At 63.6% G+C, this 57,671-nt stretch carries 45 protein-coding genes, 1 tRNA gene and 1 riboswitch (2 of these 47 running past the window's edge); of the genes, 20 read left to right on the top strand and 26 right to left on the bottom strand.

Going from position 1 to position 57,671, the window contains the following annotated elements; all coding sequences use genetic code 11:
* On the bottom strand, window positions 1–450 hold the 5' end (the start) of the coding sequence (locus tag AYX22_RS04300) for a pseudouridine synthase (protein ID WP_207597468.1). 480 nt of this gene lie to the left of the window's left edge; the window shows 450 of its 930 coding nt (coding positions 1–450); the start codon lies at window positions 448–450; its stop codon lies beyond the left edge, outside the window.
* A gap of 148 nt (window positions 451–598) precedes the next feature.
* Between AYX22_RS04300 and AYX22_RS04305 the strand changes: the two genes are divergently transcribed.
* Both AYX22_RS04305 and AYX22_RS04310 read left to right on the top strand, forming a co-directional pair.
* Window positions 599–1,243, top strand: a complete 645-nt coding sequence (locus AYX22_RS04305; protein WP_207596261.1) for a helix-turn-helix domain-containing protein — start codon at window positions 599–601, stop codon at window positions 1,241–1,243.
* Window positions 1,236–1,928, top strand: coding sequence for an SRPBCC domain-containing protein (locus AYX22_RS04310; RefSeq protein ID WP_207596262.1), 693 nt, complete (start codon window positions 1,236–1,238; stop codon window positions 1,926–1,928). The genes AYX22_RS04305 and AYX22_RS04310 overlap by 8 nt, the downstream gene beginning before the upstream one ends.
* A 10-nt stretch (window positions 1,929–1,938) precedes the next feature.
* Here the strand turns inward: AYX22_RS04310 and AYX22_RS04315 are convergent, their stop codons facing one another.
* Entirely contained in the window at window positions 1,939–2,514 is a 576-nt protein-coding gene (locus tag AYX22_RS04315) for a TetR-like C-terminal domain-containing protein (RefSeq protein ID WP_207596263.1), read from the bottom strand.
* Window positions 2,515–2,593: 79 nt separating this feature from the next.
* Here AYX22_RS04315 and AYX22_RS04320 point away from each other — a divergent pair, with 79 nt between their 5' ends.
* On the top strand, window positions 2,594–3,088 hold the full coding sequence (locus tag AYX22_RS04320) for a DUF4188 domain-containing protein (protein WP_207596264.1): 495 nt from the start codon (window positions 2,594–2,596) through the stop codon (window positions 3,086–3,088).
* On the opposite strand, the gene AYX22_RS04325 is transcribed toward AYX22_RS04320, so the two are convergent.
* Window positions 3,085–4,548: a PLP-dependent aminotransferase family protein gene (locus AYX22_RS04325; protein WP_207596265.1), complete on the bottom strand. Its 1,464-nt coding sequence runs from the start codon at window positions 4,546–4,548 to the stop codon at window positions 3,085–3,087. The two genes, AYX22_RS04320 and AYX22_RS04325, sit on opposite strands and share 4 nt — an antisense overlap.
* 61 nt (window positions 4,549–4,609) lie before the next feature.
* Between AYX22_RS04325 and AYX22_RS04330 the strand changes: the two genes are divergently transcribed.
* Window positions 4,610–5,266 carry a hypothetical protein gene (locus AYX22_RS04330; RefSeq protein WP_207597469.1) on the top strand — a complete coding sequence of 219 codons (657 nt, stop codon included), beginning with the start codon at window positions 4,610–4,612 and terminating at the stop codon, window positions 5,264–5,266.
* A gap of 24 nt (window positions 5,267–5,290) precedes the next feature.
* Here the strand turns inward: AYX22_RS04330 and AYX22_RS04335 are convergent, their stop codons facing one another.
* The 3 genes from AYX22_RS04335 to AYX22_RS04345 are packed head-to-tail and all read right to left on the bottom strand — an operon-like array spanning window position 5,291 to window position 8,890.
* Window positions 5,291–6,523, bottom strand: coding sequence for a glycosyl hydrolase (locus AYX22_RS04335; protein WP_207596266.1), 1,233 nt, complete (start codon window positions 6,521–6,523; stop codon window positions 5,291–5,293).
* A complete protein-coding gene (locus AYX22_RS04340; protein ID WP_207596267.1) occupies window positions 6,514–6,951 on the bottom strand; it encodes an STAS domain-containing protein in 438 nt (145 codons plus the stop codon). Before AYX22_RS04340 ends, AYX22_RS04335 begins: the two co-directional genes overlap by 10 nt.
* 46 nt (window positions 6,952–6,997) lie before the next feature.
* Entirely contained in the window at window positions 6,998–8,890 is a 1,893-nt protein-coding gene (locus tag AYX22_RS04345) for a glycosyltransferase (protein WP_207596268.1), read from the bottom strand.
* Between the two features lie 340 nt (window positions 8,891–9,230).
* Here AYX22_RS04345 and AYX22_RS04350 point away from each other — a divergent pair, with 340 nt between their 5' ends.
* Window positions 9,231–10,493 carry a glycoside hydrolase family 16 protein gene (locus AYX22_RS04350; protein WP_207596269.1) on the top strand — a complete coding sequence of 421 codons (1,263 nt, stop codon included), beginning with the start codon at window positions 9,231–9,233 and terminating at the stop codon, window positions 10,491–10,493.
* A gap of 211 nt (window positions 10,494–10,704) precedes the next feature.
* On the opposite strand, the gene AYX22_RS04355 is transcribed toward AYX22_RS04350, so the two are convergent.
* The 10 genes from AYX22_RS04355 to AYX22_RS04400 form a co-directional block, all read right to left on the bottom strand.
* The gene (locus AYX22_RS04355) at window positions 10,705–11,535 is read right to left on the bottom strand and encodes an Fpg/Nei family DNA glycosylase (RefSeq protein WP_207596270.1); all 831 of its coding nucleotides are present in this window, start codon (window positions 11,533–11,535) and stop codon (window positions 10,705–10,707) included.
* Window positions 11,528–16,534, bottom strand: coding sequence for a DEAD/DEAH box helicase (locus tag AYX22_RS04360; protein WP_207596271.1), 5,007 nt, complete (start codon window positions 16,532–16,534; stop codon window positions 11,528–11,530). The genes AYX22_RS04355 and AYX22_RS04360 overlap by 8 nt, the downstream gene beginning before the upstream one ends.
* Window positions 16,535–16,590: 56 nt before the next feature.
* Window positions 16,591–17,232, bottom strand: coding sequence for a DUF4232 domain-containing protein (locus tag AYX22_RS04365; RefSeq protein ID WP_207597470.1), 642 nt, complete (start codon window positions 17,230–17,232; stop codon window positions 16,591–16,593).
* Between the two features lie 104 nt (window positions 17,233–17,336).
* Entirely contained in the window at window positions 17,337–18,080 is a 744-nt protein-coding gene (locus AYX22_RS04370; RefSeq protein WP_207596272.1) for a YcnI family protein, read from the bottom strand.
* A 119-nt stretch (window positions 18,081–18,199) separates the two neighbouring features.
* A complete protein-coding gene (locus tag AYX22_RS04375) occupies window positions 18,200–18,820 on the bottom strand; it encodes a hypothetical protein (RefSeq protein WP_207596273.1) in 621 nt (206 codons plus the stop codon).
* A gap of 153 nt (window positions 18,821–18,973) precedes the next feature.
* Window positions 18,974–19,531, bottom strand: coding sequence for an SRPBCC family protein (locus AYX22_RS04380; RefSeq protein ID WP_207596274.1), 558 nt, complete (start codon window positions 19,529–19,531; stop codon window positions 18,974–18,976).
* Window positions 19,532–19,712: 181 nt separating this feature from the next.
* Entirely contained in the window at window positions 19,713–21,695 is a 1,983-nt protein-coding gene (locus tag AYX22_RS04385; protein WP_207596275.1) for a serine/threonine-protein kinase, read from the bottom strand.
* A 74-nt stretch (window positions 21,696–21,769) separates the two neighbouring features.
* Complete coding sequence (locus AYX22_RS04390; protein WP_242703610.1) at window positions 21,770–26,053, bottom strand: FtsK/SpoIIIE domain-containing protein; 4,284 nt, start codon at window positions 26,051–26,053, stop codon at window positions 21,770–21,772.
* A 63-nt stretch (window positions 26,054–26,116) separates the two neighbouring features.
* Window positions 26,117–27,460, bottom strand: a complete 1,344-nt coding sequence (locus AYX22_RS04395; RefSeq protein ID WP_207596277.1) for a hypothetical protein — start codon at window positions 27,458–27,460, stop codon at window positions 26,117–26,119.
* A complete protein-coding gene (locus AYX22_RS04400; protein WP_207596278.1) occupies window positions 27,457–30,318 on the bottom strand; it encodes a hypothetical protein in 2,862 nt (953 codons plus the stop codon). The genes AYX22_RS04395 and AYX22_RS04400 overlap by 4 nt, the downstream gene beginning before the upstream one ends.
* Window positions 30,319–30,552: 234 nt before the next feature.
* On the opposite strand from AYX22_RS04400, the gene AYX22_RS04405 reads away from it, so the two are divergent.
* The 7 genes from AYX22_RS04405 to AYX22_RS04435 all read left to right on the top strand — a co-directional run bounded on the left by AYX22_RS04405 (window position 30,553) and on the right by AYX22_RS04435 (window position 41,776).
* On the top strand, window positions 30,553–30,834 hold the full coding sequence (locus AYX22_RS04405; RefSeq protein WP_026547649.1) for a hypothetical protein: 282 nt from the start codon (window positions 30,553–30,555) through the stop codon (window positions 30,832–30,834).
* Between the two features lie 170 nt (window positions 30,835–31,004).
* Complete coding sequence (locus AYX22_RS04410) at window positions 31,005–36,602, top strand: DUF6531 domain-containing protein (protein WP_207596279.1); 5,598 nt, start codon at window positions 31,005–31,007, stop codon at window positions 36,600–36,602.
* Window positions 36,603–36,617: 15 nt separating this feature from the next.
* Window positions 36,618–37,034, top strand: coding sequence for a hypothetical protein (locus AYX22_RS04415; protein WP_207596280.1), 417 nt, complete (start codon window positions 36,618–36,620; stop codon window positions 37,032–37,034).
* 355 nt (window positions 37,035–37,389) lie between these two features.
* Window positions 37,390–39,135 (top strand): RHS repeat-associated core domain-containing protein, encoded by a 1,746-nt coding sequence (locus tag AYX22_RS04420; RefSeq protein ID WP_207596281.1) that lies wholly within the window; start codon window positions 37,390–37,392, stop codon window positions 39,133–39,135.
* A gap of 684 nt (window positions 39,136–39,819) precedes the next feature.
* Window positions 39,820–40,224 (top strand): hypothetical protein, encoded by a 405-nt coding sequence (locus AYX22_RS04425; RefSeq protein ID WP_157731599.1) that lies wholly within the window; start codon window positions 39,820–39,822, stop codon window positions 40,222–40,224.
* Window positions 40,225–40,427: 203 nt separating this feature from the next.
* Window positions 40,428–40,562, top strand: a complete 135-nt coding sequence (locus tag AYX22_RS23975; protein WP_232481627.1) for a TM2 domain-containing protein — start codon at window positions 40,428–40,430, stop codon at window positions 40,560–40,562.
* A gap of 362 nt (window positions 40,563–40,924) precedes the next feature.
* Window positions 40,925–41,776 carry a hypothetical protein gene (locus tag AYX22_RS04435; protein WP_242703525.1) on the top strand — a complete coding sequence of 284 codons (852 nt, stop codon included), beginning with the start codon at window positions 40,925–40,927 and terminating at the stop codon, window positions 41,774–41,776.
* A gap of 775 nt (window positions 41,777–42,551) precedes the next feature.
* On the opposite strand, the gene AYX22_RS04440 is transcribed toward AYX22_RS04435, so the two are convergent.
* The 4 genes from AYX22_RS04440 to AYX22_RS04455 all read right to left on the bottom strand — a co-directional run bounded on the left by AYX22_RS04440 (window position 42,552) and on the right by AYX22_RS04455 (window position 45,933).
* Window positions 42,552–43,151, bottom strand: a complete 600-nt coding sequence (locus AYX22_RS04440; protein WP_207596282.1) for a hypothetical protein — start codon at window positions 43,149–43,151, stop codon at window positions 42,552–42,554.
* 23 nt (window positions 43,152–43,174) lie between these two features.
* Window positions 43,175–45,205: an alpha/beta hydrolase gene (locus AYX22_RS04445; protein WP_207596283.1), complete on the bottom strand. Its 2,031-nt coding sequence runs from the start codon at window positions 45,203–45,205 to the stop codon at window positions 43,175–43,177.
* Between the two features lie 222 nt (window positions 45,206–45,427).
* Window positions 45,428–45,691, bottom strand: a complete 264-nt coding sequence (locus tag AYX22_RS04450; RefSeq protein WP_207596284.1) for a hypothetical protein — start codon at window positions 45,689–45,691, stop codon at window positions 45,428–45,430.
* 152 nt (window positions 45,692–45,843) lie between these two features.
* A tRNA-Ser gene (locus AYX22_RS04455) sits at window positions 45,844–45,933 on the bottom strand.
* Window positions 45,934–46,071: 138 nt separating this feature from the next.
* Between AYX22_RS04455 and AYX22_RS04460 the strand changes: the two genes are divergently transcribed.
* From AYX22_RS04460 to AYX22_RS04470, 3 genes are read left to right on the top strand one after another with little or no spacing between them, the layout of a single operon-like run.
* A complete protein-coding gene (locus AYX22_RS04460; protein WP_207596285.1) occupies window positions 46,072–47,085 on the top strand; it encodes a zinc-binding alcohol dehydrogenase in 1,014 nt (337 codons plus the stop codon).
* Between the two features lie 3 nt (window positions 47,086–47,088).
* Window positions 47,089–47,487 carry a 6-carboxytetrahydropterin synthase gene (locus tag AYX22_RS04465; protein ID WP_026547653.1) on the top strand — a complete coding sequence of 133 codons (399 nt, stop codon included), beginning with the start codon at window positions 47,089–47,091 and terminating at the stop codon, window positions 47,485–47,487.
* The gene (locus AYX22_RS04470) at window positions 47,488–48,498 is read left to right on the top strand and encodes a glycosyltransferase family 4 protein (protein ID WP_242703526.1); all 1,011 of its coding nucleotides are present in this window, start codon (window positions 47,488–47,490) and stop codon (window positions 48,496–48,498) included.
* Here AYX22_RS04470 and AYX22_RS04475 read toward each other — a convergent pair.
* The 3 genes from AYX22_RS04475 to AYX22_RS04485 form a co-directional block, all read right to left on the bottom strand.
* On the bottom strand, window positions 48,476–48,724 hold the full coding sequence (locus AYX22_RS04475; RefSeq protein WP_207596286.1) for a hypothetical protein: 249 nt from the start codon (window positions 48,722–48,724) through the stop codon (window positions 48,476–48,478). The genes AYX22_RS04470 and AYX22_RS04475 overlap by 23 nt on opposite strands.
* A 196-nt stretch (window positions 48,725–48,920) precedes the next feature.
* Entirely contained in the window at window positions 48,921–49,301 is a 381-nt protein-coding gene (locus AYX22_RS04480; protein ID WP_207596287.1) for a VOC family protein, read from the bottom strand.
* A gap of 23 nt (window positions 49,302–49,324) precedes the next feature.
* The gene (locus AYX22_RS04485; protein WP_207596288.1) at window positions 49,325–49,858 is read right to left on the bottom strand and encodes a nucleoside deaminase; all 534 of its coding nucleotides are present in this window, start codon (window positions 49,856–49,858) and stop codon (window positions 49,325–49,327) included.
* A gap of 22 nt (window positions 49,859–49,880) precedes the next feature.
* On the opposite strand from AYX22_RS04485, the gene upp reads away from it, so the two are divergent.
* From upp to AYX22_RS04505, 4 genes are read left to right on the top strand one after another with little or no spacing between them, the layout of a single operon-like run.
* The gene (gene upp / locus AYX22_RS04490) at window positions 49,881–50,516 is read left to right on the top strand and encodes a uracil phosphoribosyltransferase (RefSeq protein ID WP_090825061.1); all 636 of its coding nucleotides are present in this window, start codon (window positions 49,881–49,883) and stop codon (window positions 50,514–50,516) included.
* 47 nt (window positions 50,517–50,563) lie between these two features.
* The gene (locus AYX22_RS04495; protein ID WP_089593728.1) at window positions 50,564–50,941 is read left to right on the top strand and encodes a glyoxalase superfamily protein; all 378 of its coding nucleotides are present in this window, start codon (window positions 50,564–50,566) and stop codon (window positions 50,939–50,941) included.
* 45 nt (window positions 50,942–50,986) lie between these two features.
* Complete coding sequence (locus tag AYX22_RS04500; protein WP_207596289.1) at window positions 50,987–51,655, top strand: HAD-IA family hydrolase; 669 nt, start codon at window positions 50,987–50,989, stop codon at window positions 51,653–51,655.
* 52 nt (window positions 51,656–51,707) lie between these two features.
* Window positions 51,708–53,102: an aminotransferase class V-fold PLP-dependent enzyme gene (locus tag AYX22_RS04505; protein ID WP_207596290.1), complete on the top strand. Its 1,395-nt coding sequence runs from the start codon at window positions 51,708–51,710 to the stop codon at window positions 53,100–53,102.
* Between the two features lie 87 nt (window positions 53,103–53,189).
* Here the strand turns inward: AYX22_RS04505 and AYX22_RS04510 are convergent, their stop codons facing one another.
* The 3 genes from AYX22_RS04510 to AYX22_RS04520 all read right to left on the bottom strand — a co-directional run bounded on the left by AYX22_RS04510 (window position 53,190) and on the right by AYX22_RS04520 (window position 56,557).
* Window positions 53,190–54,017, bottom strand: a complete 828-nt coding sequence (locus AYX22_RS04510; protein WP_207596291.1) for a hypothetical protein — start codon at window positions 54,015–54,017, stop codon at window positions 53,190–53,192.
* A gap of 3 nt (window positions 54,018–54,020) precedes the next feature.
* Window positions 54,021–54,208, bottom strand: a riboswitch (cyclic di-AMP (ydaO/yuaA leader).
* A gap of 75 nt (window positions 54,209–54,283) precedes the next feature.
* The gene (locus tag AYX22_RS04515) at window positions 54,284–55,813 is read right to left on the bottom strand and encodes a HAMP domain-containing sensor histidine kinase (RefSeq protein ID WP_207596292.1); all 1,530 of its coding nucleotides are present in this window, start codon (window positions 55,811–55,813) and stop codon (window positions 54,284–54,286) included.
* Window positions 55,814–55,816: 3 nt separating this feature from the next.
* Window positions 55,817–56,557 (bottom strand): response regulator transcription factor, encoded by a 741-nt coding sequence (locus AYX22_RS04520; RefSeq protein ID WP_207596293.1) that lies wholly within the window; start codon window positions 56,555–56,557, stop codon window positions 55,817–55,819.
* Window positions 56,558–57,291: 734 nt separating this feature from the next.
* Between AYX22_RS04520 and AYX22_RS04525 the strand changes: the two genes are divergently transcribed.
* Window positions 57,292–57,671 carry the start of a winged helix-turn-helix domain-containing protein gene (locus tag AYX22_RS04525; RefSeq protein ID WP_207596294.1) on the top strand. 487 nt of this gene lie beyond the right edge of the window, so only the first 380 of its 867 coding nucleotides appear in the window; its start codon is at window positions 57,292–57,294; the stop codon falls past the right edge of the window.

Here is a 57,671-nt window from a genome sequence, read left to right on the forward strand (position 1 = left end):
GGTGGACAGCAGGAGGAGGCCGGCGGTCATGCGGTCCAGGCGGTGCATGGGGATGAGGTCCGGGAGGTTCAGGAGGTTCCGGAGCCGGACCAGAGCGGATTCCTGGATGTAGGTCCCGCCGGGAGTGGTGGGGAGGAAGTGTGGCTTATCCACCACCAGGATGTGTTCGTCCTGATGCAGGATGTTGATATCCACCGGCAGCCGTGTCTCCGGCGGCAAGGTCCGGTAGTACCAAATGAAGGTGTGGTCCTCCAGTTTGGTGTTCCGGTCCAGCGGCACGCCGCCCTCGCCTACGATTTCGCCGGCATCGAAACGGTCCTCGATGCCTTGGGGGTCGATGTGTCCCCAACGATGCATCATGTAGTCCATGGCGGTGGTCCACGGCCCCTCGTCCGGGAGGCGGAGGCGGGTCGCATTCACGCCGTCGCGCACGGGGAGGGGGGATTGCATCACCGGACAATTCTACCGGCTGCGTTGTGGGGCCCGCTCTGCGTACTTTGGCCGCGCTGAAGCGTGCAGAGCGGACCTCACAACCAGCCCACAACCGACGAGAAAAAAGTTCTTGACAATAAAAGTTGTCGGTAAGCATACTTGAAGCATGTTGGACATCGAAGTGATCGAGGACCCGGCCGCGGCGGAAGCGTCGCTGGACCCGATCCGCACCCGCATCCTCCGCGAGCTCGCCGAGCCCGCGTCCGCCACGCAGCTGGCGCTCAAGGTCGGCCTGCCGCGGCAGAAGGTGAACTACCACCTGAAAGCGCTTGAACGGCACGGATTGGTGGAACTGGTGGAGGAGCGTCGAAAGGGCAATGTCACCGAACGTGTGGTGCGTGCGACGGCGGCCTCCTACCTGATCTCGCCCGTCGCCTTGGCATCTGTGGCGCCGGACCCTCGACGTTTTGCGGACCGCTTCTCCGCGTTTTGGCTTCTCTCCCTTGCCTCGCGCACCGTGCAGGAAATGGGCAAGCTCATCTCCGGTGCCGCCGTGGCGAAGAAGAAGCTGGCCAGTTTCGCGATCGACGGCGAGATCACCTTCCGCTCTGCGGCGGAACGCGCAGCGTTCGCCGAAGAGCTCGGCGTGGCGGTGACCCAACTGGTGGATAAGTACCACGACGGCGGTGCTGCCGCGGAGGCGGGCGGGGCACGCAAGCACCGGCTCGTCGTCGTGCTTCACCCCGCACTGAAGACGCAACACGAGCCCCCAGCAGATCCAATAGCAGAAAAGGACCAAGGCAATGACTGACAACCGGAGATTCGACATCGTGGCGGATACTGAACTGCCCGGCACCCCCGAGCGGGTATGGAATGCTGTCACGGCGGACACGGCCGCTTGGATGTTCCCCACGGATCAGTGGCCCGACGTGAAGACCACCGAGGAGTTTCCCACGCACTTGGTGTCCCGGATGGATGGCCCGGACGGCTGGTTCAACCAGTTGGAGCACGTCCTGGAGCCGCTCGACGGTGGCCGTGCCAAGCTGCATTACGTCCACAGCGGCATCTTCGCCGATAACTGGGACGAGCAGTACGACGGCGCCAGCAAGCATACGGAGTTCTACCTCCACACGTTGGGCCAGTACCTGCAGTACTTCGATGGCAAGCCCGTAGTGTTCACGGACATTCAGGCGCCTGCTGCTTCACAGACCCCCGACGGATTTGTGCAGCTGAAGAAGGCCTTGGGTGTGGCGGATGTTGCCGCCGGCTCGCGATTCGACCTGGACGTCGACGGCGTGGGGCGGCTCAGTGGCGAGGTGGACTTCTCCAACGAGAACTTCCTGGGACTGCGGACCGACGACACCCTCTACCGCTTCTTCGGCCGTAATGCCTTCGGCGCTCCGGTGGGCATGACCGTGCACGAGTTCGGCGGTTCCGGCGACTCGGAGCTCACGGCCAAGGCGTGGGGCGCATTCCTGGAGAAGGTCTACGCGTAGGTGAAACCGGCTAGGCGGCCCAGGCACGTGCCACGGATTCCAGGGCCGCCTCGTAGATTCCAGCCCAGTCCGTTGCGGGGTCATTCATTTGAGCCAGCTCGAGGCTGACCAGCCCGTGGACCTGACCCCAAATGGCCATCGCCACCATGGTGGGATCGTCGCTTCGGAGCCTGCCGGCTGACTGGGCAGCCACCACCGCCTCCACCAAGGGGAGCATTGAATCCGAGGCGACGTCCGGCGTCGGGCTGCAGTCAACGTAGCCGGCCAACGCGCCACCGAACATGAGTCGGTACAACGCCGGATGTTCCAAGGCCCACACTCGGTAGGCGCGCCCAAGCTCCAGCAGTCCGCCCTTGGCGGCCTCCTTTTGGGACTGGCCGAAGGACCGAAAACCGTCGTCGACGGCGGCCGTCAGCAGCTGCGCCTTTCCGCCGAACAGCGAGTAGATGGCCGTGGTGGAGGTCTCTGCCGCCGCTGCGACGTCCCGAAGGGTGACGCGGGCAGGACCTTCGCGGTCCACAAGGTCTGCAGTGACCGCCAGGAGACGCTGCTGGACGTGCTGATCATGAACGACGGGTCTTGCCATGCCCTCAAGTCTTTCATAACATTGTTTCATAACAGCGTTATGAAACTGGCAACCAGGACCGCATCCAGGAAGGCTTCACATGGCACAGGAGATTTTCCCCGGCCGCTTCACGGCGGACATCGAGCGCGACACCGTGACCGTTTTCCTCATCGGGATGCGCGCCAACCGGTGGTGGAAGATGGGCCGTGTGGCGAAGGTTGCCTCGGCCATGCCCGCCATGATGCGGCACCTCGCAGAAAACCCCGAGGCTGGACTGCTCGGCAGTGAGCAGTGGTTCGGGCGGACCACCATGCTGCTCAGCTACTGGGAAAGCCCCGGGCATCTTCGCGCATTTGCTGCCGACAAGGATTCGCCGCATCTGGGTCCGTGGCGGAAATTCATGAAGGAAATTGCGGGCAGCGGCGACGTCGGTGTGTGGCACGAAACGTACCAGGTTCCGGCGTCGGGCATTGAAGTGGTTTACAACGGGATGCCACTGTTCGGATTAGCCAAGGCAACCTCGCATGTCCCAGTGGGACCCGGCAGCAACACGGCGAAGCAGCGCATGGGCGGGACCCGGAGTACTGCGGCTTAGGCAACCGCGACGACGGCGGGTCGCCCGGCCTTGAGGGTACGGCGCAGGTGGGGGGCGGCGTCGAGCTTGTCCTGGGCGGTGCGGAGCGCACCGACGGCAGACTCCAACTGCGCGGGCGGCAAGGTGTAGGGCACACGCAGGTAGTGCTCGAACGCTCCGCCCACTCCAAAGCGCGGACCGGCGGCCAAGCGGAGCCCGAAGTCAGGTGCGAGCACCGTCAGCGCCGTGCTGCACGGCGAGGGAAGCCGGCACCAGACGGTGAGTCCGCCCTGTGGTCGCTCCACCTCCCACGATGGCAAGTGCTCGGCCAGCAAGTCCAACAGCGATTCCCGGTTGCGCCGGAGTTCCTCCAGCCGGGCGTCCAATGGCTCCGAGAAGGACCTGATCAGGCGCGCAGCCGCCAACTGTTCCACCACAGGACCCCCCAAATCCATGACGGTCCTCGTCGCAACAAAACGGGTGATCATCGCTTCATCGGCCCGGATCCATCCGGTCCTGAGGCCTGCCCAATGCGATTTGCTCAGCGACCCAATGGAAACCACCGAGGGGCTGAAGGACGACATCGGAGCCGTACGGACGCCGTCGAGGTTCAAACCCCGCAACGTCTCATCCACCACCAGCACCGTCCCGGACGCAGTTGCAGCGCGCACCAACCGCCGCCGCTGCAGATCCGACATGATGCGTCCTGTTGGATTGTGGAAGTCCGGCACGAGGTAGGCCATGGCGGGCCGCTGCTGGTTCATCGTGGACACCATCGCGTCGATGTCCCAGGCAGGAGATGTACTCGACTCTATGACGGGTAACGCCACCGGCAGCGGTTTGCAGCCGGCGGAGCGGATGGCGTCCAGCGCGTTGGGATAGGTGGGGTGTTCCACCAGGACCCGGTCCTGTTTACCGGCGAGCGTCCGCAGCACGATGTTGAGGGCATGCTGGGCGCCGGAGGTGACCAGGATCTGGCCGGCTGTGGTGGGCACGCCCTCGGCGGTATATTTTTCCGCGATGGCTTCACGCAGGGCGGGTACGCCGACGGAGTCGTACCCAAAGCCCGGCAAGAGTGCCGGCAGCTCGGTCAGTGCCTCCGCGAATGCCCGATGCACCACTTCTCCGGCGGCGGGCAGCGATGCATAGGCGAGGTCCAGCAGCCCCTCCGGAACGGCAAGCCCGGGCGCGCTGACGGGCACCGTGCGGTGCGGGATGCAGGTCCTGCCACGGCTGCCCTGCCCGGCAGTGAGGAAACCCTGCTCGCGCAGGCTCGCATAAGCGGCGGTGACGGTGGTGCGACTGAGGCTAAGCGTCTGGGCGAGTGCCCGTTCGCTGGGCAGCGCGACGTCCAGTGGGATGCGCCCGTCCATCACCAGCAACCGCACGACGTCGGCCAACTCGCGGTAGGCAGGCAGGGCGCCGGAGTTCCAAGAGCCCAGCAGGCGGACGAGTGCAATGGGATTCAGTGAGCCGGACATAAGACCAGTATTCCAAACTGGCTATGGAATACAAGGCCAGTTCTCTTGGATGATTGACATCATGATGACCCGAAGAATCACACAACTCCTGATCGGCCTCGCGATGTATGGCATCTCCTTGGCCATGTTCATCCGGGCCGGCCTTGGCTTGGACCCCTGGGACGTGTTCCACCAAGGCGTGTCCCAGAAGACCGGTTTCAGCATTGGCGTTGTGGTCATCGCGGTCAGCTTCCTTGTCCTGCTCCTCTGGATTCCGCTGCGGCAAATGCCGGGGATCGGAACCATCGCCAACGCGGTGCTCGTGGGACTTTTTGCCGACCTTGGACTGTGGCTGATCCCCGGGTTCTCCCACCTTGGAGGCCAGATCGCCATGCTTGCCGGAGCCGTGATCCTCAACGGTATTGCTTCCGCCTGCTACATCGGTGCCCGGCTCGGTCCCGGTGCCCGCGATGGCCTCATGACAGGCCTGGTTCGCCGCACCGGATGGTCCGTCAGGCTGGTGCGCACCGGCATCGAAGTGGTGGTCCTTGCCGTGGGTTTCCTGCTGGGAGGCTCAGTAGGTGTGGGAACCGTGGTCTATGCCTTGGCGATTGGCCCGATCGTGCAAGTGCTGCTGCCCAAATTTATGGTTCCGGAACGGGCCAAGGCAACGGACGGCACGGCTTCGAGCGCGGCAACGGAACCCGCAGAAGCCGTGCCGACAGCGCCAGCCGCCTAAGCCCCGCCGCTTGACCGGCGGACCTTAGCGGCACACACCCAGATCCTCGCCGTACCGCAACCAGTCCGGCAGGTCCTGCGTCAGGGCATCGCGGATGGCGGGTGTTCCAGCGCTCCGCCAATCGACGTCGTCGTTAATTTCGATTTCGTACTTCTTCCACTCGAACCAGTTGATCATTTTCAATTGCGGAAACTGTTGGTGGGTTTCGGGGGAGAAGACCTGGCGCCACCAGGCCCGTTTGACGTCCAGCTCTGACGCTCCACCGCGCGCCGGCGTGAAGATCGCAGCCGTCTCCGGTATCCCTACCGGCTTCTGATGGTCCACTCCGTAGACCTGGTAGAAGTCCGGGACGGCACTGTCATCGCCTGCGGTTCCGTTGTAGGTGCCGGTAAGCATGGCCAGGAATTTGCCCGGTTCGGAGATGTCGTTGTTGCCCCAGGGCCGTTGGTTGCCCCAGTGATACAGCGACACGCCCACCCAATCCACTGCGTCGTCCCCGGGATAGTAGGGGGCGTACGTGTCATCGTTCATGGTGAGCGTACCGTCGTGGTCCGTGTCCAGGGCGGCGAAGTCCGGGGTGCCCGGTCTGGCGGCGAACTGGCCTCCCGTAAACGGGTAGCCACCGCCGTAGTTCGGTGCCCACATCATGGACGTACCCGGCGCCTGGGTATGCACGGCTGCTGCCACCTTTCGGAAAACCTCCACGTAGCGCAGCGGCTGCTGGCCCCAGGAATACCAGGAACCGTTCATCTCATGCGCAAAGCGCACTACGACGGGCGTTCCCTGATCGTTGATGGCCCGTAAGTCGGTGGCCAACGTGGCGATTACTTCGTCGCTCATGGTCGCCAAGCCACCGTGTGGTTCCAGCGTCAGGAGGAGGACGCCGCCTGTGGGACGGACCTGGGTGACGGCGTTGGTGGTGTGGGACCACGTTTCGTCGTCGTATGGGATGTCCGAAAACTGGACCACCACCGCCGGATCATGCCCGAGATTGGCCTGGTGTTCTGCAAGGGTTTCAGAGTTCCAGTCCAGGTTGACGCCCAGCAACACCCCGTCCTTGGGCACGATGGTGGAAGCATCCACGGCCCTGCAGAGGGAGAGCGCCTGCACCACAGGCACCACCTCCTTGGACGCGAAACCCAGTCCAGTGGCGGCGAGGGCCGTCACCACCAAAGGGATGAGCAGGCTGGCCCGCCGGCGCTTGCGATTCGGGTGGCCGCTAAAGGTGGGAGGTGCCGGGGCCACCGTCATCCCCATCCCAGGGTGCGGCGCGGACGCGCGAAGAGCCCACGCCAGCGTGACTGCGGCGCGAGGTGACGTGCCCCCACCAGGTTCGTACCGCCATCGAGCGCTTCCTGGCGGGTGGCGTAGATACGGGCTACCTGCCCCAGATGGGCTTGGAGCAGTGTTTGGTCGAGGGCGGAGGATGTGCCGAAAAGACGTAGATCGCCGCCGCGGGCGCGGAGCACGTGCAGTACTTCAAGCAGGCCAACGACGCCGGACGCGCCGACAGCTGTCACGTCGGCAACGTTCAGCAGGACCACTATGGGGCCGTCGGCCGCGGCTTCTGCGGAGAGGTGGCGAACATCCAGGACGCTCAAAGCGTCCAAAGGGCCCGCGATGGTCAGATCGATTGATGTCAACAAGGTGGGGATGGAATTCGGGGCATGGGAAAGAACGGACATGGGGCGCTCCTGGCTGGGGTTGGAACGGCTTTATTCAGGTTTGTTGTCAGGGATGTGTTGGGCGTGAACCTTGAGTGGATTCGAGGACGCGGTTGAGCTCATGCGGGGTGGGAACCGGGCCCGCCAGATCCTCGCCGGGACCGCGGTACCGTGCGGCCCCGATCACCACGCTCAAAAGTGCCAGGTCCAAAGCAACCCAGGCCAACGTGATGAGTGTGGGATACAGCGGCGCTTCCCCGGTAGTTACGCGGGCGAGGCCAATGACCGCGGAAATAGCCAGCAACGCCATGGCCGCTACCTGCAGCCTGACGTGCTGGAAACCGCGTCCCGTGGCCTGTTTGCTCTTGGCTGTGACGGAGAAGGTGAGGTGCCTGCCGAGAAAAACGGCAGCTGCTCCTGAGCAAGTGGCAGCGATCCAGGTGGGAAAGAGCGCGAAAGACCATTGCTGGCCACGCCACAGACCCTTCGCGCCATTGCCCGCTACCTGGAACAGCACCTGGCACGAAATGAAGAAGGGAAGGAACAGGCAGAAGAACACCACAGGGCTGGCCGTCAACGGATAGGTGCCGGCCCACAGGAAAACCACCGGTGCTGCGATATAGCTCAGGGCGGCAAACCCGTTGAGGTAGCTTGTCATGGTGCCCAGATACATCAGGCGCTGGGCCACCGTGAGGCCACGAAGCAACAGCGGGTTGTCGTTGAAGAACACCTGCATGGTTCCGGCTGCCCAGCGATGACGCTGGGAGAGCATGGTGGACACATCCTCAGGCGCCAGGCCGTGGACCAGGACCTCGTGGTGGTAAACGCTGCCCCACCCCATCGCGTGAAGGTGCATGGCGGTGGCCATATCCTCGGTAATGGTGGTGGTGTCCATGGGGTGGATGGCCAGTGCTTGGTCTGTGTGTGCCACATCCACCGACTCCAGGATGGCGTCGAGTTCGGGAACCACATCATCCATGGCATCAGGTACTGACAATGCGGCCGTATGGAAAGCTACGCGAAGCTCGAAGGTGATCTCCGCCAAGACATCGCCCCTGCGGAGCTGGCGCTCCGCACGCGCCATCGCTTCCAGGGCCTGTTCGACCACCGGCATTGCCGCGGGATGGCGCCTGCCGAGTTCACCCAGGAGATCCTGCAGCCTTGAGCGTCCCTTACGCAGGGAACTCCACGTCTGTTCCGTTGCTGTGCGTGTGTATCGGGTCAGGCCCAGGGCCATGAGGGCTTCCCGGCGCAGGACAGCATTCGAGCCGCAGAAGAACGCCGCGTCCCAGCCATCCTTGCCTTGCTGGATGGGTCCGTAGAACAGTTCCGCCTGGCTGCCCAGGGGATCCCGGTCTGTGACGTTCCAAAAGTGCTGCGGGGTCTGGACGAAGGCCACCTCTTCAGCATCGAAGTAGCCCAGGACGCGGTCCAGGAAACGGGGTTCCGGGACCTGATCGGCGTCCAGGATGGCCACGAACTCGCCCGTGGTCAAGGACAGGGCGTTGTTGACGTTGCCCGCTTTTGCGAAGCGCTGCCTGCCATCCCATTCGGGTCCGCGGGTGATGTACCCGACGCCTATCTGCCCGGCTGCCTTCGCGAATTCGGTGCGGTTGCCATCGTCCAGGATCCATGTTTGGTGCGGGTACTCCATGTCCCTGGCGGCGATGGCCGTTTTGAGGACCAGGTCGAGTGGTTCGTTGTAGGTGGCGATGAACACGTCTACCGTCCTGCCCGGAAGGGCCGGCGGGGGAGGCGGCCGTCGTCGGGCGTTCCACATGGTGACCGCGTACAGGGCGGATTCGCCCAGACTGTAAGTCTCGGCCACCACTAGTGGCAGCGAAATCCACCATGCGTCCCACGCGACCGTGCCGGACCATCGCCAACTGATGTAGATCAATCCAAAGGAAACCACAAGAACTGCAAGAATCCTTACAAGTATTTGTCTGTAAATGCCCATTTTTAGCCTCCGGTAACTGCTGGGGAAAAGGCCAAGGCGCGCAGCATGCCCGAACACCCTCGAAGTGGAGGTTGGGAGGACACGGCTGACGCGCCTGGAGCATGCATCGTCGATGCTCAGAGGAAGGAATTCGGCTGCGAACGGAATTTCCCTATGCCATCTGGAGTGACATCATTTTCGTCACCCAAATGGTTCCTCATTCCACTTTCCCCCGCTTCTATTTCATCGCTGTTACGAAAAAGAAAAGTAAAGTCGCGGTGATTATTTCCAGGCCGTGACGTTTTGTGTGTCGTCCTGAAAAGGCTTGCGCGCGGGTTGCCGCACCGTCAGAGTGGCAACCATGAAGCGAAGACTCATGCCCCTGACGATGCTCGTCGCCGGCCTGACCCTCGCAGCTGCTGTCATAGCTCCGGAGCCGTCCGCAATGGCCGCCGCGGGCATGCCGGCCCCGGGTGCGCTGGTGTGGAGTGACGAGTTCAACGGTTCTGCCGGAACCGCGCCGGACCCCGGAAAATGGTCCTACGACACTGGAGGATCCGGCTGGGGCAACGGCGAACTTCAGTACTACACATCCAGCCCCAGGAATGCCGCAGCAGACGGCAGGGGAAACATGGCCATCACGGCACGCAAGGAGAATCCTGCCGGCTACCAGTGCCATTACGGCTCATGCCAATACACGTCCGCACGCCTCCTCACCGCCGGAAAATTCAGCCGGACGCAAGGTCGGTTCGAAGCCAGGCTCAAATTACCTCAAGGGCAAGGTATGTGGCCCGCATTCTGGATGCTGGGCAACAACGTCTTCACCGACGGTTGGCCAGCCAGCGGGGAACTGGACGTCATGGAAAACGTCGGCAAGGAACCCGGAACCGTGTGGGGAAGCATCCACGGCCCTGGCTACTCGGGCGCGAACTCGTCCAACGACAGCTACACCGTAACCAACGGCAAAGCACTGGGCGACGCGTTCCATACATTCACTGTGGACTGGGGGCCCGAATCCATCACGTGGTACATCGACGGCACTCCTTACTCACGGAAAACCAAAGCCACGACTCCGGGCCCTTGGGTCTTCGATCACAACTTCTTCCTCCTGCTGAACCTGGCCGTCGGCGGCTACTGGCCCGGAGCTCCGGACGCAGGCACAGCGTTTCCGCAGTCCCTCCTGGTCGATTACGTCCGGGTCTATGAACTCGCTGCCCCTCCGTCACCACCTGCAAGCGCGGCCGGAACCCGGATCCAGGGCTACGCGGGCAAGTGCATCGACGTCGCCGGGAGGCAAGCCGTGGACGGTGCTCAACTTCAGCTATGGGACTGCGACACAGCAGCCTCGGAGCAGTGGACTTTCGCCGCCGACGGCACCATCCGCTCACTGGGCAAATGCATGGATGTCGCCTGGGGATCCACATCCAACGGCGCACGCATTCAACTCACCGGGTGCAACGGCAACGCGGCGCAGAAGTTCGTCCTGAACAACGCCGGAGACCTGGTTAATCCACAGGCCAATAAGTGTGTTGACGTCGCCGATTGGAATCCATCCAACGGTGCACGGCTGCAATTATGGGATTGCGCCGGGTCCGCCAACCAGAAGTGGTGGCGGATGGCGTAGGAAAGCGTCCGACGGCGGCGCGCGACTTTACGGGGTCCGTTCGACTATTGCTGGGGCGGCTGGGGAGCCTCCTGGAGTAGTCGGCCGGAGCCGTGGGTGTGCGTCGTCGTCGAGGCGGATGGTGGGTCGCCCGGCCGGGCAGGTTGTTCGGGCCCGGCTGGGCGGGCTACGGCTGGGCTGGTTCTTCGGTGGAGTGATTGCCGATTCCGCGTTACGGAGCCGGCTGGCACCTCGGGCAGAAGTAGATGTCCCGTTCCTCGGTTCCATCCGGGCCGGCCAACAGGCCACGCCGAACCGTGGCGCCACAGCGCCTGCACGGTTGTCGTTCCCTGCCGTAGACCCAATACCCGGGCCTCAAGGCGCGTGGGCCCAGAGTGGTCCGGCGGCCTGGGCCAAGGTTTTCGCCCAGGAGACGCTTGGCGTCGTTCACCGTCTTGGCGAGGTCCGGGACCTCTCCCACCGGGAGGGCGGGGTGGATGCCGGAGAGGTAGCAGGCTTCGCAGCGGTAGATGTTGCCGATGCCTGCCAGTTTCCGCTGGTCCAACAGCGCGAAACCCACGGTGACGTCCGGCTCGGCCCGCAGCCTCCGCAGAGCCTCGTCCTCGTTCCAATCAGGGCCGAGCAGGTCCGGTCCCAGATGTCCAACTATCTTGTCTTCCTCGGCGGTGGGCACCACTTCCAGGATGCCCAGCGAGAACCCCACTGCGTCAGCCGTGGCTGTGCGGAGCACACACCGTGCCGTATGGCCGGGCTTGGTCCATCGACCACCCGGCGGATAGATCATCCAGTTCCCCTCCATTTTCAGGTGGGAGTGGATGGTCAGGGCACGCGGCCTTTTGCTGGCGCCGGGTGCCTCGTCCACGGGGCCGGTGAGGCGCATCAAGAGGTGTTTTCCCCGGGGGACCACCTCGGTCATGGTCCAGCCTGCGAGGTTCAGGGTGGCGAAGCGTGGCACACGGAAGTCGGAGGCCGTGATGGTTTGTCCGGCCAAGGCCTCGTTCAGCCGCGACGCAGCGCGCCAAATGGAATCACCCTCAGGCACGGATCCGGAGTCCCTTCGGAGTGGAGTAGGCACCGGCTGCTGCCAGGGCTACGGCAATGGGGGTTTGGAGAAGGTCGTGGCCGTTGACCTTCTCCATGAAAAGCTTGTCCACGGCACCGCGGCGCACCACATCCACCAACGCCTGGGCCGCAAGTGTCAGCACGGCCTCGTCTTGATTGAAGGTGAGCAGTGTCTTGCCGCCGCGTTCCACGTAAAGGACCAACGCGCCGTCGACCATCACCACGAGCGCTCCGGCCTTCCGTCCCGGACGGTGCCCGGACCCGGCGTCGACTGACAAGGCAGGCCACGGAAGGGCGGCGCCGTACGGGTTGGCCGGATCCGTCGCGGCCAAGGCCAAAGCCGACGGTTCTGCCTTGGAAATGCGGGCATCCTCTGTGAAGGACCTCAGCCGGTCCACCGTTGCCGGGACTGCGAACTGGGCAGCACCCAAATGCTCGATAAAGTACCCGCGGCGGCACCGGCCTGCCTCCTCCAACCGGGCAAGCACTTTGTACATGAGCCCGAAGCCGCCAATGATGTTCTCCGCCATGACTGAACCGCGGGTCACCACGCCGTACCTGTCCAACAGCAGTTCGGCCGTGCCGCGGGCATGGATGGTGGGATCCAATTCCGGGGCAGGCAGGGCCGACCAGCGGCCCACAGCAGACGGCGGTGCAGCAGCAATTCCGCCTGATACCGAGCCGTAACGACCGCCGGTAAGCCCGGGCGAGCCCAGCAGACCGGTCCCGTGCGAGCGCCCCAGCCTGCTGAGGCGGGGAGCCCGCGCCCTCGGGGCCTTGGCCACCTGCCGGTGTGCGGTTTTGCCGCCGGCGATCATGGCGCGCACCGGGGCAAAAGTATCTCCTGTCACCCGGCCGGCCCAGACCAGGTCCCACAGCGCAGAGACCACGGCGTCGTCGCTCAACACCGAATCCATGCCGCCTGCCACGTCAGTGAGTTGCCGGAAGAAGTAGCCACCGCCTGCGCTGAAGTGCTCCAGGAGCCGCTGTTGTGCGTCTCCGGGTTCGAACTCGGGGGAGGGGTTGAGGGTCAGCTCGGCGGAATCGGCCACGTGGAGGCTGATCCAGCCGTCATTTCCGGGCAGCGAGCCCGCCCCGGACCAGAGGAGTTCGCCCGCGGCCATCAGTTCGTCCAGCATGGCGGGTTTGTAGTCTGCCACCCGGCTCGCCAGTACCAAAGGCTCCCAGGCTGAGGCGGGGATAGGTACGCCTGACAGCTGGTCTACGGCAGTGATGATGCCGTCCAGTCCGCGCAACGCCTGGCTCCGCGACTTCCCCGGGGCGGTGACGTTTTGCCAGGCCGGCAGGAACCGCCCGTAAGCGGCGGTGTCCACGGGCTCCACTTCGGCGCGGAGGGCAGCAAGGGAACGGCGGCGCAGCTTGCGCAGAACTTCGGCATCGCACCACTCGCTGGACGGCGGGGCGTCCAGGGTCATGAGCTCGCGATCTGCTCCTTCCGCCATGGGCTGGGGTTCGGCCACAGCGTGTGGACGGAACTCTCCCTCCACCACCCGGCCGTCCCCGGCCAGGCGTTTCAGGGCCGTATTGACCACCGCTACACCGAGTCCCAACCTTGAGGCTGCTTCCGACGCCGTGAACGGTCCGTGTGTGCGTGCATAACGGGAGACGAGGTCACCCAAAGGATCATTGACCGGCTCAATGAACGCCAAAGGAACACCCATCGGCAAGGGAACGCCGATTGCGTCGCGGAGTCTTGCGGAATCCTCCACCGCAGCGAAGCGTTCGACGCCGCCGATGGTCACCTTAAGCGCACGGTTGGCTTTCTGCAGGGCAGCGAGGTGGGATCCGGCGTCGGTGACGGTGCCCGGTGGCGCGGCCGGCGGAGCTTCCTCCAGGTGTTCGGCGCCGTCCGGATGATCTGCGCCGTCCGGATGATCTGCGCTGATAAGCTGCTCCAGCGTTCCATCCTGCTGCACTGTTCCAGCTGGCTCCACGCCTTGAAGCCGTTCCGCCACTTCTTCAACGCTGAGCGGACCCAACAACCGCAGCAGGTCAGCCACGCCCTCCATCCCACGCACGCGCCTGTCAGGGGCCAGCCGCTGCAGTTCCCTTTCCGTGGAGTCGATAACTGCCGCATCCAGGAGCTCGCGCAGTTCCACACGCCCCAGGAGTTCGTTGAGGAGAGTGGAGTCCAACGCCAGGGCAGCGGCCCGGCGTTCCGCCAAGGGGGAGTCGCCCTCGTACAGGAACTGGGCCACATAGCCGAAGAGCAGCGACTTGGCGAAGGGGGACGGCTGCTGCGTGGTGGTCTCCACGATCCTGAGTTCACGACGCTCCACAGAGGCCGCAATGTCTTTGAGTGCGGGCAGATCGTAAACATCTTGCAAGCATTCGCGCACCGTTTCGAGCACGATGGGGAACGAAGGATACTTCCTGGCGACGTCCAGCAACTGGGCCGAGCGTTGCCGTTGCTGCCACAGCGGCTGGCGCTTGGCGGGGTTTTGGCGCGGCAGTAGCAGCGCCCGGGCCGCGCACTCGCGGAACCGGGAGGCGAACAGCGCGCTTCCCCCTACTTCGGCGGTGACGATTTGTTCCAGTTCCTCCGGGTCAAACAGGAACAGCTCAGCGCCGGGCGGCTCATCTTCCATCATGGGCACGCGCAGGACGATGCCGTCGTCGGCCGCCATCGCGGAACCGTCCAGTCCGTAACGCTGCTGCAGACGTTGCCCCACGGCGAGTGCCCAGGGGGCGTGGACGGGCATGCCAAAGGGGCTGTGGAGGACTACCCGCCAGTCGCCCAGCTCGTCATGGAAGCGTTCGACCACCAAGGTTCGGTCACTGGGGACGATCTCCGTGGCTTCCTTCTGTTCCCTGAGGTACTGAAGCAGGTTGCTTGCCGCGAAGGCGTCCAGGCCGCTGGCTTGGCAGCGTTCCATGGCGGGAGCCTCGTCAGCGGCGGAGAGTTCGCGGATGAAGGCGCCGAGCGCCCGGCCGAGGTCAACGGGGCGGCCGAGGGAATCGCCCTTCCAGAAGGGGAGCTTGCCGGGTTGGCCGAAGGCCGGGGAGACCAGGACGCGGTCGTGGGTGATGTCCTCGATTTTCCAACTGGTAGCGCCCAGTGCAAAGACGTCGCCCACCCGTGACTCGTACACCATTTCTTCATCGAGTTCACCAACGCGGCGGCCGCCCTTGGCCGCGCGGGCCGAGGCAGTTGGTTCGCTCCCGTCCGCGCTGCCCGGCGAGGCTGAGCCCTCAACTTCTGTGCCGATGATGTACACGCCGAACAGTCCACGGTCCGGGATGGTGCCACCGGAGGTCACTGCAAGACGCTGGGCCCCCGGCCTGCCCTCGATGGTTCCCGCATGCCGGTCCCAGATGATGCGCGGCCGGAGCTCGGCGAATTCGTCCGATGGATAGCGTCCCGCCAACAGGTCCAGTGTGGCCTCGAACGCGGACCGCGGGAGGCTGGCGAACGGTGCTGACCGGCGCACAGTGCTGAACCAGTCTTCGACGTCGATGCTCCCCAAGGCAGTCGCCGCCACCGTCTGCTGGGCCAGGATGTCCAAGGGATTCGTGGGGATGCTCAACCGTTCAATTTGCCCGCTCAGCATGCGTTCCACGGTGACACTCGTGTGCAGGAGATCCGCCCGGTGCTTCGGGAACAGCACGCCCTCGGAAATCTCGCCCACCTGGTGGCCGGCACGCCCCACACGCTGGAGGCCACTGGCCACTGACGGAGGAGACTCCACCTGGATGACCAAGTCCACCGCACCCATATCGATGCCCAGTTCCAGTGACGAGGTTGCCACCACGCAGCGGAGCCTGCCGGATTTGAGGTCGTCCTCGATCATGGCCCGCTGGTCCTTGGAGACCGAGCCGTGGTGGGCCCGGGCCAGGACAGGATCGGCGCCGGTGGTGCTGCCGGCCTGCGCCATCATGTGGGCCGGGGTGGCTGTGGATGCCGGTACTCCGGCGTCCGATGCCGGGGCGGCCCACTCGCTGCCGCCTACAGCCATCAATTGCCGTTCAGCGTAGATTTCGTTGAGCCGGGCCGTCAGACGCTCGGAAAGGCGCCGCGAATTTGCGAAGACAATAGTGGATTGCTTGGACAGGACAAGATCAACAATCTGTTCCTCCACATGGGGCCAGATGGACGCCTGGGGCTGCAACCCGGAGGCCGGCCCGGAATCGAATGCTCCCGCGGCACCTTGGAGGTCCGACATGTCCTCCACAGGCACGGTGACTGTGAGGTTCCAGTTTTTCTTGGATGGTGGAGCTACGATTTCCACTGGAGCCTGGCCCGCCAGGAACTGCGCCACCAATTCACGCGGCTGCACGGTGGCCGAGAGCCCGATCCTCTGCGCCGGCTTGGGAAGCAAGGCATCCAGGCGCTCCAAGGAAACGGCCAGGTGGGCCCCGCGTTTGGTACCCGCAACGGCGTGCACTTCGTCGATGATGATGGTGTCCACTTCACTGAGAGTCTCCCGGGCACGGGAGGTCAGCATGAGGAACAGGGATTCGGGCGTGGTGATCAGGATGTCCGGCGGGTTGGTCAGCAGCGTTCGGCGATCTGCCGCCGTCGTATCTCCTGAACGGACGCCGACTGTCACAAGCGGTGCAGGCAGCCCTAATCGCTTGGCCGTCTGGGTGATGCCTATCAGTGGCGCACGGAGGTTCCGCTCTACGTCCACCCCGAGTGCCTTGAGCGGGGAGATATACAGGACGCGGGTTTTGGTCTTGGGACGTTTGGCGCGGCCCTTGCCGTTGGCGGGGACAGTCTCCAGCCCTGGGAGGGTGTCCGACGGGGTGGAGTGCAGCCGATCCAGCGCCCAAAGGAACGCTGCGAGGGTCTTACCGGAACCGGTAGGAGCGACTACCAGGGCATGCGAACCTGACGAGATCGCGTTCCACGCCCCGTCTTGCGCGGGGGTGGGCTCGGAAAAGGCGCCGAGGAACCATTCCCTGGTTGCCTGGCTGAAACGGCTGATGGCGCCATCCGACGCCTGCGGCTCCTGCATCCCTCCATCATGCCCCACGGCCCCGACAGAATAAGCCGGGAGCCGTGGAGTCAACGTCAGACTGCTTGGAACGCGGTAATGGTCAGGAGTTTGATGCCGGCATTGCTGCAGGCGTCGTGGGGCTCTGCGACGAACAGCGATGCTGTGTCGTTTGGCGGGTAGATCCGGAAGCCGGCGGCAGGGACCTTGGTGCAGTCGCCGTAGTTGCCGGCCTGCGTGTAGCGGATTTCAGCCCACGCAGACTTGCCCGGGGCCAGTTCGATCTTGGTGACCGGAGTGGTGGTCTCGCGGGTTGCCGGTTCGCCGATCGGTTCGCCGCTGGCATCGGCTGTCAGTGAGACGCCGGCGAAGCCTTCGAGGACACAGGGGGTTGTGCCGGAGTTCGTCAGGATCAGCTTTTCGTAGATGCTGCCTGCTGCTCCGCCGCCGGTTGAATCGGTAGCCGCCGTCAGCGACGCCGCTTTGCACAGGGTGGCGTCTGCTGGCGCGGCGGACGTGGCGGTCGGCGATGGGGAGGGCGTCGTCGTGGCCGTCGCCGATGGTGAGCTGGGTGTCGACGAGGCCGACGGAGTTGAAGAAGTGGGCGGGGCACTGCTGGTTCCCGCCGGGCTGGGGCTTGGCCCGCAAGCCGCCAGGAGCAGCAATGAAGCGGCTGCCGTCGTCGTGACAAGTCCGGTTTTGATGCGCTGAGTCCACATGGGCACCAGCCTTGCCCCGGCCGTGACGCGAGTCAATTGAGCCACGGCACAGTGTGCGGATTGGCGCCCGGATCGTGATCTTCCGGGCGCCAACCCGGGGTCAACTACTTGGAGGAATCAGCCTTGGCCACCGCAGGCTTGGCAGCGCGGCTGCGGAAGAAGGCAGCACCGCCCAGGCCCAAACCAGCGATGCCGGCGACCAGGCCGGCCCAACTGCGTGCCTGCGAACCGTCGTCCGAGGTCACTGCGGAAGCCTGCTCGGTGGAGACGGCGGTTGCCGCGTGGTGGTCACCTTCCGCGGCAGCAGGGGTGATGGAGATGGCCGGTGCGGGCGACTTCAGGTCGTCTTCGCTCTGGCCATCCTTGGGGATCTCAATCCAGTCCGTGTTGCCCGTCTCGCAGGTCTGGTAGGTGGGGAAATAGATCGTCTTGCCGGCAGCGTCGGGCAGCTTGACCGACAGAACCAGGGCATCGCGCATGTGCGGATCCAGCGGTGCCTTGGCTGTGTAGACAATCTGGCTGGTGCGCTTGGTGATGGACGTTCCGTCTGCCAGCTTCCTGGGCTCAGTGAGGTTTTCCGTAACCTTTTCAACTGTCCAGTTCGCGTTGACGGTGGGCGTCGCGTCGGTCAGTTCTTCGGGAAGGTTGATGGCCACTTTGGTGGTGCCGGACGTGCCACACCCGTGGGGGACACCGAACGTCAGCAGCGCGTAGGAGTTCGCTGCAGTTTTGTTGGGGTCGACGGAAACGTGCGCAGAGGCACCGGCGATACCGGCCATCATCAGGGCGGCTGTTCCACCGGCGACGGCGGTAGCGGAAAGGGTGCGGCGGAGGGCGGACTTGTTCATGGGAATGCCTTTCAGATGCGCTGGCTGAACCGGCGCAGGGGTACGGGTTTGGGGCCCGTCACCATGCAAAGGCTTTGCGTGTGCGGCGCATTGTCGCGTCGCGTTGGTGCCGGGCGGAACTAGGGAAGTACGACGACGGCGGGCGGGCCGCGTCGGCTGTCTTGCCTGAGGTTCCGCCAGGGGCGGGGGATGAAGACGTCGGGTGCGCCAACCGTGACAGGGGAGGCGCCGGCGTCGGGCCTGAACACCAAGGTCGGAAGGGCGAGCAGCGGCCGTAGCCAGGCCGCCAACTGCCAGAGCGCATCTTCGCCCTTGGTCAGGACGATCGCAGAAGCAAAGGTAGCGATGACGTGGCCCACCAGCATCAAGGTGCCGAAAGCCTTCCCGAGCTCATGGGTGTGCGCTGCTGCGATGTCCAGGCCGGGGCTCAAGGAACCGCCGCCCAGGTGGTGGTTCGCCGCCGGACCCGTGGCTGTGATGGGCCCCAAGGCCGTGAAGGCCTCGTGAAGCACCAATTGTCCCGCGCCTAAGAGGCCCGCCATGGAGACGAGGTTCAGCTTGAAACGGGTAGCCAGTGTTGCCACTAGAGCCGTCAGCACCACGAGCGCCAACAGGACCGGGGCCGTGGGAAGCGTCCCGCCGCCCACAATGTGGGCACCTGCTGCGAGGAGAACCACCACAAGGGAGACGGCGCCCGACCGCAGAGCATGGAAGGGAGCCCGGGTCCGCGATGTGCGCACGTGGTCCTCCCTGATCTCATTTGTTGCTTGATTGTCGGCGTCTTGATTCTATCGGGAGTTCGGCGCCGGCCTGGCCCCGGATGGGTGGCTATGTGGATAGGTGCGCCGAGGGGCGGGATCCCGGCACTTTGGCAGCGGCGAAAGAGGTGAGAGCTAACCCCTCGCCCGCCGGACGAAGGTTGCTTGTGGGGGCTGAGGCACTTTCGCTATCGACGTGGAACGACGACGGCGGAGTTCCAGTTTGAGGCTTTCCTCGCCGCGCGCCATGGCCCAGTGATGGTTGGCCGAGAATGCGGGTTTGAGAAGCCAGCTCAGCCAACGGAGCAGTGGCTTGGCTGCGCTGACCCGCCAGTCGTAGGTGATGACCACTTCCGGACCGTCGGTTTCGAACGTCCAGCGGCCTGTTCCGTTAAGGTCGCCTTGTGCCGTGAGGGCGAAGCCGTCGAGGGTCACCGGTTCAGTGACGGTCAGCCGCCAACGCAGGGTGTACGGGAGCCAGCCCTTGGTGTGGAGGTCGAAGCTGGCGCCAACGCCGTCAGGTCCGCCGTCGGCGACGGGAGTGACCGTGAGATAGACGGACGGCCACCATTGCTTGAGCGCCGCGGCATCACCGAGGATGTCCACCACTTCCTCGCGGGATCCCGCCACACGCCACACAGTAACGAACTCGTAGTCACTGCTTTTGCTGGTTCTTTTGGTGGTCCCGGCCATTGTTGCCTCCGAGGTCCGTGCTGGTTTCGAGGGTGTCTGGTGGCATCCCTGATTAATCTACTCTTGGCATCGTCGAAGGGTTAGTTCTCGCCCCTTTGACAGCGTGAAAGGGTTGAGATCCCGCCCCTCGCCGGTCGCGAAAGGGGTGAGATCCCGCCCCTCGGCGGAAGCGAAGACAAAGCTACTCGCCCGAGTTCTCCCGGGATGTGATGCCGAACGGCGCGGACTGGAGCTCGGTGAAGTTTCCCACGCTGGCCCGGACTGTGCATTGCGGCGTGATTTGCAGAGCAGTGACGGTGAGTCCTGAGCTGTCCACTGCCAACGCCCCGCCACAACCGTCGGCGAACCGCACTCCCTTTTCACCGCCGGTGACTGCGTCGAGCATCTGCGATGGCTTACCCGAGGCCGGGCTGACGTAGAGGGGATTGAGTTCATCGGCGCCGCCTGCCCACACCGGAACCAGCGTGATTTTCAGGGGACTGGGCGTGACAACGCGGGCAGGGGTGCGGACCTCTACGCCCTTGAGGCGTTGCACCGGGTACGCGGTGCCTTTGACGGCAGGGTTTTGCGTGGCAGCCGTGGTTGCAGCCGATGAGCTGCGAAGCCAGGCATCCATTGCCTTCTGGTCCGCGGGCTGCACAGGTACCTTGGCGGTCAGTTGTACAGATCCTCCGGCGGGAATCTCCACCCCGGACAGCTTCCAGCCGCATTCAACATCCAGGCCGGTGATGGAAGCCTGGTTACGGCTCACCGTGCCACCATCCCAAGTCACAGCCGGGCATGCTTCGCCATCGGCCAGTCCGGGGATGACCTCCAGGAACTCACCGGACAAGGGCGCTTTCTGCGCCGAGTAGGACACCGTTAAACGGACCTGGCCGGACGAAGGCTCGTACGCTGCGCTCCGCGAAATGGCGAGGCCTGTCGGAAGGGCAGGGTCCTGCAGTTGCGCTGACAGCTGCTGTCCGGGAGGCGGGGGTGCTGCCTGCTGGGTGGTGGGGGACAGGAGAATGAAACCCACCACCATGGCCACGATCAGGAAGACCGCGCTGGCGGCCAGAAGCAGCGCCTTGCGTGTCCGCCAAAACGGGGTCGAGTCTTTTTCCTCTGCCTTTTCCTCCGCTTGGGGAAGGACCTCGCGGCGCGCCATGGGGCGGGCAATGGTAGCGCTGCCGGCCTGCCCAAGGTCCGGAGCCTCAACATCGACGCCGGCGGGTGGGGCCGCTGCAAAGGCTGCGAGTTCGTCATCGGTAAAGGCGCCGCGGACGACGGTAGCCGGACGTTCGACGTCGTCGAACTCTTCGGGCGCTGTCCCCCGGAGGAGAGCGGGCTTGCCCGCAAGACCGGGCGCCAGGCGTCGGAGCGACGACGCAGCTTCACCGGCTGTTGGGCGTTGGTTGGGATCCTTGGACAACAGCCGATCCAGGACGCTCCACAAAGCATCATCCACCGGAATACGGGGCGGTCGCGAAGAGACATGGCGGTAAGCCACGCTGAAGTCCGTTCCCGGACCCGCGAACGGTGTGCGGCCGGCAAGGAGTTCGTAGAGCAGGACTCCTGTGGAATAGACATCTCCGGCGGGCCCGGACCGCCCTTGGCTGATGAGTTCGGGAGGCATGTACTGCGGAGTGCCAATCAGGCCTGTCGTCTGACGGATTTTCTCGCCCACGACGTCGGAAATGCCAAAGTCGGACACACGCACGTCGCCGCTTTCACACTCGGACCACGGGCGGGCCAGGAGCACATTGTCCGGCTTGATGTCGCGGTGCGTCACGCCCCGCGAGTGGGCGAACGCGAGGGCATCGAAGATTTCGGCGGCAACTTTCACTGCTTCTTCGGAGGGCATCGGGCCAGCGTCCTTGACGACGTCGCGCAGCGAGCCGCCCGCGATGTAGTCCATGACGATGGCCAACCGTTCACCCTCAACCACCATGTCCCGTACTGTGACGATGCTGGAATCCTGCAGACCGAGCAGCACGGAGCGCTCGCGGACGAACCGCTCTACCAAGGAAGGGTCATCGGCATGCTCCGGTCGCAGGACTTTGGCCGCCAGGGTGCGGCCGTCGGTGGACGTGACCGTCCAGACTTCGCCCACAGCCCCTGAGCCCACGCGCTCCCCAAAGCGGTAGGACGCGCCCAACGCCTGACCCGTTTGTGCCAATTGCATGTCCGTACTCTCCAAAGCTGTCGATCTGATATCCGGGCCGTTCCGCGGACCCCTGCAAAGTATCTGCTGTTGGTTTAGCTCCCGGGACTCAGGGACTGGATCAGCGACATTTGCCCGCCCACACCGAGGTATCCGCGTCCGGCAGTGAGCGCCACGGGTGCCTTCCGCGGAAGCGTGGCACCCAGCAGCTCGCCGTCGTAATTGACGTCGGGCTGGAGCACCACGCCCAGACGGGATTTTCGGATGGCCTTGGTCCAGTGACTGTACAGCCCACGGAGGTCAGCGGCCCGCCCTGAGGCAATAATGCAGAGCCCAGGCAGCCCGGAGGCTACGATCCCCGCAATGGACTGATCGGTGTCCTCAAAGCGTTCGGCGTCATCGATCAAGAGGAACACCGGGCCGCGCTCGATCCGCAGCGAAGCCAACAACGCAGGTACTTCGTCGGTGCCTACGGCTATCCGGTCCAGATCGGCGTTGGCCAAAGGGGAGCGGCGGTCGCAGATGCCCCAGACCTGGGCCGGGCCCCGGGAGGTGGATACGCCACGGACAGCCTCGGCCAGAGCCAGCAGCACGGTGGATTTACCAGAACGGGCCGGCCCGGCAATCAGGGCGTGCTCGCCCTCATAAATTTCCAGGAAAGCCGGTGAGAGGTCTGTTTCGCGGATTCCCACGGGGATGTGCCACGGCTCGGTCTCGAGTTGTGGCTTCACGCCGAGATCCGCCATAGTGACGTTGGTGGGCAAGCTCCTGATCGCTGTGGTCTTGGCAGGCGCATCTCCCCAGCCTTGGCGGACACGGTCCACAGCGGCTTCCAAGCCGATGCCGGGAGTAGCAACGTGCATCTGCAGGGAGGTCCGCGGATCCACGCAACGTCCGGGGAGGGCGGCCGGGACATGTTTTGCCCGCACCCCGAGCGACGAGTAGTCGTAGGTGTCGGCAAGCCGGAAGAGCCACTTCTGCAGCGTTACTTCATTCATCACGGAAGGAACTGCTTTGGCACGGGTCGTGGTCACGGCGAAGGAGAGCCCCAGGGCCGGCCCGTCGGCATAGGCCCGGTACAGCAGGCCCAGGAGTTGCTGCCCCTCAAAGTCCTGGAATTCATCGCGCAGCGACGCCAGGCCGTCGAGAAGGACCACCGTGCGGCGATGCGTACCTGGTGCTGCCCTGCGACTTTCCAATTCGGTGTTCAGATGCCGCAGGAAACGCGCTTGCTGCTCCTTGGCGCCGGCACCGGTTCCCACATAGGCCACCGTGTGGGGCAGGCGTTTGAGCATCTCCAGGTCGCCGGAACCCATGTCCAGAATCATCAGGTCCAAGTCGGCGGGATCTGTATTCTTCGCAAGGGTCAGCGCGATGGTCGCCAGGGTGGTGCTTGTACCGGAGCCCGCTACACCCATCAGCATCAGGTTGCCCATGGACATGTCCCATCCGGCGGCAGACTGGCGCTGCAAGTCAGGCTCGTCCAACAGGGTCACGAGGACGGTGGACCCCTTTACGCTTCCGACCGATGGACGGTCGGCTGTAGAGGTCTCCTCGGGAGATCCCTCCGCCAGGAATCCTTCCAGCTCCACCCGCTCGCCCAGCGCCTCCGGCCAGACCTGCCGCGGAGGGGCGTATCCGGCTTCGGCATTGGCTTCCACCACGGCGTCGATAAGGAGATCCAGATCGTTTTCGTCCATCGCAGCGGACCGTGGAAGTACGGGCGCGGGGGCGGGGACACCGAACTGCCGGATGTCGCGAACATCGACGGCGGGGCCGCCGTCGAGCTGTGCCTGTCCGGTGACCAGCGCGGTCTGGACGGGCGTGATGTCGTCTTGGCCGAGTTTCACAAAGGCGCGGCCCATCTGGGCCCTGCCGATCGCTGAGGCGGCTGGGACGCCAATAACGTTGTTGGAGTCGTCGCGGCTCTGGACGCGCAGCGCCACCCGAAGGTTGGTGTTCGCGAGGATGTCGTCGCTCACCACCCCAGCCGGACGCTGCGTAGCCAGGATCATGTGCACTCCCAAGGTGCGGCCCACGGCGCCAATGCTGACGAGGGCTGTCAGGACATCCGGGAAATCCTTGGCCAGCATGGCGAACTCATCGACCACCAGCAGGAGGCGCGGCATCGGCTCGGCGGGGTTCGTGGCCAAGTAGGCATTGAGGTTGTCGATTCCCTCGCCTGCCTCTGCGAAAACCCGCTGGCGGCGCTCCATCTCTGCTTCCAGGGCGATCAGGGCCCTGTCAGCCAGTTGTTCGTCCAGGTTGGAGATGGTTCCGATGGTGTGCGGGAGGCGCTCACAGGCCTTGAAGGCTGCCCCTCCCTTGAAGTCCACCAGAATGAAGTTCAATCGGGTGGGATCGTTGCGGGCGGCGAGGCCAGCTACCAGGGAGCGCAGGAATTCGGACTTTCCGGAGCCGGTGGTGCCGCCCACCAGCCCGTGCGGTCCGTCCTTGACGAGGTCCAGGGTCAGGGGTCCGTTTTCGCCGGTACCTATTGGCGTGGAAACGCCGGTGGGGGCCTGCCACATCCGGCGGATCGTGGCCGCGTCGGGGCGTTCGTAGCCCAGAAGCCCGGGCATCCGTACCAAAGAGGGCAAGGAGGCCCCGGGAACGCTGAGTTCGGGATCATCGAAGTGTGCCAAGCGTGTGGCGCAGCGCAGGGCTTCTTCCTGGTCGAGACCTGCCAGGATGACGTCCTCCACGCGGGTCAGGTCCTCCGGCTGGTCCACGGTGGCTGCAGCATCCGTCCCAACCCTGATAATGGTGGTGCAGGACGCCGGCAGTTGTTCCTCGGACGTCGCTATGACGATGCCAGCCACGCGGGGAGGCCGCTGCTGCGGGTTGACGTGGCCACCGGGAACGGAACGCCCCATGCCGAGCAAGGCGCGGGCAGGGGCGTCCCTGCCCTCTGTCAGTACGTCGGAATCCAAGACCACCATGAGCGCTGGGGTGGGCAATTCCTCCACTGAATCCTTCAGCATGCGCAGCATGGCCAGGCTGGTCTCACGATGCGCGGACATCCAGCGATCGCCCGTGCTGCTGCCGGTTTGGCGTGTGTGGGGGAGCCAGGACGCCCATTCCCATTCATCGGCCCGGCCGGCGTCGCAGAAAACGCCGATCGTCAGATCGGCAGGACCAACGTGCACCGCGGCCTGGGCAACCAGTGAACGGGCCAACGCCAGGGCTCCTTCCCGTGAGCCAACAATGCCAACGACGCCGGCGTCGGTCAGGTCCACCAGAACAGGGGCTGCCAGGAGACGGGCTGCGGTGAGGGTTTCCTTGACTTTTTCGTCCGGGCGCGAGCCCGCAGCGCGGTCAACTTCGGGCTTCCACGGTACGTCACCTGTGCCCGCGTGCAGGACCAGGAAGTCGTCGGAGTCAGCACGGCGCTGCCACAGTGACGTCGCCGGAAGTGACGGACGGCGGACCACCGTAGCGGGATCGGGGACCATCTTGTGCCGGCGGGCGGTTTCCACCTCTGCGGCTGTGCGGATCTGTTGCTCAAACTCTTTGAGGGCTCCGTCGAAGCGCTCTGCCTCTTCCTTGAGGCCCCGGGCATGGCGACGCTTTTGCTCGAACCACATGCCCACCGCCATCACCGGACTGAGCATGGCGAACATCGCGAAGCGCATGTCCCTCAGGATCATCACCATCGCAACGGCCATGACCAGCGGTGCCAGCACTGTGATGTAACTGAACTTGTTGGCTGGGGGAACGTCCTTGCGGCTCGGCGGGACCAACGGATCCCCGGCGGGTGCGCGGCCGGGGCGCGGTGGCCTGTTAAAGGGAGCAGTGGCTGCCGGGGTCAGGTTGTGCAGGCTGCCGGGGGCGGGAGCGGGGGTCTCATCCAAGGTGGGGCGGAGGAGAAGGACCGTGCCACCTGCCGTGATGGTGGCCGTTTGTGTGACCAAAACCCCGTCCTCGCCCACAGGCTCCCCGTTGACCAAGGTGCCGTTGGTGGAACCGCCATCCACCACCCGGAGCCCCTCCTCTTCGCGGCGAAGACGGAAGTGATCCCACGAGGCACTTTCGGTGGGGAGACTGAGGTCGGCATGGGGCGACCTGCCGACCAGCATGTCACGCCCCTGCGGAACATCCACCACACCACCCGTACGTTGCCCGCCGGCCAACGTCAGGCTCCAACCACGGACACGGTGCGGCGCGGGCCACGGTGCGCGTGAGATGCGGCTGCCCTCCAACAGAATCAGTTCGGAGAGCGGCGTGGCACCCCGGACCTCTGTCTCATTGACAAACACCGGCTCATCAGGCGAAACCCTGGGTCCGCCGGCAGCTTCCACTAAGTCGGACAGCGTGGTGGCGGGCGCAGCATGGGCAACCTCGCACTCGAAACGACGATCGTCCAGGTCGATCAGCACACGCAACGGGCGCTCCTCCTGTAGTGGAACTGTTCCCCTCAGGCGTGGGGACAGAAAGGGTTGTTAAGGGCTGGCTGGTGCCGGTACCCAGACGAGCCGTGGAGCGTTCTCGTCTGCCGGACGAAGACCGAGGTCCTGAGGTGACGCGAAGACGGGGATCGCTTCGGCAGTCAGTGCTTGGGATTGCGAGAAGTCCAGCGGCGGTCCGGCGAGGCCTTCCCCGGCGCCGAAGGACAGGGTGCGCAGCGACGCTGCGACCTTCGACGGTTCCTTGCTGCCGGCCAGTGCAGCCGCGCGGACCAGGGCCACCACGGCGTCATGGCTTCGGGCGTCCGCGGCCCAGGCATCCGCCGAGAACGGGGTATCGTCTGTCAGGTTCTTGATCTCCGGGTTCCCGCCAGCCAATCTAATGCCGGAGAGGAACGCGGACATGCCCCGCCCTTGGGCGTCCTGCTGAAGTGCGATTGCATCGCCGGTCGCCGGGGCGACGCTGACAAGTTGTCCTGAAGCGGTGCCGTCAAGCTCCGCGAGCGAGGACGCGAACGCGGGGGTGATGGCGCCGTCGGGAAGTACCAGCGGAACGGACACGTCGCGTGACTGGAGGGCTTGGACCAGCCGGGCCAGGCGCTGCGGGGTTGCCGCCGACACCACAACAGCGTCTGCGGGGTTGGCAATCCGTGTGCCTTCAGCATCAGCCGGCGCGTCCTTGGCCGGAGGTCGAAGCTGGTCGCCCGTACGGATGGCTGCTTCCTGGGCCAAGCCGGACACGTCGGAGAAGCCCTCCAGCGTCAGTGTGTCAGCGGGAGTGACGGATGCCGGGACCTGGCCGCCGTCGCTGACCAGCAGCACCCGGCTCTTGCCGGCAAGTGCGGTCCCCAGAGCGGCTTGGACAGAGGCTGACGTTGGTCCAGTGGTCCACGTCGTTTGGGTCGGTTCCGACGCCTCGCTGTAGGGCAAGATGACCGGGAGGCCCCGCTCCTCAGCGGCCTTCGCTGCTGCACGGGCTTGCGGACCTGTGCTGGCAACGAGAACGCCGGACACACCCTGCTCGGCAAGCGCGCCGACTGCGGCACGGGCGCCGTCTTCGGTGCCTTGGTCGTTCTGGGTGGGGAGGGTGACTGTCGCGCCGCCTTGGGCGAAACGCTGTGCCGCCACCACGGCACCCTGTGCTGCGCGGTTGTATTCGGTTCCGGGCTCACCGGACTGGCCGAATGTCATGACGACGCCGATCGAAAAGTCCGCCGGCAGGCCGTCAGCCTTGAGGGCAACAGGAACTGTGGCAGCCACAGGATCGGGCCGGGGAGCTTCCGTGGGGCGGTTCAGTGCCATGGTCAGGACCACAGCAGCAGCAATCACGACGGCGGCTCCCGCAGCGATCAGTAAGAAGAGACGGTTGCGGGGGTTCACGCGTTGCCGCCGATCTTCAGTGTGTACAGCGTCTGTGACGTCGCACCTGCAGGGACCTCGAGTTGGAACGGTGGCAGTTCATCCACTGCAGTGAGCGAGGCCTTGAACTGGGCCTGGCGCAGGAGAAGTCCTGCAACGTCGCGGGAGCGTATGTTGGCGTAGCCTTCAGCATTCTGGGAGGCCAGGGCCAGTTGGAAGTCCGCTGTGTCTGCTTTTGCCGCGCTGGTGGCCATGGAGCCGAGCAGACCCGAGCCGTTGACCGTGCGGTCACCGAGATCCAGCATCACTTTATTGAGGCTGGAGGCGAGAAGGGCGCTGGCACCCTCGACGTCGCGGGTGGAGCCGGACGTGCTGGACGCAATGTTCTCCAGCGAGGACTGAGTGCTCTTGGACAGGGCGGCTGTGAGGTCACCGCTTTGACCGAGGAGTTCGTCGCGCTGTTTGTTGACCGTGCCCTCGGCGTCCTTCACAACGTCGTCTGAGGTGGACTTCAGCCCGGAAATGGACCGGTTGAAGGCTGTGGTCACGGATTCAGAGCTGGCATCGCCGATGTCGGCAACCTGGCGTACTTGTTCGCCGACGGTTTTGTAGACCTCGGCGGCGGTTTCGGCCGAAACGTCGCGGAGTGACTCTTTGATCTTGTCGCCGAGCATGTCCTGCTGCTCTTTCAACTTCGCGAGTGCGGTCGTCACTGTGCCGGAGGAGTCAATCGCGTCAGCCAGTGCAGTATCGAGCGCCTCAAGTCCCTTTTTGGTGCCATTGGCGTTTCCTGTTGCGGCGCCGTCGAGCGTCTTGACGCCCGTCTTGATCGCTTCGAGCTTGGTGTCGGCGTCGTCGAACGTCGCTTCCAAGGCGGTGAACGCCTGGCCAATTGCCTGGTCGGCGGCAGTCGTGTCAGTGGCTGCAAGAACCTCGTCCCAAGCGGCTGACTGACCTTCGAGCCGCACGTCCAGTGGCTCCTTGAAGCCCGGCGGCGGATTCAGCGCGGGTGTGGGGTTGCCGTCCTCATCAGTCGGTTCGCACGGCACTGAGGTCAAATAGGAACGCAGCCGCTCAACATCCTTTGCGGACAGCTTGCCCTTGCCGGGGATGAGGCTGTCATCGGACAGCTTGCACAGCTCGTCCGCCACCTTCTGGTTCTGCTGCAGCATGGAGCCGTTCAGCCAGGTTCCCTGACCGAGTTCGCCCTTGGCATCCTTGGCATTGGTGGCGATGGCGAGCAGTTTCTGCCGGAGGGCGTCAACGCTGGTCTGGGCTGCCGTGGCTGCTTTCCGCGTCGCGGCTGCAGAGTCGGCGGCGGACTTGATGGCCGTATCCAGTGCAGCCAGTGCCTTGCTGTAATCCTCGGACGTTCCAGAGCCGTCAAGCATTGTACCGAGGTCGGTGCGCACTTTTTCAAGTGCGACGGCGGAAGTTGCCTGGTCTTTGATCGCGCCTTCGATGACCTGCGGCTGGAGACCGGAGACGAGCTCGTCGCCCTTTTGCACCAGGCCCAGAAGCGCTCCGGTAACTGTCACAGCCGAACCATAAAGGGAGCAGGTCATGGAACCCTGCTCAGCGCATTCCGCTGGCGTGGGGTTTTCCGGTCCCATGGTGGCTTTGAGGGCGCCGGCAACGGTGTCCCGGCAACTCGCGCTGACCTTAGCGTAGGCGTCCAGCTGTGAGGACATGGTGAGAACGCTGGAGTAAACGGTGGCTGCCGGCGCGGCCTTGGCCACCTCGGCGGTGCAGCCGTCACCGGTGATGGGGGTGACCGGCGGTGTCGCGGAAGTGTCGCCCAGCATGGCGTCCACGGCGGAGACCGTCAGTTTCAACTGCGACATGGTGGTGGACTGGGTGGCAGTTGTTGAAGACTCCAAATCAGAGCCGAGAACCTGCAGCTGCTGCTTCAGGTCAGACATCGTCGCGGCAAGGGCCTGGGAGTTGTCCCGCAGTTCACCGGCCGTCTTTGCGCCGAGAGTCTGCGAGGTTGCCTGCAGGTTCCTGCGGACATCGGTGATGGTGGATCCGGCCTTCGCCAGGACCGTGTTGACATCAGATACGAGCGAAATGGTGCGGCGTTGCAGCTCCATCTCCGAACCGGTTCCGGATGAGAAGGCGCTGGCGAGCACACCGTTGGCACTGAGGTCTGTATTGAGGCCAGGCTGGACTGCGACGTCGAATTCGGGAACCTGGAAGTCCTTCACGTCGGCGGCGAGGCGCAACGTGGTGCTGGCGCCGGAACGCGGGGGAGCCAGGACAGTGGCCCACTGGACAACGGTGGCGCCGTCTTCGGTGCTGCTCAGGACTCCGTTGGTACCGGTAGTGCCGTCGGCTGAGCCGGGTGTTACGTCGTCCGCCCGGATGCCCGGGAGCTTGGTGGACGCTGCGATTGTCAGCGGAGCGCCTACCAGAGCGGTGTCAGAGCGGGCCTGGCCGGCGGCGTCGTACTGGATGGTCTGTGGTTTGACGGTGAGGTTCTCAAGCGTCAGGTTGATCTCTACCGGGCCGGTGTGGCCTTTCAACTCGGCGAGGTCGGAACCCGATTTCTCGCCGGCACGGTACTGGAGGCTCACGCGCACCGGGAGTTCGCCCACTACCTGGGCGGTGTCATAGGTGGTGTTTTCCGCCGAAGAGTCACCCGCAGCGGACACGGAGATGGTGGTGCCTTCGATCTTCTGCACTCCGGCGGCGGGGGACAGGCCTACACGGACGCTCTGCAGGAGTTTGACCGGGTTGGACACCGGCTCTGGCTCGGGAGTCTGGGTGCACGAAGTGGTCGCGATCAGTCCCAGCGCTATCAGGGCGATGCCCAGAGAACGGCCCGAGGGGATACGCCGCCCCGGTTTGTACTGGTTAAAACTAGCCTGCCTGGGCATGGATCGTCCCCCTCTTTCCGTTCACGGTGCCTTGAGTATCATAAGGTTGCGCTCCCGAATGGACTAATCCCACCGTGCGGGGCACCGCCCGCAGTTCACGAACGAATCATGTTTTTCGAACTTTGTTTGTCTGTTTGTTGGATTTATTCGGTGGTGTTGGTAGTTTGTGGGTGTTTGGTTGCCTGGGTTTTTTGGCTTGGGTGTTGCGATTGTTCTTATTGGGAGGAAAGTTCTATGTCGCGTGTGTTGTCTACTGAGCAAGCCAAGGCTGCTATTGGTCAGGTGCAGTCGATTATTACTGGTGGGTTTACGGATCAGATTTCGGCGTTGGATGCGCAGGGTCGTGTGTTGTCGGATCCGAATGTGTGGGATGGGCCGTTGGCTGCTGAGTTCCGTGGTTCGACGTGGCCGGAGACGAAGGCTGCGTTGGATAAGGCCAAGGAAGAGCTGGAGCAGTTGCGCGGTCAGTTGCAGAAGATTTCGCAGGATATTTTCTCTGCCGGTGGCGGGGCCTGATTCCTTCTTTGCTGTGAGTGTGGGGGCCGGGTGATCGTGCCGCTTTAGTGCGGTGTGGTTGCCCGGCCGTTCCGCTGTGGTCTGGTGGCGCCGGGTTTGTTGGTTGTGGTGCCGGGTTTTGTGGGTTGTTGGGTTTTGTTCGCGTTCTTGTTCTGTTGGGGGCTGTGGTTGTGACCGAGTTCGTTGAGATGCCGTTGTTGCCGGATTCCGATGCTGGCCATGGTGGCCGGTTTGTGTATGGGGTTGCCGAGTCGGTGAAGGGTGCTTTTGAGTCCGCAGCGTCGCGGGTCCAGGAGCATTCGGGCTCGCGGACGCCGTTGGTGACCTCGGCGGGGGAGGATTTCCGGGGGCATTTTTCGGAGGTGTTCGCGGCGAACGCGGCTACGGCGTCCCGGGACGCGGAGTCCCTGGCCGCGGCGTTACGGACGGTGGCCGGGTATGTGGGGACCATGATTTCCGAGGCGCGGGACGAGGATGACCGGCGCCGGGAGAACAACGAGTGGGTGCGGCGGCATAACAACCGCAACTGGCTCGAAGAGGGCTGGGACAACCTTTGGGGTGAGGAGGCCCGTCCGAATATGGAGCCCGGCAGTGCGCCGTCGTTCCCTTCGGAGTCTCCGGCGTCGGGGCGGCGGGAGACCCCGGGCCCGGGTGGCGGGTACGGGGGCGGGACGTCCTCGGCCCGTCCGGAGTCGTTGCGGAGTTTCGCTGCGGGTTCCCGTGGCCTGGATGACGGGATCGCGTCGGTGCCGGGGTCCTTGGAGTCGGAGTTGTCTTCGTTCGCGGACCGGTGCGGGTGGGGCCGGATCGACGCCGCTGGTGTGGTGACGGCGTTCCGGGAGTATTTGCGGTTGAACGAGGCGGACGCGGCGTGGGCGGTGGTGGTCGCGGACGCGTTCGCTGCCGCCGGCAGCGAGGGCGCGGTCTCGACCCTCTCGGACGCGGCGGTGAACGAGGCACTGGCCGCGGCCGGGGTCTCGGCGAACCGGACGGGCCTGGTCATTGACCCGCCCACCGCGGCCGGGGCGATGCCCTCGTCCGGGTATGCGAATGATCCGGTGAACACGGCCACGGGTAACTTCATTGAACCCGAAACAGATCTTGGGTTCGCCGGGGCCAGCTCGGACCTGGTTCTCACCCGGATGTATAACTCCCTCGGTTCCGGCCTGGACACTGTTGGGGTGTTTGGTCCTGGGTGGGCCTCGGTCCTGGACCAGCACCTGGTCCTGACCGATGAGGGCTGCCGCTGGGTGCTGGCTGACGGCCGGGCGGTGGACTTCCCCCGCGAGGGTGCAGGCTGGGCCCGTGCGGTCGGGGAGAATTACTGGCTCACCCGCGAAGATGCCGGCACACCGTGGTTGGCGGAGCTGTCCTCGGTCCCTACAGGTGTCTCCGAGGTGTTGGTCGTGACCGATAACCAGGGCGGTTGGTGGGCTTACACGATCGCCGGGGTGTGGCTCGGGACCGGGGCGGGGTCCGGCCGGACCATCTCCGCCCACCGCCACACACCGGCTGCGCCGGATGCGGAGAGTTCGGTCGATGGCGGCGTGCCGGGGGTGGTTGACCGGTTGGTGCATGTCCGGGGCCGGTTCGTGGAGATCGACTACGTCGGTGGTGTTGTCGCGGTGGTTCGTTCATCGGATGGGCGGCGGGTTGAGTATGGTTACGACGCCACGGGCCGGTTGGTCACGGTGGGCACGGAGGCCGGCACGAGGGTGTATCGGTGGAACGAGCAGGGTCTGATCGCCTCGGTGGTTTCTGCTGCGGGTGTGGTGGAGGCCGAGAACAGCTATGACGAGGCCGGCCGTGTGGTTTGGCAGGTCACACAGCATGGGCGGCGGACGAGGTTCGCGTATTTACCGGGCCGGGTCACGGTGGTCTCCGATGAGGACGGGTCCCGGTCCAATTCCTGGGTCGCTGATTCCAAGGGCCGGCTGGTGGGGGTGTTGGACGCGGAGGACCGGCGCCAGTCCATGTCCTATGACGGACACGGGAACTTGGTGTCTTTGACTGAGCGTGACGGCGCGGTCACGGTCCACGGTTACGACACCCGCGGCCGGAAGATCCGCACCGTCACCCCCGAAGGCGCGGACCTGACCTACGGGTGGGACGAACACGACCGTCTGAGGACCTTGGTCACCGCATCCGGTGCCGTCGTGGCCTATGAGTACGCCGATGACCTGTCCCGGGACCCGTCCGTGATCGTGGACCCGCTGGGCGGCCGGACCGGGCTTCGGTGGCGGGACGGACTCCTGACCCAGGTCACCGACCCTGCCGGGGTGGTGATCGGTTTTGAGTACGACACGTTCGGAGACCTCATCGGAACGTCCAACGCGGCCGGTGACACTGCGAGGATCGTGCGGGACCGGGCGGGTCGTCCGGTGACGGCGTTGACCCCGTCGGGGGCTGAGACCCGGTTCAGTTACGACGATGCCGGGGTACTGGTGCGTCGGGTGGACCCGGACGGGGCGGTGTGGGCGTTCGAGCACGACACTGCGGGCCGGACCACCGCAATGATCGCCCCCGATGGGGGCCGGACCGTGTTCGAGTACGCCCCCAACGGGGAACTGGCCCGCACCACCGACCCGCTCGGCCGGGTCGTGGAACGGGTGTTTGATGAGCTCGGGAACCTCACCGCCGCGGTGCTGCCGGACGGGGCGAAGTGGGGGTTCACCCACGACAACCTCTCCCGGCTCGTCTCGGTCACGGACCCGGGCGGGCATGACTGGGTGCGGGAGTACGACACGGTCGGTGCCCTCACCGCCGTGATCGATCCGACCGGGGTCCGGACCGGCGCGGTCACCGACCGGACCAGCGGCACCGCGTCCTTGACCGATGCGTTCAGCACGAATACCTATAGTTTTGATGAGTACGGCCGCCCCACGAAAATCGAATCTGTCGACGGGTCCGCGGAGCTGGTGAGCTATGACGCGGCGGGGAACCCTGTCGAGTTGGTCGATGGTGAGGGCGGGTTGACGGTCCTGGGCCGCGATGCCGCGGGGAAGATCACCTCGATCACCTCCCCGACCGGGGCGGTGACCCGGTTCGAGTACGACCACTGCGGCCGACCCTTCCGCAGTGTTGACCCGGTCGGGGCGGTCACGGAACTGTCCTACAACCCGGACCAGCGCCTCACCGCGAGGAGACTGCCGACCGGGGAGGTCGAAACCTTCGCCTACGACGCCTGTGGGCGGTTGACCGCGAGGCATACGCCGGGGGAGGGGACGGCCCGGTACGGGTATGACAAGGTCGGGCGGCTGAGCTTCTCCCAGGATTCCTGGTACGGGACCCGCCGCTTTGAATACAACCTTGCCGGGGAGTTAGTGTCCACGACGAACGGGGTGGGGGGCAGGACCGGGTTCGAGTACGACACCCGCGGCCGCCTCACTAAGATCACCGACCCTTTGGGTGGGGTGACCACCCGGACGTATACGGCCACGGACAAGGTCGATAGTGTGACGGACCCGCTCGGCAGGGCCACCACGGCGACGTATGATCCGGCGGGCCGGCAGTTGTCGCAAACGGACCCTGACGGGCGCACGACCACCTGGACCTACGACGCTGCCGGCCGGGAAGCGACCACCGCGGTGGACGGGACACTGCTTGCCGCCATCGAACGCGACCTGGCGGGCCGACGGGTGGTCATCACGGACCACACGGGTGGGGCGGGGTATGCGGTGGAGCACGAACTGTGCTTTGACCGCCGCGGCCTCCTCACCCGAAAGTCCAACGGGAACGGGACGCAGGCGCTGGGGTGGGAGTACGACGGTGACGGGAACCGGATCGGGTTCACCGACCCCACCGGGACCACCACCCGCTACACCCGCGACCCCGCCGGGCGGGTTGTGAAGGTCTCGAACCCGTTGCTCGGGGACGCCACCTTCACCCACGACCCCTCCGGGCGCATCGTTTCGGCGACCGCCGGGAACTACACCCAGGAATGGGTCTACCGGGACGGGGACCTTGCAGAACACATCCGAACCACCACCGATGACCCAGGAACAGCTGATGTGACCCTGATTGGCCGGGAGGACGGCGGCAGGATCACTGGCCTGTCCCGGGGCGGGGTCACCACCCGGTACGGGTACGACACCGCCGGGCAACTGACCTCCGCCACCACCACCACCACAGAAACAGGAACCACCGCGAAGGTGTTGGGGTGGGAGTACGACGCCGGTGGGCGGCTTCTCCGCGAAACCACCCCCACCGGGGCCCGAACGTTTGAGTACGACGCCGCAGGCCAGCTCCTAACTGTGACGGAACCTGACGGTGCGGTCACCGAGTACGTGTATGACGGGTTGGGCCGACGGGTCAGGGTGATCGGGGCGGACGGGTCCTGGACCGAATATGCCTGGGGCCCCATCGGCTACCTCACCGGAACCATCGAGAAGGACCGGGACGGGGCCGAGGTGTCCCGGCACCGGCTCCACGTCGACGCGCTCGGTGAACTTGCCACCGTGGACGGGACATCGTTGTGGTGGGACACCGCCGCGCCCGTGCCGACCCTGGCCGGTGCCAACACCACCCAGGTGTTGTCCTTGCCCGGTGGGGTCACCGGCATCGGAGACGCGTGGACCGCGCCCGGGTGGCGTACCGCCCGCCCCACCGACCAACACGACCCCTGGGCCGTCCTCGGCACCCCCACCACCCCACACCCCACCACAACAACCAACGCAGGTGCAGGAGTAAGCTCCGCTGGTGGGTTGGCTAGTGTGTTGCCTGCCGGTATCGCGCTGACGGCAGGTGGCGGGATCGACGTCGCCGGGCTCGAATGGCTCGGCCGGCGCGCCTATGACCCGGCCACCCGGGGGTTCCTCTCCACCGACCCGCTCGCTCCGGTCCTGGGCGCGGGCTGGGACGGGAACACCTATTCCTACGCCGGGAACAACCCCCTGAACACCACTGACCCCACTGGCTTGCGGCCCCTGACCGACGCTGACCTGAAAGCCTACGACGGCTCCTCCCGCGGCGCGTTCGCCGCAGCCGGGGACTGGTGGAAAGACAACTGGGAGTACGTCGCTGCCGGGGCCGCGATCGCCGTGGGTGTGGGGCTGATGTTCACCGGTGTTGGAGGACCAGTTGGAATGGCCCTCGTCGGAGCGGCTGCGGGCGCGCTGACATCGGGCGGAGCTTCAGTGATCGTGCAGAAGGCTTCTTCTGGAAAAGTCGACATGGGAAAGGTATGGCAGGATGCCGCCATTGGCGCTGTCGGGGGTGGGTTTGGCGGGGCCGCGGGCGGTCTGCTGGCACGTGCTGCGAACGCGACTCGAGTGGCGACATCCATGGGCTCAACGTCGTCTCTCGTGACGAGGGCAAACACAGTGCTGGGAAGCACGACCGTTCGGAGCACCTTGTCAGCCGGTGTGGGCGGGTCGGGTAGCAACGTCGTGGCTTATGCCCTTGACGATAAAGAAGATCAGACGATCGGAGGGTACCTCGCCACGGCCGGAACCGGATTCTTGACCGGCGCTGGGGGATCCTGGGTTGTCGGCAAGGCGGGAGCCGCATGGGCTGATGACGTGGCTGCGCGCTTGCCCAATTGGACAGGCCCAATCTCCAGAGGCTCTCACAGCGGCGCACCCTACAATTGGGGTTCGGTCGTGACTGAGCAGGTGGTCAATCGGATCGGTGGTGGAATTGTGGGTGCAGTCAACACAGAGCTGCAGCCGGGTACTGCTACCACGGATGACCTCGTAAATGGAGCCGTTCAAGGATTTGCCAACGGTGCAACAGGCCCACTGAGCGGACGTCGTTCAAGTGGTTGGTGAGGAACAGGAAAATGGATGTCGAAGAACAATATCGATGCTTCAGAACAGCAGAACCCCAACCGCAGATCTAAGCGGTTCTGGAAGCTTACGGGAGTCCTTATCCTGGTAGCTGGTTTATTCGTTCTGCTTATTCCCACTTGGGATTCGATTGCAGTTGAAAGCATTCGTTGCAAGGTAGTTTCTGCATCGCCGAATACGAATTCAGGGGGCTCCAGAGGCTCCGCCTCGAGCGCTGGCGTTTTAGTCGAAACGTCGAACTGCGGAACGATTTCCATATCGCAAGGTATAACTTTTGAAAATCAACAGGAAATTTCTTCTTCTTTCGAAATTGGCAAAGATTATGAGTTTGATATTGGCTGGTTCTCTCGTGTTGTCATGAAGGACCTTAGGAGCGGCATTCCGTCGGCTCACGACTATCGATTGGTGCGCTGACCTCGGCCGCGGGGGGAGTTGTTGGCTGTGCGCTGGGCAAGAAAATTTCCGAAGCAACTGAAATTTGAGGAAGTGCTTTGGCTTGCTGCTAGCGCTGGAGCTTAGCTCACGTCTCCGTGGGGGCCCAGCGGCTCGATTTCTCTGTCTAGGGTGATAAGAAAAGAAACCAGAAGCAACAGCCTGCATCCTGACGGGCGCACGACCACGTGGACCTACGACACTGCGGGCCGGGAAGCGACCACCGCGGTGGACGGTGCATTGATCGCCGCCATCGAACGCGACCCAACCCGTCGCCGGGTGGTCATCACGGACCACTGCCGGGCAACTGGTCTCCGCCACCACCGACAGCCACAACGTGTCGGCGTCGGCGTCGGTGTTGGGGTGGGAGTACGACGCCGGTGGGCGGCTTCTCCGCGAAACCACCCCCACCGGGGCCCGAACGTTTGAGTACGACGCCGCAGGCCAGCTCCTAACTGTGACGGAACCTGACGGTGCGGTCACCGAGTTTGTGTATGACGGGTTGGGCCGCAGGGTGCGGGTGATCGGGGCGGAGGGGTCCTGGACCGAATACGCGTGGGGCCCCGCCGGCTACCTTGCCGGGACGGTCGAGAGGGATCGGGACGGGGCCGAGGTGTCCCGGCACCGGCTCCACGTCGACGCGCTCGGGGAACTTGCCACCGTGGACGGGACGCCGTTGTGGTGGGACACCGCCGCACCCGTGCCGACCTTGGCTGGGATCAACACCACGCAGGTGTTGTCCCTGCCCGGCGGGGTCACCGGCATCGGCGAAGCGTGGACCGCGCCCGGGTGGCGTGCCGCCCGCCCGACCGACCAGTACGACCCCTGGGCCGTCCTCGGCATTCCCACCACCCCGCACCCCACCCCCGGAACCACCACAACAATCGGTGCCGGGCTGGCCGGTGCCCGTGCCGGTGCCGGTGCTGGTGCGGGTTTGGGTGCCGGTGGTGTGTTGCCAGCCGGTATCGCCCTGACCGCTGGTGGCGGGATCGACATCGCCGGACTCGAATGGCTCGGCAAACGCGCCTACGACCCGGCTACCCGGGGCTTCCTTTCCACCGACCCTCTCGCCCCTGTCCTGGGCGCGGGCTGGGACGGGAACCCCTACTCCTACGCCGGGAACAACCCACTCAACACTTCTGACCCCACCGGCCTGCGGCCGCTCACCGACGCCGACCTGAAAGCCTACGACGGCTCCTCCCGCGGCGCCATCGCCGCAGCAGGCGACTGGCTCGGAGACAACTGGGAATACGTCGTCGGAGGGGCCGCTGTGGTCGGCGGGGCCGTGCTGATGTTCGTCCCCGGCGGCCAAGTCGCGGGCATGGGACTGATGAGCTTCGGCGCCGACGTAGTCATCCAAAAAGCAACCACCGGCCAAGTCAACTGGGGCCAAGCAGCCATCTCCGGCGGCCTCGGCATAATCGGCGGCGGAGTCGGGGTTGCCATTACTAAAACTGCTTCGCATATTGTTGGGAAAGTGGTGGCACAGCAGGCTGCGCGAAGCATGGCTTCAAACGCGACTTCGACACTGACCCGTGGGACAGGAAATGCCGCCGTCATCGCGCGGAGATTCGGTGCAGGTGTGATGAAAGACATGGTCGGGAGCGGGGCGTCAGGCAGTGTAGTTGGGGCGATAGATTACCTCCGCGAGCGCGTTCAGAAAGGAGGTCCTTGGACGGCCCAAGGACTGTTAGGGAGCGTTGCCGGAGGCGCCGCCACAAACGTTATCAGCGGGGCCCTTGGCCCTGCAGCGGGCCATGCTGCCACCAAGAGCCTCCAGTATGGTTCGACCCTTGGCATCAATATCGGCGCTGGATTCGCAGGCGAAATGGTGAAGAGTGGTGTGAACGGGGAAGCCTTCGACCCGCTAAAGTCCGGAGTGTCATCTGTGATGGCGGGTACAGGGTCTTCCACTCTGGCATCGCTGCGTGGCAAAATTCCGCAGGGTTACGGGGATCTTATCGGACCAAATACACCTTCCCCGATAAAGTACTTCAACTGGGGCAATGTGTTCACTGAGGCTGCTAATGGAGGGATAGGAACCGGTGCAAACTTTTACACGGATGAGATGTGGCCAAAATAGATGAAGAAGAATGAATCAGGTAATAAAACCCTAAGTGTCGGGCCATTCCGGAGTGGTATTATTGGACTGGGGTTGTGGTTCCGGGAATTCTTATGCTGATCCTGTGCGTCAACAGAACGGAAGAGTTCGGAATATCTGTATGGGTTGCTAACTTTATTGTTCTTATCCTCTGTGCCATAGCTGTTGGTTGCGTAACATATTGGAAATCAAATATTGCCGCCGCGCTATCGTTTGGTGCCGCGATCGTCTTAGGAAGTTTAGCCTTCGCTGGGCTTTCCCATGTCATTCCGGTGGCTGCGTTGACTGGGGGCGCATTATGGACGGGGTGCCCTCTGGGATTATTGATTGGACTGACATTGACTGCTGGTGAACGACGATAGGTGGGCGCTCGGACAAGGGGCTGGACGGAGGTTGCAATGGATGATGGTCCTGGTGGACAGGACATGCTTTCGGGAAATAGCTCACTGCTTGGCCCTACGTTTCTGGCCAAGCTACGGCGTCATCGGTGGAGTGCTGGTTTCCGGCATCAACCAGGACGCGGCCTGCCGCTGTGCGGTCACTAGTGATTGCACCTGGTAGGGCTGGGCGCGTTGTGAGGTGTGAGCTGTGCTTTGACCGGAGTAGCTGGGGACGCAAGTCTTAGGCTTGTTGGTATCGACGTTTAATGAGCTGGGAGGGGCCGTGGTGAATGATCCGGTAGATCCCAAATTGAGGAGCGATGTTCCGCAGCGGGAATTAGTAAGTGAAATTGCCTGGAAGTCGAAAAAGACATGCGTCTATATAGACGTAATTTGTATTGTCGGCTTTATTATTTGCCTTGGTGTTTCGATATTTGTCGTTGTGAATGTTCCCATTGATACCGGGATCATCTATTATGGGAAGCATATACCAATACCTTTTGCTCTTGCTCTACCTGTCGTTGGTCTTTTCCTATTTTGGGCAACGGAACGAGTGTTTAGTGAGAATCGCCCTCGTGAAAAAGCGCGCAAACTGCGCTATATTTCCGGACCAGCAACAATCTTTGTGCTCATTTCCTTTCAGGTGATGTTGGCCATAACAATCCTGCGCGAGGCTGGCAATTTTACATAAACAAGCGCGACAGAACGCGGTAGTCATCGTTGATGGTGGTTGTGAGTGAACGTCACGCCTGACGTGCGCGCCAAGACGCCAACCGACTTCGGTTGGCAAGGCCCGGCAGGCTAGCAGTCAACCGGAAGTCAGCAAATTTCCCATGTCAGTGGTCCAGACAGTCATTTCTAACTCCATGCCTATTGGCCCTCCTTCTCGGTGACTTGGGCGTGGGCCGCTTCTACTTCGGCAAATTTGGCACGGGTATCGCCAAACTGCTGACCCGGCACGCGGCGTATTTAGGTGATAGTAGCTCCGGCGCGTCGGTGAAAGCGGCACGGTTCGTGTCGCCGTCGTAATTCGACCACAGAGCCCGGACCCGGAGCCGGCCGGTATTGCCCTGACCGCTGGTGCCGGGATCGACATCGTCGGACTCAAATGGCTCGGCAAGCGCGCTTACGACCCGGTCACCCGGGGATTCCTCTCCACCGACCCCCTCGCCCCCGTCCTTGGCGCGGGCTGGGACGGCAACCCCTACTCCTACGCCGGAAACAACCCCCTCAACACCACCGACCCCACCGGCCTGCGTCCCCTGACCGATGCTGACCTGAAAGCCTACGACGGCTCCTCCCGGGGCGCCCTCGCAGCGACCGGGGACTGGCTCGGAGACAACTGGGAGTATTTGGCTGGTGGTGCGATGGTGATTGCTGGTGGTGTGTTGATGGCTACCGGTGTTGGTGGGCCGGTTGGTTTGGCCTTGATCGGTGCGGGTGCTGACACGATCATCCAGAAAGCAACCACCGGTTCGGTCAATTGGGGGCAGGTGGCCTTGACGGGTGCCGTTGGCGTGGTTGCAGGGCCGTTGGCTGGGAAGGTCAGCAGCGTTGTGACGGCAGGGCTCGGTCGGGCTGGTACGGCAGTGAGTACGCAGTTGCTTCCTGCGATGGGCCGTGCGGGCTCCGTGGTTGCGTCGGGTGCGGCCAGGGCAGGATCTGCTGTGTCGGCTGTGGGTTCGCGTGTTGGGACTGCGGTCACTGCGGGGGTGTCCCGTGTCAGTGCCGGTGCGGGGAGTTACTTGTCGCAGTTGTCGGCCCAGCAGATGGGCCGGGCGGCACTGACGAATGGGATATCGGGGGGACTAGGCAACACAGGCATGTACCTTGTACAGCGATCACCGAACGAGTGGAAACCCGAGGGCGTCCTCGGAGCTGCAGGTGGCGGTATCGTCAGCGGAGCCATTGGCTCCCAAGCGGGCTATTTAGCCCAACCGCTGACAGGTCGGTTCTCGTCATTCGTTCAATACGGTGTCGGCGCGGGAGGATCACTCGCTGGCGGCTCCGTTGATCATGCGATTCGTGGTGAGGGCTACGGAGCCGCGGAGATGGTCTATGACGGACTGGGCGGGGGGCTGCTTACACGCTTCCCAGGGGCCGCGGAACTGAGTCCCAATCCAGGCTGGATGACTCACAGCATGGCAGCCTACGGCGGAGCGCATGCCGGGGCTATCGTTGAAAGCGTGAAATTTGTGGGCAATGAAGTTGTAAAGCAAGGAACAGGGGCGCCACTGTGGTAGATGATGAGAATGGTGCAAAGGGGAATTCGGAGGCAAAGGATGATTTCACGGATGAAGATCTGCGATTGGGAAGGAAAGCCTGTAGATATATAGACATACTTTGCGTGATTGTCGCATTGCTTTGTGTAGGTATTGCAGTGTTTGTTTTCACTCACGTCCCTTGGGATACGCGAATGCCCTACGACGGAAGGTTTGATCGCTCTGGCGTTGACTGCGAAGCAAGCGGCTGTTCAGGTCCGAAGGCTTCCTACCCCGCCTGCTGAGTTGCAAAGCCTGGTCGCCCGGACGCTTACCAGCTTGGATGTCCTGGGCCAAGAATCCTGCACCGATCGCCTGCGAAGACAAACGAAGCGAAGCCTGCGATGCCGCAATTACCCAGGCCAACGGGGAAATCAGGCCGCTCATCACCGTTCTTGACGCTTGGAAGCCGTACACGCGCTAATCGATAGCGGCCCGAAGCGACGGGCAACTCCGAAGGTATTACACCCAGGAGGCCCACCTGGCCAGACCGTCAGCTTTCCGTGCAGCCGATCTTCCAGCGGAATTTCTTTCCGGGTCGGGAACACACCGAGTATTTCCGCCGAGGCTTATCTCATATTTACCGGTAGTGAGTCCCAAGACGAATTTCTCGGGCTAAGACTACAGTTGTTTTGACGAAGTTCTCGCCTCCGTACCGGCATACTTCACGGCATCACCCGGAAAACCGGCCTTTTTGGAACGGAGAACCTGCACCGCGGAATCGGCTCTGATCAGAGAGAAACGTGCTGTAACAGCTCTACTTTGCGGTCGACGAGGTGCTGGGGTTGGCAGGGAGGCCGAAATTTTCGGGATACAGCTCTTTGTAGATTGCGGTTTGGTCCCCGGCAACGCAGACGCTGTCCATCTCCAGACTGGAGCCTTTTACATTTGCGGTGAAGGAGATTCGGTGTCCGTCGTTCCCGGCAGCGTTGAGGTCGATGAGCCCTGGATCCCGTGGTTCGGTTTGCGTAGTGAAACCCTTGGATTCCCAGAACGCCTTGACCAGCTCCACAGACGCTTCCAAATCGAGGGGCTCCATAGTTTGGCTCAGGACGCTGTAGTTCACGCCGTCTTTGCCGTCGCTGGTGCTGCAGCTCATGTTTCGGAGACCTTCGTCCTTCCACTTCTGGGGTCCGATAGCTTTTTGGGTTTCCGTTTTGAAGGCGTGGAGGTCCGCGAGGGCCTGTTTAAGTTCTTCGACCTGGGCTTTGACGGTTGCGGGGTCGCTGGGATTGCTTGAGCCGGTCATGGTGTTCTCCGGGGTAGGGGGCGTGCAGGCACTCAGTGCAATGCTCGCGCAAAACAACGCGACAATTATGCGGCGCGCCTTTAGACGGTTCTTGGGTTCATGGGGCATGCGGTTCACTCTTCCTGAGTTGTTCACCGGCCCGCAAATCCGGCCGGTGGCGATACTGGTCGTGCGCCTGGCAGGATACGGTCTCCGTTGCCGGTTGTTGTCAGGGCCGCCTCGTACAGAGCGGTGGTGTCCTTGTTTAGATACCCGTAGCCGTTGCCGCCATTTTCATGTACCAGTGTGTTGTGTTCTGTGGTGCCGTGATATTGGGTCCCGTCGATCGTGGCCTCTTCTGAGGAGAACACTTTCGCGCCGAAGGATTCCAGGCGCGGATCCTGGCGCAGGAAGCGGCCCATTTGGGCCAGTCCATCGCCTGCGGCGTGGGTGGCGTAGACCTGGCCGGCTGGGACGTGGAGGTCTCCGGTGTTTCGGATCTCTTTTTCTATGCCGGCGGAGCCGAGCATCGTGAAGGAGGCGACGCGCAAATCCGCAGCAGCAAGAGCGTTGGACGTCACGGTGGTGCCGTAGGAATGGGCCAGTACGTTCAGGGTTTCCGGGGTCCTGTTGCCCAAACCCTCTCTGACGGCGTTGAACCCCTGAAGGTCTGCGACGAACCGGTCGGCACCGGCCCGGGCGGCATCGCCGCTGTTCACGGTCGGAACAGTGGGAGGCTCGTAGTTGATCCATGCCACCACCGCAAAGGACTTGCCCGGGTCGTTTCGGCTTTGTCGCTTCTGGAGGTTCGCGGCGTTTGTTGCCCAGTCGTTGAAGCCGCTTTGCGGTGTGATGAGCATGCCGGACACTGCGTAGGTAACGTTGTCGGCCGTATCGGGGTTGCCCGCAGAGACCTGTGCCTTCGGTGGGCCGTGGGTGAGGTCGAAACCGAGCAGGGCAGCTTCGCCTGAGGCTCCCGCGTTGACGAGGGCTTGACCGATACCGTCAAGGGCTTTCTGCTGCGTTTGCAGCTGTATCCAGTGCGGGTTTTGAATGGACCGCCCTGTGCTGGTGAACAAGGACTCCGGCGTCCTGGCGAGTTCGGCGTTGATGCGCTCCTGCTCGGTAAAGAGACGTATCCGGTTGGCTTCATTCCGGGCAGTGGCGGTGACTCCGTTCAGGTTCCCGATAACCCCGGGGAGGGCTTCGATCAGGAGCTTCTGACTAGCACCGGGTTTAATTGTTCTGCCGGCGACGGTCTGGCCAAGACCGGCCCACCACTTGGCTATCACCACGGGGTCAAGCCCCGGTTGGCTGAGGAGCCCCTGAAGCCGGTCCTTGTTCGCAGGGGCGGCGAGCCAGGCTTTCAATTGATCGGCGTTCAGGGCCCCGACGTCATTCAAACCGACTTGCCCGGCTGGCGCGTACTGTATGAGGGCGCTGTTGAGCATGGTGTCAACCATGGAACCGCTGCCGGCTGTTTCGAATGCCGCGGCGATCTGCTCAAGCCAAGCCGCGTCAGCGGCGTTCTGCATCAGAAGCTGCTCGAAACCGGACACAACTGTGACAATGCCCATGTTCACCCAGGAACACGATGCGGTGAATCCGCTCCACGCGCTCCGGACTCTCCCCAGCTCCGCGTCCAGGATGTTCGAGGAGGCGCGGGACTGGGCTACAAATTCCCGCAGCTTTCCAGGATCAGCCGAGCTGGTTGCGCCCCCCGCTCCGCCGGCGAACCGGGCCCGGTCCCTCGCCGAGAACACCGCTGAAATCGTCGGTGCAGCGACCGGCCATTCCATGGGCATCGGATCGCTCGCCACGCTCTGGAAAGTCTGAAAGTGTTGTTCACGGATATCGGCGCGTTGCCGCCAGGCGGTGAGTTTCTTTAGCCGAGACTTCTCCTCCTGCGCTTTGAGCTTTGCTTGCCGGACGTCCTCCGCCAACGCTGCGAGAACCCCGGCAAGCCTGGCGCGGTCATCAGCCCTGATGGCACAAGCCTGGGTGAATAGCTGCGCGTATCCGCCTTTGAAGTCCTCCACAGCATGATCCATGGTCCCGTCCAGGAACCCACCCTCGCCACGCAGAACCTGATCCGCTGAATCAGCAGCACTGATCACAGCGTCGGCAGCGCCATCATTAAAGACAATCCCGACGTCCGCGCCGTCACCAAAGTTAAAACTCATGCCCGTCCCCCATAAAGCGAACAATAAATCCAACGATTAGCATAACCCATGTAGCCGGCCAAAGGACTCCACAGCTGCAGGACTTTAGAATGGATGAATGCCCGATGAAATGAATAAGCGCCAATTCCTGACGATTGAGCAGGTCGCGGAGGAACTCGCAACCAGTGAGGTGCAGATCCGTTCCATGCTCAAGTCAGGCCAACTCAAGGGGACAAGCGCGTCCTACCGGAAGCCCCTCGCAGCAAACCTGACTGCATCCTCCATGGTGTGCCACATGATAGTTCCATCGACCGGTCGATTAAGCGGCTTCGTGAAGTAACTCGGATCCGGTCCATCATCCTTTACAAGTACGCCGATCTCTTCCGAACCCTCATCCCAGACTCTGCGGATCATCCACTCATTAAGGTTGCGATCTTGGTTGGTGACCTCGTACGTGTACTGGCCGATCTTGAGGCGCAAATACACAATTTCGTCTTCCCTGCTCATGGCATATCCCTTCAACCTAGACTCAGTTTCAGACGCTCTAGATCACGCAGTTTCACAGTCGCGTGTGGGCAAAATTTGGGCAGCCGCCTAGTCCGGACATGAAGAAAGGCCCCGCCTCCCTCATAAACAAAGGGAAGCAGGGCCTTTCTCATTGGCGGTGACGGTGGGATTTGAACCCACGTTGGCTTTTACACCAAACAACATTTCGAGTGTTGCACCTTCGGCCGCTCGGACACGTCACCAACTGAAATAGGCTACCCGAGATTGGCCCCGTTCCCCAAAACGAGCCCCTCTGGACCCACCTCAAAAGGCAGGTGGCACACCCTTCAATCCACGCCAACTTCCGTCCGCCGCTCCGCACCGATAGATTCGTAAGCATCATGACGATTTCGCAGGAACACGAACGGAAACAAGGGCACGAAGCCCACGCCTACTGGGTCACTGAGACGGGCGATGGTGAGCTGCGGCAGGAAGCCCTGCCGGCAAGGCAGGAAGGTGAAGCCCTCGTCAGGACCTTGTACTCAGGCGTCAGCCGGGGCACGGAGCGCCTGGTCCACGAAGGCCGCGTCCCGGAGCGCGTGGCTGACCTCATGCAGGCCCCGCACCAGGAGGGCGACTTCCCGGGCCCTGTGAAGTACGGCTACCTGAGTGTGGGGACGGTCGAGCAAGGGCCGGAAGAGTGGGTAGGAAGAACTGTCTTCAGCCTGCATCCCCATCAGGACTTTTACGTGATCCCCACCAGTCAGCTCACGGCAATCCCCGAGGACGTCCCGGCCAAACGCGCCGTTCTAACCGGCATCGTCGAAGTCGCCATCAACGCCCTCTGGGAAGCCGGGCCGCGGCTGGGTGACCGAGTCGTCGTCGTCGGGGGTGGCCTGGTGGGTGGGGTCTTGGCCACACTCCTGCGGAAATATCCATTGGGTCGCCTGCAGTTGGTGGATGCGGACCCGGAGAAGCAAAAACTCGCGCAAACACTCGGCATCGATTTCGCCCTCCCCGAGAACGCACAAGCCGATAACGACATCGTCTTCCACTGCTCCGCGTCCAACGAGGGCCTTAAGCTGAGCCTGCAATTGGCCGGCGACGACTCGGACGTCATCGAGCTCTCCTGGTTCGCGGACAAGGAAGTCACACTCCCGCTCGGCGAGGACTTCCACGCCCGCAGGCTGAACATCCGTTCCAGCCAAGTCGGCGCCGTTGCCCTTCCACGAAGGCACCGGCGAACCAACGCCCAGCGCCTGCAGGAAGCGGTAAACCAGCTCAAAGACCCGCTGTTCGACACGTTCCTGAGCAGCGAATGCCAGTTCCAGAACCTGCCCACCACACTCGTTAAATTGTTCGAACGGCCCGGCGGTTTCTGCCACGTGGTCGCCTATCCCACCCCGGAGGATTAGTACATGTTCAGCCTGACCGTCCGACGCCACTTCATGATCGCCCACAGCCTTCCCCGCGAAGCGTTCGGCCCGGCCCAGGGCCTCCATGGTGCAACGTTTGTGGCCGAGGTCAGTTTCCGCCGTCCGGATCTCAACGACGACGCGATCGTCCTGGACATTGGCGCCGCGGGCGGCATCCTGGAGGAAATCCTGGAAGACTTGAACTACAAGAACCTGGATGAGCACCCGGCGTTCAAGGGAAAGCTCTCCACCACTGAGGCTCTCGCCAAGCACATTGCCGACGCTATGGCCACCCGGATCCAGGACACCGCCGACGGACCGGCGCTCAGTGGCATCGACGTCGTCCTCCGCGAAAACCCTGACGCCTGGGCCGGCTACTCGCTGGAGCTTCCGGTCAAGTAAGTGCACATCCGCTTCATGGTCCCGGGGAACGTCCGGCACGGCTCCGGCGGGAACAAGTACAACGCCAAGCTCGCCGAGCATCTGACCGCCTTGGGCGCGGACGTCGAGACTGTAATCGTCGACGGCGATTGGCCGGTTGGGAGCCCGGCGGACCGGCAGCGGTTCGGTGACATGCTCGACGGCGGCGCAACGGTGATTGCCGATGGGCTGGTAGCGAGTGGGTCGCCGGACGAGATCGCAGGCGCCGTGGGTAAAGGAACCAGTGTGTGGATCCTGTCCCATATGGCGTTGGCGGATCACCATGACCTTGAGGCCAAGGCGCTGGCTGCCGCGACGGGGATCATCTGCCCGAGTGCCCACGCCGCTGATGAGCTTGAGACGAAGCACGGGACGCAGGATATAGTCATCGCCACGCCCGGGGCCGACAAAGCAGACCCCGCCAAGGGGTCGCAGCCACGGCACATCGTAGCCGTGGCCGCACTGCTGCCCAACAAGAGCCAAACACTCTTGGTAGAGGCCCTCAGCCAGATAACGGATCTGCCGTGGACGGTCGCCCTCATAGGCTCGGAGGACGCAGACCCGATGTACGCAGCTGAGGTGAGGGCCGCCGTCGAGCATTACGGGCTCCACAACCGCATCAGCGTTACCGGCGAGCTGACCGGCAACGCCTTCGATGAGGAGTGGCACAAAGCTGACCTCAGCGTCCTTCTTTCCCGATCAGAATCCTTCGGCATGGTGGTCACGGAATCGTTGGCCCATGGCGTCCCGGTGATTGTCCGGCAGGGGACCGGGGCAGTCGAAGCGCTCGGTGGCACAGGAGCGGGCGCAGCGCTGGACCTCAGCGACCCCAACAACCTGACAATGACACTCCGCGTCTGGCTCACCAACCCCACCCTGCAGCAGCGCTGGCGCAACAACGCCCTCCAAGCCCGCCAGCATCTACAAGGCTGGGACACCACGGCAGCCACTGTCCTCAGCGCGCTGGGGACTAAACCACAAAGTTTGCTGTAGCACTAGTCGAGCAGGCGGAGGGATCGAACGGGGGATCCCACTTCAGGTCGGCCGTCGACTTTGCCAGTGGTGTGGAGGAACCCGTGAGGTACACCGTCACTTCCAAGGTCTTGGTCCCGCCGACGATCCAGAGCGGGTTGTCGGCCACAGCGGCGTAGCGCTTGGTGTTGCTGCCCGGTGTGTAGACGCACGATTCCTGCCCCGGACAGTTGACGGTGTACTCCAAGGTTTCCCACGGCGCGCCAAGCCGGGAAAATCGATACTCACGTCAGTGCGCCGAAGCATCGAATCGCATGCCTGTTGTCCGCATGCCGTCATAGTTCCTGCGACCACCACAGCAGCAAGACAAAAAGCTCCCCACGACTTTTCGAGCATGTGTCAGTCTAAGATCACCTGTCGGCCGCGCGGGCAAAACGGCCAGCTCAGCCCGATCCGTACGGGCGGGTAATCGCCTCAAGGAAGTGCCCGTCCGGATCGGAAAAGTAGATGCCGCGGCCGCCGTCGTTGTGGTTGATCTGTTGTGCACGAGCACGGGAAGGGTCGGCCCAATAAGGAATGTGTTCGGCAGTGATCCGGAGGAAGATTTGGTCAAACTCCTCTTCGCTGACCAGGAAGGCGTAGTGCTGGGGCGCTATCTCCCCGGACGCCTCCAGGAAGTCCAACGTGACGCCATTGTCCAACAACACCGTGACGAAGGACCACATGGGTTGCGGCTTCGGAAGGCCGAAGATGCGCGCCAGAAAGTCGGCTGAGGCGTGCTTATCCGTTGCGTAGACGATGGTGTGGTTGAAAGAGACTGGCATTTCTACTCCTGCAAAGAAGAGGATCAGGCCGGGTAGTTACTCCCGCCGGGCACGCGATGAGAGGCGAAGAACTCCTTCAGCAGGGCCGCGCATTCTTCCTCCCGCACACCGGCGTAGACCTCCACCCAATGATTGAGACGACGCTCGCGGAGAATATCGAACACGGATCCCACCGCTCCCGCCTTCTCGTCCCACGCGCCAAACACGACGCGCGGAATCCGGGCCAGGACAATAGCCCCGGCGCACATGGCACATGGCTCCAACGTGACCACCAGCGTGCAGTCCTCAAGCCGCCAACCGTCACCGTCCGAGCTCGCCTCCGCCGCGCGCTGGCGCAGCGAAGCAGCCGCTTGGCGGATCGCAACCACCTCCGCGTGGGCCGTCGGGTCCCCGTGCGCTTCCCGTTCGTTGCGTCCGGAACCCAGCACGCCGCCGTCGGGCCCCAACACCACGGCGCCGATCGGTACGTCGTCCGTTTTCAGCGCCAACCGGGCCTCGTCCAGGGCAAGACCCATCCAGGCCATATGGTCTGCGTGATACGGCTCGGTGGCGCTCATGTCTCAATGATAGTTTTGGGGGATGCGCACACTCGTCGTGGACCACCCGCTGGTCGCTCACAAGCTCACCGTTCTGCGGGATAAGAACACCCCTTCACCGGTCTTCCGGCAGCTCACTGAAGAACTCGTCACCCTCCTGGCCTATGAGGCCACCCGCGAGGTCAAGACGCAGCCAGTCGAGATCGAGACCCCTGTCACCAAGACCATCGGCACGGCTTTCACCAAGCCCACGCCGCTGGTGGTTCCCATCCTGCGTGCAGGCCTTGGCATGCTCGAGGGCATGACCAAACTGGTCCCCACCGCTGAGGTTGGCTTCCTGGGCATGGCCCGCGACGAAGAAACCCTGGACATCATCACCTACGCCGAGCGCCTCCCCGAGGACCTCACCGGCCGCCAGATCTTTGTCCTGGACCCCATGCTTGCTACCGGCGGCACCCTGCGCGAAGCCATCAAGTTCCTCTTCAAGCGCGGCGCCTCTGACGTCACGTGCATCTGCCTCCTGGCTGCCCCTGAAGGCCTGGCGAAGCTGGAAGAGGAACTCGCGGACGCCAATGTGAAGGTTGTCCTCGCATCGATTGACGAGAAGCTCAACGAGAAGTCGTACATCGTGCCCGGTTTGGGTGACGCCGGCGACCGCCTCTACGGCGTGGCCGGCTAAAGGTAGACCCCTACCGGTTTCCGCCGTGCCCCGTTAGCCTGTGGCGCATGGACTGGAAACTTGAACTGGTATTTGTCCCTGTCTCCGACGTCGATCGCGCGAAGGACTTCTACGTCAACAAGGTTGGTTTCAACGCCGATTTCGATGAGCGTCCCATGGACGGCATCCGCTTCGTGCAACTGACACCTCCGGGTTCGGCGTGTTCCATCGCCATCGGTGAAGGTCTCACCGACGCCCCTCCGGGTTCTGCGCCCAACCTGCAAGTGGTGGTGGCGGACATCAACAAGGCCCACGAACACCTCAAGGCCAACGGCGTGGAGGTCAGCGACGTCGACGTCCAGGACTGGGGTCACTTCGTTTACTTCGCTGACCCTGACGGCAACCAGTGGGCGGTGCAATACCTTCCGCAGCGGCCGAACGGTTAAGTCACACTTCAGCACCACCCCATGAGCGTGCGGCAGGATGGAACCATGAGCCATCCTGCCGCACCCGTGCTGACCGTCCGCGCCGTCCTCTTCGACATGGACGGCACACTCGTCGATTCCACGGCCATCGTGGAGCAGGTGTGGTCTGAGTTCGCTGGCCGCTACGGCTTGGACATCGAGGAGATTCTCCGGACCTCCCACGGTGTCCGTTCCGGCGATACGGTGCGCCGTTATGCTCCGGCGGGTGCCGACGTCGTGGCTCTGACTGCTGAGTTGGACGCCATGGAGCGCACGCGGACAGACGGCGTGATTGCACTGCCGGGCGCCGAAGCGCTGTTGAGTGCCTTGCCGGATGAAGCGATCGCCCTGGTCACGTCAGCCGACCATATCCTCGCGGGCATCCGCATGAAGGCTGCCGGGCTTTCCATGCCAACCACCACCGTTACCTCGGAGGCCGTAACCCTCGGCAAGCCGCACCCGGAGGGCTACCTCAAGGCGGCCACCCTGCTGGGAGTCGACCCGGCCGACGTCGTGGTCTTCGAAGATGCGCCAGCCGGTATCGCTGCGGCGCGCGCAGCCGGGATGCGGACCGTGGTAGTAGGCGACGCCGGTCATCTTGAAGATGGCATGTGGCGCATCCCGGACTACTCGGACGTGACGGTCATTTCGGTAAAGGACGACGACGGCGGGCACCTCCTCACGCTGACCCTTTAGTACCGCCGGGTTAGGACTGTTCCAAGCGATAAACCGGGCGTAGGCTGTGGGCATGTCTGCGATGCCGGAGGCGTACGGTGCTGCACTGGAGCGGGCCATGGTCCATGCCGGTGACTGGCTTGCGTCGGTCCCAACACGTCCTGTCCGCCCGTCCTCCGATGCCGATCAGGTAGCCAACAGCATGACGTCGCGGCTGCCGGACGAGGCCACCGATGCTGCGGAGGTAGTTGATGAGCTCGCCGCTCTGGCTGAGCCCGGCTTGATGGCGATCCAGTCCGGACGGTTCTTTGGGTGGGTCATGGGCGGAACCCTTCCCGCTGCCATGGCTGCGGATTGGCTCGTTTCGGCGTGGGACCAGAACACGGGGCTTCGGTTCGCTACGCCGGCGGCTGCTGCCATCGAGGAATCTGCCGCCGCGTGGTTGCTGGACCTTCTCCACCTTCCTTCGAGTGCCGACGTCGGATTCACCACCGGCGCCACCACCGCCAACTTCGTGGGGTTGGCAGCGGGCCGCCAATATCTGATGGACGAGGCGGGTTGGGACCTTGAGGCGCTGGGGCTGACAGGCGCCCCACGCATCACCACCTTTGCGGGCAGGGAGCGGCACGCCGCAGTGGACCTGGCTTTGCGGTATCTCGGATTGGGTGCCTGCGTGCCCGTAGATGCCGACGAGGAAGGACGGATTCTCCCCGACGCACTTGCCGAGGCCATGGACCAGCAACCAGGACTGTCACTGGTCTGTCTGCAAGCGGGCAACCTGCATTCCGGCGCCTTTGATCCCATGGAGGAAGCCATTGCGGTGGCCCACGATCGCGGCGCATGGGTGCACGTGGATGGTGCTTTTGGTTTATGGGCCGCCGTTAGCCCGACGCTGCGGGCCCGGCTGGCGGGAGTAGAGGAAGCAGATTCCTGGGCCACGGATGCCCACAAGACGCTGAATGTTCCTTACGACTGCGGCTTGGCCATCGTTGCGAGGCCGGAAGCCTTGAGGCGTGCTTTCAGTGTTCACACAAGTTACCTCATTGCTACGGATGCCGGCCCGGGAGATCCTTTCGAGAAAGTGCCTGAGATGTCCCGCCGTGCCCGGGGCATCCCTGTGTGGGCGGCGCTGAGGCAACTGGGCCGTAACGGGGTGATCTCCATGGTGGAGCGGCTCGCTGCAAACGCCCGCGCGTTGGCTGAGGGGCTCGCCGCGATTCCGGGAGTCGAGGTGCTCAACGACGTCGTCTTCACGCAGGTATCGGTGAGCTTCGGCAGTGATGACCGCACACACCGTGTCACGCAACGGCTGATGGCCGAGGGCGCGGTGTGGATGTCCGGGTCCTCCTGGCGTGGCCGTGAAATCCTCAGGATTTCGGTGAGTAACTGGACCACGGATGCAGGGGATGTTGCTGCGTCCATCGCGGCGGTGCGCAGCGCGTTGGAAGCCGAACCGGAGTCTGTGTAACGCGAAAACCGCGCCGGTTCCCGCCATCCGCTCCAGTCTGTACTGGTGCGGGCGGCGGCAACCGGCGCGGTAATCAAGCAGTCTGGCTTAGTACCAGTTGTTGGCCAAGTGGAAGCCCAGGGCGGCCGACGGGGATCCGTAGCGTTCCTTGATGTAGTTCAAGCCCCACTTGATTTGGGTCTGGTAGTTGGTCTGCCAATCAGCGCCCGCGGTTGCCATCTTGCTAGCCGGCAGCGACTGGACAATGCCGTAAGCACCGCTGGAAGCGTTGGTGGCGGTCGTCCTCCAGTTGGATTCCTTCTCCCACAGGGTGTTCAGCGCAGTCATTTCGCTGGCGCTCCAGCCGTAGTTGCCAAGGATGCTGGCAGCGTAGGCTTTGGCAGCGGCGGGATCGTCCACGGCCTTGGGGGCGGCAGCAGCAGCTGCAGCTTCGGCAGCGGCGGCGGCAGCAGCGGCGTCGGCGGCCTGCTTGGCTGCAGCATCAGCGGCGGCCTTTTCAGCGGCGGCCTGGTCGGCAGCGGCCTTCTCGGCGGCGGCCTTTTCAGCGGCGGCCTGGTCCGCCGCGGCCTTCTCGGCTGCGGCTTTGTCCACGGCTGCCCTGTCAGCGGCGCCCTTTGCAGCGGCTGCATCCAAGGAAGCGGAGATTTCAGCTGTCTTGTTGTTGCTGACCTGGGCATTCGCCTGGGTCTCTGCAACGCGGCTTACCTCGGGAAGGGTCAGGGCGGCGTTGGCAGCAGTACCGAGCGATGCAACGCCCAGCGCAGCAGCTACAACACCGGCAACAACCGACATGCGGTGGCCGGACTTGCCCTGGCGGGCAGCGTTCTTGAGGACAGCCTGCGACTTGGTCAACGGTGCGTTGTGCTCATCGCGGTGACGCGCGGAAGGGCGCGTCTGATCATTAAATTCAGACATGTGTGATTACCTCTCAGCGCCTGCGGAGTTAGCTGTCGGGTTCGGATGAGGTCATCCGGCCGCGCATCACGCTGCGGCTTCACCCCAAGGGTCCGGCATAAATGCCTGGTCCCGGAGACTCTGGGTCCCCCGTCTCTGCCTCGGAGTAAGTACGGACTCCGGGAAGTGGCAGAGCTCGGCGCATCCCGGATGTGGGCCAGTTGGGGCGACCCACCCTTTCGACGGTACAGGAGGAATTCGTAGAAGTCACATTTAGGTAACAGAGATCACGACGACGGTGAGTCGCCTTGCTGGGTTCGTAACTTCTGTTCGGTGGCGACCGCGGGGAATCGAAGGGTGAATTCCGTGCGCCCTGGACGGGACGCCACGTGCACGCTGCCGCCGTGAGCTTCCACGATGGATTCAACGATCGACAGACCCAGCCCCGACGTGCCCTCGGACCCCGATCTCGCAGCGTCGGCGCGGGCAAAACGGGAGAAGATCCGGCCCTGGAAATCCTCTGGAATGCCGGGCCCGTTGTCCGTTACGGTCACCACTGGGCTGCCGTCGGCGGAGAGCATCACGCTCGTGACCACCGTGGTGCCGGCATCGGTGTGTTTACGGGCGTTGGAGAGAAGATTGGCCAGGACCTGGTGCAGTTGCGTAACGTCGCCGCGGACCGTGACGGGTTCATCCGGGAGTTGGAGTTGCCAAATCTGGTCCGGTGCCATGATTTTCTCGTCGCTGACAGTTTCAATCACCAACTGGGTGAGGTCCACGTCCGTGATCTTGAGCGCCTGGCCTTCGTCCAGCCTGGCAAGCAGCAGCAGATCCTCCACCAGGGTGGTCATCCGTTCGGACTGGCTCCGGACGCGTGCCAGCGACTTTCGGCCGTCATCGGTGAAGTTCTCGGTCATGCTCAACAGTTCGGTGTAACCGCGGATGGCCGTAAGCGGCGTTCGAAGTTCGTGCGACGCGTCCGCGACGAACTGGCGCACCTTGGTTTCGCTTTCCTGGCGGGCTTCCAAAGCACTGGAGACGTTGTTCAGCATCTGGTTGAGGGCATGGCCAACGCTGCCGACTTCGGTTCCGGGATGGGCGGCCGACGGCGGGACCCGCACCGCAAGTGCCACCTCACCGGCGTCGAGAGGGAGGCGGGAAACTTTGGTGGCTACCTCGGAGAGCTGCTCCAATGGACGCATGGTCCGCCGGATGATTACCGTTCCCGCGAGGCCGATCACAGCCAGTCCGCCGAGCGACACCAGAACCATGGTCCACACCAGCGAGGCCTCGGCGCTTTGCTTGTCCGCGAGAGGCAGTCCCGTCACGATCACGTCGCCGGCAGTTTCGACGGCCACGAGCCGGTAATCCCCATAGGAGAGCGATCGGTCCACAGGCCGGTTGTCCCGGGGCAACGACAGCAGAATCTGTTTGTCGTCCGCCGTGAGTTCGGCCCGCTTGCCGGAGGCCTCAATAACGCCTGGATTGATCACGGTTGTTCCATCGATCCGTGCGTTCAGCGTTCCAGCGGCCTGGCCGCGCGCTTCCAGCGGGTCCGGCCTTCCGGAGGGGGAGGACGGAAAGTTCGACGGCGGCCTGCCGAAGCTGGTCGCGCGGCTTGACGCCTGCTCCAACTGCCGGTCGAGCTGCTTGTTGAACACCATGTCCATGGAGGCGTAGCTGACCACTCCCACGGCAGCGCAAATGGCGACCAGCAAGGCCATGGCGACCAGGACCAGTCGGGTACGCAGGTGCCACGCGGAGGGGCTGAGCCAACTGCGGTGTGACTTTTTGGCCACTCCTGAAGGGGTGCTCAACGCCTAGTCCGCAGGCTTGATGACATAGCCGGCGCCGCGGATGGTGTGGATCATTGGAGGGTGGTTTGCTTCGATCTTCTTGCGCAGGTAGGAAATGTAGAGCTCCACGATGTTGGCTTGTCCACCGAAGTCGTAGTCCCACACACGGTCCAGGATCTGTGCTTTGCTGACCACTCGTTTAGGGTTCTCCATGAGGTAGCGCAAAAGCTCAAACTGGGTGGCGGTAAGCGGAATGTCCTCGCCGGCCCGGGTGACTTCACGGGTGTCCACGTTCAGGGTAAGGTCACCCACCACCAGTTCGGCAGTGTCCATGGCGGCCACGCCGGAACGCTGGACCAGGCGGTGCAGTCGCAGGAGGACTTCCTCCATGCTGAAGGGTTTGGTGACATAGTCGTCGCCGCCGGCAGCCAGCCCGACGATGCGGTCCTGCACGGCGTCCTTGGCTGTGAGGAAAAGCGCGGGAACTTCCGGGGCAAACGCACGGATGCGGTTGAGGACTTCCACACCGTCGAATCCGGGAAGCATGACGTCCAGTACGAGGACATCGGGCCGGAATTCTTTGGAAAGCTTCACGGCCCCAGGGCCGTCGCCGGCAACAGCAACTGACCACCCGGCCATTCGAAGCCCCATGCTCATGAGCTCAGCGAGGCTGGGCTCGTCATCCACCACCAGGGCACGGATAGGGGAGCCGTCCGGGTGGGAGAGTTGGGGAAGGTTGTTGGTCATGGAGTGCGAGGAGGCCATGGGACAACTCTCCGATCTGCTGGTTAGCCCGCGCTTTGCCGGTCCTGTGAGAACGCTGTGAAGTCAACACTAGCGACGTGGAAGTGCGGTGACACGTGTCCGGCCCCGGCCGACGCTCTCTCACGTCCCGTTGGTTTCCGGCCGACGCTCTCTCACGTCGCGTTGGTTTCCGGCCGACGCTCTCTCACGTCCGAGAGTGAGGCGATTTGCGGGGACACGGGGTCGAAAATGCGGGGATTTTCGTTTCCGCGATTGGACAACAGTTGTTTCAGATCGTGAGATTCCGCGGAGGCAGGGTTCGCGTGGAGGCAGATGCGCCAAATGCCCCCTGAAGCGAAGGAAATTCGGCAGGGCACCAAAAAAGGCGGTCGCGGCAGAATTGAGAGACGTTCATTTTAGGTCAGAACTGAATTGTGATTTGCGACACAATAGACCTTTGCGTCTCAAAATGTGGACGGTTCGGCGCTTTGTTACTTGCGTGTTGCCATTGTTACGTTGCACACTTCCAATGTGAACAAGAACTCAACAGCACCTGCAGCCGCAGCAACCTGGTCCAGCACACCCGCTGGCCATGATGACCGCTGTTGTCGAATGCAAGCCTAACTTTCCACCCCAAGAAGTTTCAGGCATTCGCCCCCTAGCCCAGCGTTGGGCGCCCCTCCCCAAACTCATTGCGGGGACAACCAGCATTCGAAGCCGCGATGACGGCTATTCACTTTTGAGGTAAGCACTCCATGTCAGTTGCATCTGGATACGTCCACATCTCCGTCCGTAACGCCAACAAGGCCGCGTCGAACGCGGGGCTCCGCCCCGGCTTTGGCAACCGCCCCGGCTACGCCCCCGCCCAGCAGGGCGCAGGCCAGCAGGCTCCCGGTTACGTTCCGCAGGGTTACAACCCCAACTCCTATGGCCAGTTGCGCGCCGTACCTACCGCCGAGCCGGCACCCATGACTGCGCCCACTCCGGTGATTGCCCAGTCCGACAGGCTCCGCCCCGTTGCCAACGACAATGTGGCCCGCGGCTTTGTGCTCTACATGGGCATTGACGAGGAAACAGCAGCGGCAGCCGGCACCTCCATTGCCAAGCTGGCCCAGGAAATCCGGGCCTATGCGCA

This window comes from Arthrobacter sp. D5-1, from assembly GCF_017357425.1.
In the GTDB taxonomy this organism is placed as follows: Bacteria; Actinomycetota; Actinomycetes; order Actinomycetales; family Micrococcaceae; genus Arthrobacter.

Coding starts and splice junctions, on each gene's coding strand:
- AYX22_RS04305 (WP_207596261.1), top strand. CDS start 599: ATGTTGGACATCGAAGTGATCGAGGACCCGGCCGCGGCGGAAGCGTCG.
- AYX22_RS04310 (WP_207596262.1), top strand. CDS start 1,236: ATGACTGACAACCGGAGATTCGACATCGTGGCGGATACTGAACTGCCC.
- AYX22_RS04315 (WP_207596263.1), bottom strand. CDS start 2,514: ATGGCAAGACCCGTCGTTCATGATCAGCACGTCCAGCAGCGTCTCCTG.
- AYX22_RS04320 (WP_207596264.1), top strand. CDS start 2,594: ATGGCACAGGAGATTTTCCCCGGCCGCTTCACGGCGGACATCGAGCGC.
- AYX22_RS04325 (WP_207596265.1), bottom strand. CDS start 4,548: ATGTCCGGCTCACTGAATCCCATTGCACTCGTCCGCCTGCTGGGCTCT.
- AYX22_RS04330 (WP_207597469.1), top strand. CDS start 4,610: ATGATGACCCGAAGAATCACACAACTCCTGATCGGCCTCGCGATGTAT.
- AYX22_RS04335 (WP_207596266.1), bottom strand. CDS start 6,523: ATGGGGATGACGGTGGCCCCGGCACCTCCCACCTTTAGCGGCCACCCG.
- AYX22_RS04340 (WP_207596267.1), bottom strand. CDS start 6,951: ATGTCCGTTCTTTCCCATGCCCCGAATTCCATCCCCACCTTGTTGACA.
- AYX22_RS04345 (WP_207596268.1), bottom strand. CDS start 8,890: ATGGGCATTTACAGACAAATACTTGTAAGGATTCTTGCAGTTCTTGTG.
- AYX22_RS04350 (WP_207596269.1), top strand. CDS start 9,231: ATGAAGCGAAGACTCATGCCCCTGACGATGCTCGTCGCCGGCCTGACC.
- AYX22_RS04360 (WP_207596271.1), bottom strand. CDS start 16,534: ATGCAGGAGCCGCAGGCGTCGGATGGCGCCATCAGCCGTTTCAGCCAG.
- AYX22_RS04365 (WP_207597470.1), bottom strand. CDS start 17,232: ATGTGGACTCAGCGCATCAAAACCGGACTTGTCACGACGACGGCAGCC.
- AYX22_RS04370 (WP_207596272.1), bottom strand. CDS start 18,080: ATGAACAAGTCCGCCCTCCGCCGCACCCTTTCCGCTACCGCCGTCGCC.
- AYX22_RS04380 (WP_207596274.1), bottom strand. CDS start 19,531: ATGGCCGGGACCACCAAAAGAACCAGCAAAAGCAGTGACTACGAGTTC.
- AYX22_RS04385 (WP_207596275.1), bottom strand. CDS start 21,695: ATGCAATTGGCACAAACGGGTCAGGCGTTGGGCGCGTCCTACCGCTTT.
- AYX22_RS04400 (WP_207596278.1), bottom strand. CDS start 30,318: ATGCCCAGGCAGGCTAGTTTTAACCAGTACAAACCGGGGCGGCGTATC.
- AYX22_RS04405 (WP_026547649.1), top strand. CDS start 30,553: ATGTCGCGTGTGTTGTCTACTGAGCAAGCCAAGGCTGCTATTGGTCAG.
- AYX22_RS04415 (WP_207596280.1), top strand. CDS start 36,618: ATGTCGAAGAACAATATCGATGCTTCAGAACAGCAGAACCCCAACCGC.
- AYX22_RS04435 (WP_242703525.1), top strand. CDS start 40,925: ATGGCTACCGGTGTTGGTGGGCCGGTTGGTTTGGCCTTGATCGGTGCG.
- AYX22_RS04440 (WP_207596282.1), bottom strand. CDS start 43,151: ATGCCCCATGAACCCAAGAACCGTCTAAAGGCGCGCCGCATAATTGTC.
- AYX22_RS04445 (WP_207596283.1), bottom strand. CDS start 45,205: ATGAGTTTTAACTTTGGTGACGGCGCGGACGTCGGGATTGTCTTTAAT.
- AYX22_RS04450 (WP_207596284.1), bottom strand. CDS start 45,691: ATGAGCAGGGAAGACGAAATTGTGTATTTGCGCCTCAAGATCGGCCAG.
- AYX22_RS04460 (WP_207596285.1), top strand. CDS start 46,072: ATGACGATTTCGCAGGAACACGAACGGAAACAAGGGCACGAAGCCCAC.
- AYX22_RS04465 (WP_026547653.1), top strand. CDS start 47,089: ATGTTCAGCCTGACCGTCCGACGCCACTTCATGATCGCCCACAGCCTT.
- AYX22_RS04480 (WP_207596287.1), bottom strand. CDS start 49,301: ATGCCAGTCTCTTTCAACCACACCATCGTCTACGCAACGGATAAGCAC.
- AYX22_RS04485 (WP_207596288.1), bottom strand. CDS start 49,858: ATGAGCGCCACCGAGCCGTATCACGCAGACCATATGGCCTGGATGGGT.
- upp (WP_090825061.1), top strand. CDS start 49,881: ATGCGCACACTCGTCGTGGACCACCCGCTGGTCGCTCACAAGCTCACC.
- AYX22_RS04495 (WP_089593728.1), top strand. CDS start 50,564: ATGGACTGGAAACTTGAACTGGTATTTGTCCCTGTCTCCGACGTCGAT.
- AYX22_RS04500 (WP_207596289.1), top strand. CDS start 50,987: ATGAGCCATCCTGCCGCACCCGTGCTGACCGTCCGCGCCGTCCTCTTC.
- AYX22_RS04505 (WP_207596290.1), top strand. CDS start 51,708: ATGTCTGCGATGCCGGAGGCGTACGGTGCTGCACTGGAGCGGGCCATG.
- AYX22_RS04510 (WP_207596291.1), bottom strand. CDS start 54,017: ATGTCTGAATTTAATGATCAGACGCGCCCTTCCGCGCGTCACCGCGAT.
- AYX22_RS04520 (WP_207596293.1), bottom strand. CDS start 56,557: ATGGCCTCCTCGCACTCCATGACCAACAACCTTCCCCAACTCTCCCAC.